This window comes from Inquilinus sp. KBS0705, from assembly GCA_005938025.2.
In the GTDB taxonomy this organism is placed as follows: Bacteria; Bacteroidota; Bacteroidia; order Sphingobacteriales; family Sphingobacteriaceae; genus Mucilaginibacter.
The window spans coordinates 401,578-459,248 of the sequence record VCCI02000002.1 but is presented as its reverse complement, the minus strand read 5'-3'; the positions used below and the strand labels follow the sequence as shown (position 1 = coordinate 459,248).

The 57,671-nt window shown below is 44.5% G+C and carries 47 protein-coding genes and 1 pseudogene (2 of these 48 only partly in view); 24 read left to right on the top strand and 24 right to left on the bottom strand.

Annotation, left to right across the window (positions count from 1 at the left end; translation table 11 throughout):
• The 9 genes from FFF34_013440 to pgl all read left to right on the top strand — a co-directional run.
• Positions 1–2,225, top strand: the 3' portion of a protein-coding gene (locus FFF34_013440) for a Bacterial alpha-L-rhamnosidase (GenBank protein ID TSD64897.1). The gene continues 157 nt to the left of window position 1, outside the view; only the last 2,225 of its 2,382 coding nucleotides appear in the window; its start codon lies off the left edge, out of view; the stop codon is at positions 2,223–2,225.
• 267 nt (positions 2,226–2,492) lie between these two features.
• Positions 2,493–3,248, top strand: coding sequence for an ROK family protein (locus FFF34_013435; GenBank protein ID TSD64896.1), 756 nt, complete (start codon positions 2,493–2,495; stop codon positions 3,246–3,248).
• Positions 3,249–3,269: 21 nt separating this feature from the next.
• Positions 3,270–5,276 (top strand): transketolase, encoded by a 2,007-nt coding sequence (gene tkt / locus FFF34_013430; protein ID TSD64895.1) that lies wholly within the window; start codon positions 3,270–3,272, stop codon positions 5,274–5,276.
• 74 nt (positions 5,277–5,350) lie between these two features.
• Positions 5,351–6,046 carry a ribose 5-phosphate isomerase A gene (gene rpiA / locus FFF34_013425; GenBank protein ID TSD64894.1) on the top strand — a complete coding sequence of 232 codons (696 nt, stop codon included), beginning with the start codon at positions 5,351–5,353 and terminating at the stop codon, positions 6,044–6,046.
• A 91-nt stretch (positions 6,047–6,137) separates the two neighbouring features.
• Positions 6,138–7,232: a transaldolase gene (tal, locus tag FFF34_013420; protein ID TSD64893.1), complete on the top strand. Its 1,095-nt coding sequence runs from the start codon at positions 6,138–6,140 to the stop codon at positions 7,230–7,232.
• A gap of 12 nt (positions 7,233–7,244) precedes the next feature.
• Entirely contained in the window at positions 7,245–7,868 is a 624-nt protein-coding gene (locus FFF34_013415) for an HAD-IA family hydrolase (GenBank protein TSD64892.1), read from the top strand.
• 1 nt (position 7,869) lies between these two features.
• Positions 7,870–9,300, top strand: a complete 1,431-nt coding sequence (gndA, locus tag FFF34_013410) for an NADP-dependent phosphogluconate dehydrogenase (protein TSD64891.1) — start codon at positions 7,870–7,872, stop codon at positions 9,298–9,300.
• An 83-nt stretch (positions 9,301–9,383) separates the two neighbouring features.
• The gene (gene zwf / locus FFF34_013405) at positions 9,384–10,898 is read left to right on the top strand and encodes a glucose-6-phosphate dehydrogenase (GenBank protein TSD64890.1); all 1,515 of its coding nucleotides are present in this window, start codon (positions 9,384–9,386) and stop codon (positions 10,896–10,898) included.
• 5 nt (positions 10,899–10,903) lie between these two features.
• A complete protein-coding gene (gene pgl, locus FFF34_013400) occupies positions 10,904–11,638 on the top strand; it encodes a 6-phosphogluconolactonase (protein ID TSD64889.1) in 735 nt (244 codons plus the stop codon).
• A gap of 18 nt (positions 11,639–11,656) precedes the next feature.
• Here pgl and FFF34_013395 read toward each other — a convergent pair whose 3' ends face one another.
• A complete protein-coding gene (locus FFF34_013395) occupies positions 11,657–12,844 on the bottom strand; it encodes a class I SAM-dependent rRNA methyltransferase (GenBank protein TSD64888.1) in 1,188 nt (395 codons plus the stop codon).
• A 112-nt stretch (positions 12,845–12,956) separates the two neighbouring features.
• Here FFF34_013395 and FFF34_013390 point away from each other — a divergent pair, with 112 nt between their 5' ends.
• The 3 genes from FFF34_013390 to FFF34_013380 are packed head-to-tail and all read left to right on the top strand — an operon-like array spanning position 12,957 to position 16,745.
• Positions 12,957–13,601 (top strand): (2Fe-2S)-binding protein, encoded by a 645-nt coding sequence (locus tag FFF34_013390; protein TSD64887.1) that lies wholly within the window; start codon positions 12,957–12,959, stop codon positions 13,599–13,601.
• A complete protein-coding gene (locus FFF34_013385; GenBank protein ID TSD64886.1) occupies positions 13,598–14,587 on the top strand; it encodes a xanthine dehydrogenase family protein subunit M in 990 nt (329 codons plus the stop codon). The genes FFF34_013390 and FFF34_013385 overlap by 4 nt, the downstream gene beginning before the upstream one ends.
• 4 nt (positions 14,588–14,591) lie before the next feature.
• Positions 14,592–16,745 carry a xanthine dehydrogenase family protein molybdopterin-binding subunit gene (locus FFF34_013380; GenBank protein TSD64885.1) on the top strand — a complete coding sequence of 718 codons (2,154 nt, stop codon included), beginning with the start codon at positions 14,592–14,594 and terminating at the stop codon, positions 16,743–16,745.
• 63 nt (positions 16,746–16,808) lie between these two features.
• Here the strand turns inward: FFF34_013380 and FFF34_013375 are convergent, their stop codons facing one another.
• The 4 genes from FFF34_013375 to FFF34_013360 all read right to left on the bottom strand — a co-directional run bounded on the left by FFF34_013375 (position 16,809) and on the right by FFF34_013360 (position 20,208).
• Positions 16,809–17,153, bottom strand: coding sequence for a four-helix bundle copper-binding protein (locus tag FFF34_013375; GenBank protein TSD64884.1), 345 nt, complete (start codon positions 17,151–17,153; stop codon positions 16,809–16,811).
• Between the two features lie 64 nt (positions 17,154–17,217).
• Complete coding sequence (locus FFF34_013370; protein TSD64883.1) at positions 17,218–18,279, bottom strand: acetyl xylan esterase; 1,062 nt, start codon at positions 18,277–18,279, stop codon at positions 17,218–17,220.
• 129 nt (positions 18,280–18,408) lie between these two features.
• A complete protein-coding gene (locus tag FFF34_013365; protein TSD64882.1) occupies positions 18,409–19,521 on the bottom strand; it encodes a hypothetical protein in 1,113 nt (370 codons plus the stop codon).
• Positions 19,522–19,638: 117 nt separating this feature from the next.
• Positions 19,639–20,208, bottom strand: a complete 570-nt coding sequence (locus tag FFF34_013360; protein ID TSD64881.1) for a thiamine pyrophosphokinase — start codon at positions 20,206–20,208, stop codon at positions 19,639–19,641.
• A gap of 176 nt (positions 20,209–20,384) precedes the next feature.
• On the opposite strand from FFF34_013360, the gene dinB reads away from it, so the two are divergent.
• From dinB to FFF34_013345, 3 genes are all read left to right on the top strand, one after another.
• A complete protein-coding gene (dinB, locus tag FFF34_013355; GenBank protein ID TSD64880.1) occupies positions 20,385–21,485 on the top strand; it encodes a DNA polymerase IV in 1,101 nt (366 codons plus the stop codon).
• Positions 21,486–21,731: 246 nt separating this feature from the next.
• Complete coding sequence (locus FFF34_013350; protein TSD64879.1) at positions 21,732–22,037, top strand: hypothetical protein; 306 nt, start codon at positions 21,732–21,734, stop codon at positions 22,035–22,037.
• A 189-nt stretch (positions 22,038–22,226) separates the two neighbouring features.
• Positions 22,227–23,531: an ammonium transporter gene (locus tag FFF34_013345; protein TSD64878.1), complete on the top strand. Its 1,305-nt coding sequence runs from the start codon at positions 22,227–22,229 to the stop codon at positions 23,529–23,531.
• Positions 23,532–23,693: 162 nt separating this feature from the next.
• On the opposite strand, the gene FFF34_013340 is transcribed toward FFF34_013345, so the two are convergent.
• On the bottom strand, positions 23,694–24,707 hold the full coding sequence (locus tag FFF34_013340; protein TSD64877.1) for a dipeptide epimerase: 1,014 nt from the start codon (positions 24,705–24,707) through the stop codon (positions 23,694–23,696).
• Positions 24,708–24,761: 54 nt separating this feature from the next.
• Here FFF34_013340 and FFF34_013335 point away from each other — a divergent pair, with 54 nt between their 5' ends.
• Positions 24,762–25,751: a hypothetical protein gene (locus FFF34_013335; GenBank protein ID TSD64876.1), complete on the top strand. Its 990-nt coding sequence runs from the start codon at positions 24,762–24,764 to the stop codon at positions 25,749–25,751.
• On the opposite strand, the gene FFF34_013330 is transcribed toward FFF34_013335, so the two are convergent.
• From FFF34_013330 to FFF34_013315, 4 genes are read right to left on the bottom strand one after another with little or no spacing between them, the layout of a single operon-like run.
• Positions 25,748–26,353, bottom strand: a complete 606-nt coding sequence (locus FFF34_013330) for a rhomboid family intramembrane serine protease (GenBank protein TSD64875.1) — start codon at positions 26,351–26,353, stop codon at positions 25,748–25,750. The genes FFF34_013335 and FFF34_013330 overlap by 4 nt on opposite strands.
• Positions 26,350–28,092, bottom strand: a complete 1,743-nt coding sequence (locus FFF34_013325; protein TSD64874.1) for a hypothetical protein — start codon at positions 28,090–28,092, stop codon at positions 26,350–26,352. The genes FFF34_013330 and FFF34_013325 overlap by 4 nt, the downstream gene beginning before the upstream one ends.
• Before the next feature lie 36 nt (positions 28,093–28,128).
• Entirely contained in the window at positions 28,129–28,488 is a 360-nt protein-coding gene (locus FFF34_013320) for an MmcQ/YjbR family DNA-binding protein (protein ID TSD64873.1), read from the bottom strand.
• Between the two features lies 1 nt (position 28,489).
• Complete coding sequence (locus FFF34_013315) at positions 28,490–29,209, bottom strand: hypothetical protein (GenBank protein ID TSD64872.1); 720 nt, start codon at positions 29,207–29,209, stop codon at positions 28,490–28,492.
• Positions 29,210–29,289: 80 nt separating this feature from the next.
• Between FFF34_013315 and pepT the strand changes: the two genes are divergently transcribed.
• Positions 29,290–30,543: a peptidase T gene (gene pepT, locus FFF34_013310; GenBank protein ID TSD64871.1), complete on the top strand. Its 1,254-nt coding sequence runs from the start codon at positions 29,290–29,292 to the stop codon at positions 30,541–30,543.
• Here the strand turns inward: pepT and hflX are convergent.
• The 5 genes from hflX to FFF34_013285 all read right to left on the bottom strand — a co-directional run bounded on the left by hflX (position 30,540) and on the right by FFF34_013285 (position 35,345).
• Positions 30,540–31,724 carry a GTPase HflX gene (hflX, locus tag FFF34_013305; protein TSD64870.1) on the bottom strand — a complete coding sequence of 395 codons (1,185 nt, stop codon included), beginning with the start codon at positions 31,722–31,724 and terminating at the stop codon, positions 30,540–30,542. The two genes, pepT and hflX, sit on opposite strands and share 4 nt — an antisense overlap.
• A gap of 66 nt (positions 31,725–31,790) precedes the next feature.
• Entirely contained in the window at positions 31,791–32,573 is a 783-nt protein-coding gene (trpC, locus tag FFF34_013300) for an indole-3-glycerol phosphate synthase TrpC (GenBank protein ID TSD64869.1), read from the bottom strand.
• A 44-nt stretch (positions 32,574–32,617) separates the two neighbouring features.
• The gene (locus FFF34_013295) at positions 32,618–33,187 is read right to left on the bottom strand and encodes an aminodeoxychorismate/anthranilate synthase component II (protein ID TSD64868.1); all 570 of its coding nucleotides are present in this window, start codon (positions 33,185–33,187) and stop codon (positions 32,618–32,620) included.
• An 84-nt stretch (positions 33,188–33,271) separates the two neighbouring features.
• On the bottom strand, positions 33,272–34,681 hold the full coding sequence (locus FFF34_013290) for an anthranilate synthase component I family protein (GenBank protein TSD64867.1): 1,410 nt from the start codon (positions 34,679–34,681) through the stop codon (positions 33,272–33,274).
• Positions 34,682–34,898: 217 nt separating this feature from the next.
• Positions 34,899–35,345, bottom strand: a complete 447-nt coding sequence (locus FFF34_013285; GenBank protein TSD64866.1) for a cytochrome B — start codon at positions 35,343–35,345, stop codon at positions 34,899–34,901.
• 125 nt (positions 35,346–35,470) lie between these two features.
• Between FFF34_013285 and FFF34_013280 the strand changes: the two genes are divergently transcribed.
• Positions 35,471–36,028 carry a deaminase gene (locus FFF34_013280; GenBank protein ID TSD64865.1) on the top strand — a complete coding sequence of 186 codons (558 nt, stop codon included), beginning with the start codon at positions 35,471–35,473 and terminating at the stop codon, positions 36,026–36,028.
• Between the two features lie 6 nt (positions 36,029–36,034).
• Here the strand turns inward: FFF34_013280 and FFF34_013275 are convergent, their stop codons facing one another.
• The gene (locus FFF34_013275) at positions 36,035–37,228 is read right to left on the bottom strand and encodes an anhydro-N-acetylmuramic acid kinase (GenBank protein TSD64864.1); all 1,194 of its coding nucleotides are present in this window, start codon (positions 37,226–37,228) and stop codon (positions 36,035–36,037) included.
• 112 nt (positions 37,229–37,340) lie between these two features.
• On the opposite strand from FFF34_013275, the gene nagB reads away from it, so the two are divergent.
• From nagB to FFF34_013255, 4 genes and pseudogenes are all read left to right on the top strand, one after another.
• Complete coding sequence (gene nagB, locus FFF34_013270; GenBank protein TSD64863.1) at positions 37,341–39,260, top strand: glucosamine-6-phosphate deaminase; 1,920 nt, start codon at positions 37,341–37,343, stop codon at positions 39,258–39,260.
• Between the two features lie 64 nt (positions 39,261–39,324).
• A pseudogene (locus FFF34_013265) lies at positions 39,325–39,678 on the top strand (four helix bundle protein).
• Positions 39,679–39,709: 31 nt separating this feature from the next.
• Positions 39,710–40,822, top strand: a complete 1,113-nt coding sequence (locus tag FFF34_013260; GenBank protein ID TSD64862.1) for a DUF5009 domain-containing protein — start codon at positions 39,710–39,712, stop codon at positions 40,820–40,822.
• 103 nt (positions 40,823–40,925) lie between these two features.
• Entirely contained in the window at positions 40,926–43,790 is a 2,865-nt protein-coding gene (locus FFF34_013255) for an insulinase family protein (GenBank protein TSD64861.1), read from the top strand.
• A 48-nt stretch (positions 43,791–43,838) separates the two neighbouring features.
• On the opposite strand, the gene FFF34_013250 is transcribed toward FFF34_013255, so the two are convergent.
• Entirely contained in the window at positions 43,839–44,501 is a 663-nt protein-coding gene (locus FFF34_013250; protein TSD64860.1) for a hypothetical protein, read from the bottom strand.
• A 64-nt stretch (positions 44,502–44,565) separates the two neighbouring features.
• On the opposite strand from FFF34_013250, the gene FFF34_013245 reads away from it, so the two are divergent.
• On the top strand, positions 44,566–47,142 hold the full coding sequence (locus FFF34_013245) for a ligase-associated DNA damage response DEXH box helicase (protein TSD64859.1): 2,577 nt from the start codon (positions 44,566–44,568) through the stop codon (positions 47,140–47,142).
• 85 nt (positions 47,143–47,227) lie between these two features.
• Here the strand turns inward: FFF34_013245 and infB are convergent, their stop codons facing one another.
• The 5 genes from infB to FFF34_013220 form a co-directional block, all read right to left on the bottom strand.
• The gene (gene infB / locus FFF34_013240; GenBank protein ID TSD64858.1) at positions 47,228–50,203 is read right to left on the bottom strand and encodes a translation initiation factor IF-2; all 2,976 of its coding nucleotides are present in this window, start codon (positions 50,201–50,203) and stop codon (positions 47,228–47,230) included.
• A gap of 59 nt (positions 50,204–50,262) precedes the next feature.
• A complete protein-coding gene (nusA, locus tag FFF34_013235) occupies positions 50,263–51,498 on the bottom strand; it encodes a transcription termination/antitermination protein NusA (protein TSD64857.1) in 1,236 nt (411 codons plus the stop codon).
• Positions 51,499–51,501: 3 nt separating this feature from the next.
• Positions 51,502–51,966, bottom strand: coding sequence for a ribosome assembly cofactor RimP (gene rimP, locus FFF34_013230; protein TSD64856.1), 465 nt, complete (start codon positions 51,964–51,966; stop codon positions 51,502–51,504).
• Positions 51,967–52,102: 136 nt separating this feature from the next.
• Positions 52,103–52,528, bottom strand: coding sequence for a hypothetical protein (locus FFF34_013225; protein TSD64855.1), 426 nt, complete (start codon positions 52,526–52,528; stop codon positions 52,103–52,105).
• Complete coding sequence (locus tag FFF34_013220) at positions 52,525–54,897, bottom strand: S9 family peptidase (protein TSD64854.1); 2,373 nt, start codon at positions 54,895–54,897, stop codon at positions 52,525–52,527. Before FFF34_013220 ends, FFF34_013225 begins: the two co-directional genes overlap by 4 nt.
• Before the next feature lie 67 nt (positions 54,898–54,964).
• On the opposite strand from FFF34_013220, the gene FFF34_013215 reads away from it, so the two are divergent.
• Positions 54,965–55,462: a hypothetical protein gene (locus FFF34_013215; GenBank protein TSD64853.1), complete on the top strand. Its 498-nt coding sequence runs from the start codon at positions 54,965–54,967 to the stop codon at positions 55,460–55,462.
• Here FFF34_013215 and FFF34_013210 read toward each other — a convergent pair.
• Both FFF34_013210 and FFF34_013205 read right to left on the bottom strand, forming a co-directional pair.
• Positions 55,459–56,082: a thiamine phosphate synthase gene (locus tag FFF34_013210; GenBank protein ID TSD64852.1), complete on the bottom strand. Its 624-nt coding sequence runs from the start codon at positions 56,080–56,082 to the stop codon at positions 55,459–55,461. The two genes, FFF34_013215 and FFF34_013210, sit on opposite strands and share 4 nt — an antisense overlap.
• A gap of 99 nt (positions 56,083–56,181) precedes the next feature.
• Positions 56,182–57,671 carry the 3' portion of an alkaline phosphatase family protein gene (locus FFF34_013205; GenBank protein TSD64851.1) on the bottom strand. Its footprint extends 172 nt past the window's final position, so only the last 1,490 of its 1,662 coding nucleotides appear in the window; the start codon falls outside the window, past its right edge — the gene reads right to left on this strand; it ends in the stop codon at positions 56,182–56,184.

The window sequence follows — 57,671 nt, the reverse complement described above, 5'->3', positions numbered from 1 at the left end:
ACTTCCGTAAAAGCATCGATCTGCCAACAAAACCGGCTAAATTTGTGATCCATGTATCGGCAGATAACCGGTATAAACTGTATGTAAATCAGCAACTTGTATCATTAGGCCCCGCCCGCGGCGATATGTACTACTGGAAGTTTGAAACAGTAGATATAGCCCCTTACCTTGTAGCAGGTAAAAACACAGTAGCCGCCCTGGTATGGAACGAGGGTGACACCCGCCCCGAGGCACAGATATCTGACCGTACAGCCTTTATTCTACAGGGCAATACCGCAACAGAAGAGGTGCTTAATACCAATAAAACCTGGAAATGTATACGCGATAAAGCATTTAAACCCCTAACCGGTGTAGGCTACGGCACCTACTACGTAGCAGGCCCCGGCGAAATGGTTGACATGCACGAGACTATAAAGGACTGGACCGCAAACAATTATAATGATAGCGCCTGGCTTGCAGCATCGCGGATAGATAATGGCAACCCCAAGGGCATAACCAACGGCTTTGGCTGGATGCTGGTGCCATCGGCTTTGCCGCAAATGGAGTTAACGCCACAACGCATAGCGGTTATGCGTAAAGCTACTGGTATTAGTGTCCCCACCGGCTTTCCGGCTGTGAAAACAGCTGTTACTGTCCCGGCCAATACAAAGGCATCCATTATATTAGATCAAACATTTTTGACCAACGCCTATCTCTCTTTAAGTTTAACCGGGGGCAATAACGCGGGTATTTCGTTTACCTATGCCGAAGCGCCGATGGTAAATACCCCGAATAACAGCATGCTTAAAACCAATCGCGATAAGATTGAAGGCCTGAAAATAATAGGCCGTAAAGATAGCATTACCGCGGATGGGTCAGCTAATCAAAGCTTTACCACAATGGCATTCCGCACCTTTAGGTACATTTTGGTAAACATTAGCACCAAAGATGAGCCCTTGGTAATTAACGATATTTACGGCACGTTTACCGGCTATCCGTTTAAACAAAATGCCCGGCTGCAAACAGCCGACCCTGAATTGCAAAAAATGCTGGATATAGGCTGGCGCACAGCACGCTCATGCGCGGTAGAAACCTATATGGACTGCCCTTACTACGAGCAATTACAGTACATAGGCGATGGCCGCATACAGGCCCTTGTATCGTACTTTAACAGCGGCGATGACCGCCTTGCACGCAATGCCCTTAACCAAATGGACCACTCGCGCCTGGCTGAAGGGATAACGCTAAGCAGGCACCCGTCTTATAGTCCGCAGATCATCAGCACCTTCTCATTATGGTACATTGCTATGCTGCACGATTATTGGATGTACCGCCCCGATGTAGGTTTTATAAAGGATAAGTTAAACGGAGTTAGGCAGGTATTGGCCTTTTTTGGTAAATACCAGCAAGCAAACGGCCTGCTAAAAAATTTACCTTATTGGACCTTTGTTGATTGGATAGATACCAAAAGCTGGGATTTTGGGCAACAACCAAAAGATAAGGACGGTAACTCGGCTATATTAGATATGCAACTGATGTGGACCTACCAGCAAGCTGCCGAAATGGAGACACAGTTAGGCATGCCGGCTTATGCGCAGCTATACAGGGCAAAAGCGGCACAGTTAAAAACAGCCATACAGCAAAGCTATTGGGACAGCAAGAAAGGCGTATATGCCGATACAAAGGATAAAGACACCTATTCGCAGCATACCAATTCGCTGGCAATATTAAGCGGTATGGTAAACGGTCCTGCAGTAACAGCGCTTGCCAAAAAAATTGAAAAAGACAGCAGCCTTACAGCTACCACTATCTACTTTAAATATTACGTACACCAGGCCTTAACCAAAGGCGGCCTGGGCAATGATTACATTAGCTGGCTGGATATATGGCGCAAAAACATAGGTATGGGCATGACCACCTGGGCCGAAATATCCGACCTGGAGCATAACCGGTCCGATTGCCACGCCTGGGGAGCCAGCCCGAACATCGAGTTTTATCGCACCTTTTTGGGGATAGATAGCGATGCCCCCGGCTTTACCAAAATTAAGATAGAGCCGCATCTGGGCAGTATGCAAAGCGCATCGGGCCAAATACCGCACCCCAATGGTACCATTGCTGTAAACTATGTTAAAAATGGAAGTAAGTGGGATATAAAGGTTAACCTGCCGATAAAAACCGACGGGGTGTTAGTATGGAAAGGCAAACGTTACTATTTAAAAGGCGGCATTAACAGTTTAAGTATTTAATTTTATCCTAACACAAATACCCTTTATTTTAGTTGTTATGCCAGTGTCATAATAATCTTCAAAATAAACTCAAAAGAAACCTTTTTAACGCAAGGTATGTTAGTTACTAATATTACAAATAAAATAACACAAGGGTTATATTAATCTTACCGTTATAGTGTTTATTTGGTGTTTAATAAATGGGTAATTAATATCTATTTATTATTAAAAATGTGATATTTACAGGCTGAAACCTGAATTATACACTCAATAATATATCGCCGGTTCATGAAAACTACACCTGCCCAATTAAAAGTCCTTTCTGTTGATATCGGTGGTTCGCATATTAAAGCCACAATTTTAAATGCCAAAGGCGAGCTGTTAATAGATTACAAAAAAATTGTAACGCCAAACCCGGCCAATCCGGACAATGTGGTAAAAGCTATTAAAACGTTAGTTAAAGATTTCCCCACTTACGAAAAAATATCGGTGGGTTTCCCGGGCTATGTAAAAAATGGTGTAGTTAAAACAGCCCCCAACCTTGGTAACGATTTTTGGAAAGATATTGACCTGCGTAAAAATATCGAAAAGGAATTGGGTAAAGATACCCAGGTAGTAAACGATGCCGATATGCAGGGCCTTGGTGTGGTAAGCGGAAAAGGGCTCGAGATGGTGATAACCCTGGGTACCGGTTTTGGAACCGCATTACTAATGGATGGCATACTTTTGCCACATTTTGAGATTGCCCACTTGCCCTTATCAAAAAACAAAGATTATGACGATTATATAGGCGACAGGGCCCTGGACAAAGAGGGCATTAAAAAATGGAATAAACGTATTCAGCGCGTTTTTGAGATATTGAAAACAGTATTCAATTACGACACTTTATATATAGGCGGCGGCAATTCTGATGTGCTTAATTTTAAGCTTGATAAAAACATGAAAATTGTAACCAATGCCGACGGGATAAAAGGCGGGGCAAGGTTATGGCAGCAAGCAGTAAAACCCGTAACAAAAACAGTTATAGCAACCCCAACTAAGTAATAACCTTCTTTTTATAATAACATGGATAAGAAAAACGATGAACTTGAACAATTAGCGATAGATACCGTAAGGATACTTTCGGCAGATGCAGTACAAAAGGCAAATTCGGGCCACCCCGGCACCGCAATGGCTTTGGCGCCAATGGGCCATGTACTTTGGACAAAGTTTTTAAATTATAACCCTAAGAACCCCGATTTTGCAAACCGCGACAGGTTTATCCTTTCTGCGGGCCATGCATGTATTTTGCAATACAACTTTTTGTATTTAACCGGGTACGATCTTTCTTTAGATGATATCAAGGCGTTTCGCCAGTTAAACAGCAAAACCGCCGGCCACCCCGAGTATGGCTTGGCACCGGGTGTTGATGTAACCACCGGCCCGTTGGGCCAGGGTTTTGCCAACGGTGTTGGTTTTGCCATAGCACAAAAACATTTAGCTGCCCGTTATAACAAACCTGGTTTCGATCTTTTTAACTATAGCATCTACTCGATAGTAAGCGATGGCGACATGATGGAAGGCGTAACCTCTGAGGCGGCCTCTTTAGCCGGGCACCTGCAGTTAGGTAACCTTATCTATTTATACGATGATAACCACATATCTATTGAGGGGAGTACCGATATCGCCTTTAATGAAGATGTATCGGCGCGTTTCCGTGCCTATGGCTGGCATGTGCAGGAAGTAACGGATGTTAACGATACCCATGCTTTAGAGCTGGCATTGATCAACGCGAAATCTGAATCACAAAAACCATCGCTAATACGCGTTCGTTCGCTTATCGCGTATGGTAGCCCTAACAAATCGGGTACTGCAGGTTCACACGGTTCGCCGCTTGGTGCTGACGAGATCAAATTAGTTAAGGAATTCTTTGGCTTCGACCCTGAGAAATCATTTAACGTACCTGCCGAGGTACTGAAATATTACAATGAGAAAGGTGCACGCGGCATCAAAACGGAAGAAAAATGGAACGAGCTTTTTGCTAAATACAAAGAGAAATTCCCTGAATTAGCTGCCGAGTACGAAGCCGCCTTTAAAGGCGAACTGCCAACAGGCTGGGCAGATAAATTACCGGTATTTAAAGCATCCGACCCTAAAATGGCTACCCGCCAGGCATCGGGCAAGGTATTAAACGCTGTTGCGGCAAGTTTGCCAAACCTAATTGGTGGTGCTGCGGATCTGGCCCCATCTACAGAAACCAACCTTAAAGAATTTGATTCATTTACCTCCGAGAACAGGGGTGGCCGTAATTTCCACTTTGGCATACGCGAGCATGCCATGGGTTCGGCTTTAAATGGCATGGCCCTAACAAAAGGGGTGTTGCCGTTTGGTGCAACCTTTTTGCAGTTTGCCGATTATATGCGCCCGCCAATCCGTTTGGCGGCTATTATGAAGATAAGCCCGATATTTGTTTACACCCACGATAGTATAGGCTTAGGGGAAGATGGAACCACCCACCAACCTATTGAGCATTTAGCATCGTTACGCGCAATACCAAATGTTACGGTTATACGCCCAGCCGATGCCAACGAAACCGCATACGCCTGGAAGGTAGCCATCGCTAAAAAAGGTGGCCCAACAGTATTGGTGTTTACCCGCCAGGGCTTGCCAATATTAGACCAGGACAAGTATGGTAAAGCTGATGGTTTAGAGAAAGGTGCGTACATATTATCAGAAGCCAGCAAAGAAATCGACTTGATATTATTGGCTACAGGTAGCGAAGTTGCCCTTATAATGGAGGCACAAGCCAAGCTGGAAGCCGAAGGGATATCAACTCGCGTGGTAAGTATGCCATCGTGGGAGTTGTTTGAGGCGCAGGACGCTGCTTATAAAGAGCAGGTGTTGCCTAAGGCGAGCCGCAAACGCTTAGCTGTTGAAATGGCATCACCAATGGGATGGCATAAATACACTACCGACGAAGGCGATATGCTGGGCATGACCACCTTTGGCGAATCGGCCCCGGCAGATGAGTTGTACAAGCACTTTGGCTTTACAGTGGATAACGTAGTTAAAAAAGCGAAAGCATTGTTATAATAGATACAAGAGGTTAAGAACCAAGAAACAGGATAATCCTGGCTCTTGGTTCCCGGCTTCCTGATTCTTTAACCATGAGTTTAATAAACAACCTGCAATGGTCTTCCGAGATCATTAACCAAAGCGGCAAGCAAAAGGTAGCCGCTGAAATTGCCGCGAAGGTAAAGGATGGCGATGTGCTTGGTGTGGGTTCGGGTTCTACGGTTTATTTGGCATTGCTGGCCATTGCCGAACGCATAAAGGCTGAAAAGCTAAATTTGCTGGCGATCCCTACATCGTTAGAAATATCGATGTTTTGCAGCAAACTAGGCATACCCTTAACTACCTTATTTGAGCACAAGCCCGATTGGTTATTTGACGGTGCCGACGAGGTTGACCCTAATAACAGCCTGATAAAGGGCCGCGGTGGGGCAATGTTTAAAGAGAAACTATTGATAAGCAGCAGCCCTGTAAATTATATAATTGTTGATGATAGCAAGATAGTTGACAAAATAGGCACTAACTTTCCTATCCCCATCGAGGTGTTTCCGCAGGCATTGCTGCATGTTGAGGAAGAGTTGGAAAAATTAGGCGCTAACAGCATTAAGCTACGCCCGGCTGTAGGTAAGGATGGCCCAATTATATCAGAGAACAACAACCTGATATTGGACTGCCACTTTAATAGTGTACCCGATACTTTAGAACGGGATATTAAAGCTATAACAGGCGTAATAGAAAGCGGATTATTTATAGGGTACGATCTGCAAATAATGGTAGCATCAAACAGGTAAGGAGTTTACACGGCTATAGCACAATTAGGAGATTGCCGTTACAATATTAAATATATTAATTTAGACCTTTATATAAAGAGAACATCGAATTATGGAAAATAAAGTAAAAAAAATACATGATTTCGGCCAAAGCATCTGGCTTGATTTTATTGACCGCGAGATAATCAGCAGCGGTAACCTGCAAAAATTAATTGACGAGGATGGCATCCGTGGGGTAACATCCAACCCTGCTATTTTTGAGAAAGCAATCTCAAGCTCGTCAGACTATGACGCTGACATTGCAGAATATGGTAAAGACAGCGGAACAACCGAAGAGTTATTTTTTAAACTGGCTATAAAAGATATACAGGCAGCTGCCGACCTTTTTAACCCTTTATACAACGAAGGTGTTGTAGGTGCCGATGGTTACGTAAGTTTAGAGGTGTCGCCATTTTTAGCACTGGATGCCGAAGGTACTGCCAAACAAGCCGAACTGCTTTGGAAGCAGGTAGACCGCAAAAACGTAATGATAAAGATACCGGGTACCAAACCGGGTTTAAAAGCCATACGCGAAACCATTGCTAAGGGCATTAATGTAAACGTTACCCTGCTTTTTGGTTTAGAGCGCTACGAAGAAGTTACCGAAGCCTATATTTCGGGTTTAGAAGACCACCTGGCCGCAGGCCATAATATCGAGCACATATCATCGGTAGCCAGTTTCTTTTTAAGCCGTATAGATGTTGTGGTTGACCCATTATTAGAAGAAAAAGGCTTAAAAGACCTTGTAGGCGAAGTAGCCGTTGCATCAGCGAAAAAAGCATACGAAATTTATAAAAGAGTGTTCAGTACTGAGCGCTGGAAAAAACTGGAAGCTAAAGGCGCCAAACCACAGCGTTTGCTTTGGGCCAGTACCGGTAGTAAAAACCCTGCGTTTAAAGATACTAAGTATGTAGAGGCGCTTATTGGCCCCGATACTGTTGATACTGTTCCGTTAGAAACCATCGAAGCTTTCCGCGACCATGGTATTGCAGCCGATACTTTAATGCTGGGCTTAGACCAGGCAACCGAAACTTTAGCCAGGATCAAAGCCGCAGGTATTAACCTTGACGAGATCACTCAGAAGTTGGAAGATGAAGGCATCGATAAATTCAACAAACCTTTCGAAAAATTACTTAAGGCTATAGAAGATCAAAAAAGCAAGGTTTAATCGCGTTAAGTAATGAATAACTCCGATCTTAAAATACTCTTCTTTGACGTTGGGGGCATATTGCTGAGCAATGGCTGGGGGCACGAATCAAGGCACGAAGCGGCTAAAAAGTTTGGGTTAGATTACGAAGAAGTGAACGCGCTGCACAATTTCATTTTCAACGTATACGAAATTGGCAGCATCACTTTGGATGAATACCTTGATAGGGTGATTTTTAACCACCCGCGCGATTTTGTGCGAGAGGATTTTAAAGAGTTCATCTATGCGCAATCTGTTGAACTACCCGATATGCTCAAATGGTTAAAGCAGTGGAAAAAGGATTGCGGTTTCCGTATCATATCCATTAACAACGAGGGTAAAGAACTGAACGATTACCGCGTGCAAAAATTTAAACTGCACGAGTGTTTTGATGCCTTTATATCATCGTGCGAGGTAAAAATGCGCAAACCCGACCCGGGTATATGGCAGCTGGCAATGGGCATTGCCCAGGCAACGCCAAGCCAGTGTGTGTATTTTGACGACCGGATAATGTTTGTACAAGCGGCAGAGCGGCTGGGCATACGTGCTTTCCATCATACCAACTTTGAGCAAACAAAAAATATATTAAACGATCTTAAGAACGAAAAATTCAATTAACATGAGCTCAACAACAGATAAATATGCCTTTGGCATGATAGGCTTAGGCGTTATGGGCCGCAGCTTGCTGCTAAACATGGCCGACCATGGTTTTGCAGTAGCAGGGCATGATAAAGATACAGGTAAGGTAGCATCGTTAAACGAAGAAGCCGGCGACCGTAAGGCAAAAGGCTTTGGCGATGTAAAGGAATTTATACAAAGCTTAACCTCGCCGCGCGCCATTATGATGCTGGTGCCTGCCGGTAAAATTGTTGATGCCGTAATTGAAGAACTTACCCCCTTGCTTGATAAGGGCGATATTTTAATTGATGGCGGTAACTCGCACTTTACCGATACAAACCGCCGTGTAGACGAGCTGGAGGCAAAAGGCCTGCACTTTTTTGGCATGGGTGTATCTGGTGGCGAAGAAGGTGCGCGCAAAGGCCCAAGCATGATGCCGGGCGGCGATAAAGACGCCTATAACGTGATGAAGCCCATATTTGAAGCTATTGCCGCTAAGGTTGATGGCGTTCCGTGTGTAACCTACATTGGGCCGGGCGCATCTGGTCACTTTGTAAAAATGGTGCATAATGGTATCGAGTACGGTATAATGCAATTACTGGCCGAAACCTACGAAATAATGAAGAAAGGCCTTAAGATGGATAACGATGCCATTGGCAAAGTATTCGCTGAGTGGAACGAAGGCCGTTTGCAATCATTTCTGTTGGATATTACCAAAGACATATTTAAATATAAAGCACCCGGGACAGACCATCTGTTGTTAGACGATATTAAGGATGAGGCCCGCGCAAAGGGTACCGGTAAATGGACATCGCAAAGCGCTATGGACCTGCAGGCACCCATCCCTACGGTTGATACCGCTGTAGCAATGCGCGATCTTTCTAAATACAAATCGCTGCGTACAAAGGCGGCGGGCATTTACAGCACTACAGACCACGAGGCTATTGAGGGCAATGCTGCCGAGTTGTTAACCGCTATGGAGCAGGCCTTTTATTTCACCATGATAATTAGCTACGCGCAAGGCATGCACATGTTATCATTAGCATCGGCGGAGTATAAATATGAGCTGAAACTGGATGAGATAGCCAAAATATGGCGCGGCGGATGTATCATCCGTTCAAAATTCTTAGAAAACATTTACGGTGCTTACGGCAAGGATAAAACACTTGAACATTTACTGTTAGACAGCGATGTAGCAGCTTTGGTTGAAGGCACACTGCCCGGCATACGCAAAGTGGTTGCCGCGGCCGTTACCGCAGGTATTGCAGCACCGGCTTATGCCTCATCATTAAGTTATTTTGATGCTTTCCGCAGCGAGCGTATGCCGTCAAACTTAACACAGGCACAACGCGATTACTTTGGCGCGCATACCTACGAATTGATAGGCAAGGAAGGTACTTTCCACACACAATGGGCACCTACTAAAGATTAAAAATAGAGCCAGGAGATAAGAATCAAGTCAGAAATCGATCAAATTAAATTGCGGTCTTGATTCTCTCTCAAAAAAATATTATCATGAGCACAACCACTAAGTCAGAACCTACCATATTCATCATTTTTGGTGGAACGGGCGATTTAAATTCACGCAAAATTGCACCGGCCCTTTATAATTTATTTTTAGATGGATGGCTGCCAAAGCAATTTTCCATAATAGGTACTGGTCGTACCAAGCTTACCGATGAGCAATTCAGGGAAAACCTGCATAACGATATTAACCAATTTTCGCGTAGCGGTAAAAGCGACCCGAAAAAGTGGGCCGAGTTTGAAAAAAGCATTTACTACCAGGTATCGGATGCTACCGACTTTGAAACTTATAAAGAATTTGGTGTACGTATTGATAAACATAACGCCGAGTGGAAAACAAAGGCAAACGTGTTATTTTACCTGGCAGTAGCGCCAAACTTCTTCCCAATTATTGCTTCCAACATATCAAAGGCAAAACTGGCCGAGGATAAAAATAAAGTAAGGATAATTATCGAGAAACCTTTTGGCCACGACCTGGAAACAGCCAAAGAGCTTAACACCCTGCTTTCGGGTATATTTGATGAATGCCAGATATACCGTATAGACCATTACCTGGGTAAAGAAACCGTGCAAAATATTATGGCTTTCCGCTTTGCCAACTCTATTATGGAGCCTTTGTGGAACCGTAATTATATAGAGCATGTGCAGATATCGGTAACCGAACAACTAGGCGTTGAAGAGCGCGGCGATTATTACGATGGATCTGGCGCTATGCGCGATATGATACAAAACCACTTGCTGCAATTGCTTTGCCACATAGCAATGGAGCCCCCTGTTAGCTTTATAGCCGACGAGGTGCGCGACCGCAAGGTGGATGTATTAAAGGCTATGCGCAGGTTTACGCCCGAAGATGTACGCAACTCGGCCGTTAGGGGCCAGTACGGCAGCGGCTGGATGAAAGGTAAAGAAGTGCCCGGCTACCGCGAAGAACCAAAGGTTGATCCGGATTCGAACACCGAAACCTTTGCCGCGTTTAAGTTTTTTGTTGACAACTGGCGCTGGCAGGGCGTACCGTTTTACGTTCGCACAGGTAAAAGAATGCACCAGTCATCATCGGTTATTACCATTCAGTTTAAGGATGTGCCGCATTTGATATTCCCTACCGAAGCAGCCGAAAGCTGGCAGCAAAACAGGTTGATCATTAGCATACAGCCCGAAATGAGCATTCGTTTACAGGTGCAGGCCAAACGCCCCGGTATTGATATGGTGTTAAACGTAGTAGATATGGTATTTGATTATAAGGGCACTTATGCCAACCAGGCACCCGAAGCCTACGAAACGCTAATATTAGACACTATGCTTGGCGACCAAACCCTGTTTATGCGCGGCGACCAGGTAGAAGCAGCCTGGGATCTGGTGATGCCGATACTAAACACCTGGCAAAATAAAAAGAGTTTGAACTTCCCTAATTATTCTGCCGACTCGTGGGGCCCCGAATCTGCCGAAGCATTAATAGCGCGCGACGGGTTTAACTGGTTCACCCTGCCGGTTAACGGTAAAAAGTAATAGCTATGGAACTTAAAATATTTAAAACGGATACCGAGGTACTGCAAAACTTAGCAGAATATATTGCAGCTGTAGCTGCAAAAAGTATTGATGCGAATGGTCGTTTTTCTATCGCATTATCAGGCGGCAGCTCGCCAAAAAAATTGTACGAGCTGCTTGCCTCTAACTATGCCAATAAAATAGATTGGGATAAGGTGTTTTTCTTTTTTGGAGACGAACGAGATGTGCCATTAACCCACAAGGATAGCAATTACCTGATGGCTAAAACAGCATTGTTCGACCCATTGAATATTAACCCCGCCAATGTATTTGCGGTGCAAACTAACCTCGGAGCCGAAGAGGCTGCCAAAAACTATACGCTAAATCTCATCAACTTTTTTGATGGGCATAATGCCTGTTTTGATATGGTGCTGCTTGGCCTGGGCGATAACTCCCACACCGCGTCATTATTCCCGCATACATCAGTACTGGCCGACGAAACGGCATCAGTGCAGGCGCTATATATTGATGAGGTAAAAATGAACCGCATAACCTTTACCGCGCCGTTAATAAATAACGCCCACTATATAGTGTTTTTAGTTTATGGTGCAGGCAAAGCCGAGGCCGTTAAACACATTTTAGAAGATAAAACCAATATAAAGGAATACCCCGCCCAGCTTATTAAACCAAGCGGCAATGGCGACCTGCTTTGGTTTTTAGATGAAGCCGCGGCTGCTGCCTTAACAAACAAGCAGGGCTAAGTTATTGTGATAAACTAATTACCAAACCCTGCATAATAGGCCTTTTAAATATTCTCCTTCGGGGAATGATGCCCTAACGGGATGGTCTTCCGGTTGATGAAACTGGTAGATGAATTGCACCTGTTTGCCCGCATCCAGTGCGGCCCAGGCCAATACCTGTTTAAAGGTTTCCATATCCATAGCACCCGAGCAGGAGTAGGTAGCCAGCAGCCCGCCGCTGTTTAGCAGCTGCATGCCCAGGCGGTTAAGATCCTTATAGGCACGTGAGGCACGGTCAAGTGCCGAACGCGATGGCGCGTATTTTGGCGGATCGAGCACCACAATATCAAAAAGAGCTCCCTCATCCCTAAACTTACGCAGCTGTACGTTCACGTCCGATTTAATGGCCGTATGTGCTGCGCCTTCAAATTCATTAAGTCTTATATTTTCGGTAAGTGTTTCCAGCGCGAGTGCCGAGCTATCTACACTGGTTACCGCCGTCGCACCGCTTTTTAACGCATTAAGGGTAAAGCCGCCGGTATAGCAAAAGCAATCCAGCATGCTTTTACCATTGGCATAGCCGGCCAGTAGTTGGCGGTTATAGCGCTGATCGCAGTAAAAGCCCGATTTTTGCCCTTCGGCGATGTTAATGCCATAGCTAATACCATTCTCTTTAACCATCACCAGTGGCGGCGGCTGGCTACCGGCTAATAAAGTATTGTTTGTTTCCAAACCTTCGTGCAGGCGCGATGCCGCGTCGCTTTTATCAAAAATACTGGCAGGTTTTAACAGCGCATTCAGTTCATCAATAATAACCGGCATGGCATTTTGCATCCCCGATGTTAATACCTGCACGGCCAGATGGTCAGCATATTTATCAACTATCAGGCCCGGCAGGTAGTCCGATTCACTGAAAATCAAACGGCAGGTATCGGTACTTCCATCGGCCAAGATATGGTCACGACCGGCAACAGCCATGCGCACTTTTGCCCTAAACCAGTTATCGTCAATGGCAACATTTTCATCCCATTCCAGCAGGCGCACCGCCACCCGCGATTTGTCGTTGTAAAAGCCGTAGGCCAAAAAATCCTTTTTAGCATCCAGCAGGCGTATTACATCGCCATTGGCTGGTTTGCCTTTAACATTTTCTATAGCGCCCGAAAATACCCAGGGGTGCCTGTGCAGCACCGCTTTCTCTTTTCCCTTCTTTAATACAACATCAATCATGCAGCAAAGGTAATAATTAGCGCGATGTGCTTTTTAGTATCATTATAAATAACACATTCGCTTGATTATTCTGTTATTAATCAGGTAAATTCACCCTTATAAGCCTTCTTGTATGGAAAACGAAATAAGATGTCCGCGTACCCTAAAGGACCAGGACCCCAACGACCCATCGCGCCGTAATTTTATAAAGCAGTCTACATTAATAACTGCTGTGGCACTAACACCTGCAACCGCCCTTAAGGCCGCGGAAGAACATGTAGATGATGCCATTGCTGCCGTTTTTGAAAAACTGCCCGTAAAACTGGAAGTGAATGGCACGGTTCACAGCCTATCGGTTGAGCCCCGGGCCACCCTGCTGGATATTTTACGTGAGCAGCTTGACCTTACCGGCACCAAAAAAGGTTGCGATCATGGCCAATGCGGAGCCTGTACCGTACATGTAGACGGGCAACGGGTAAACAGTTGCCTAACACTTGGCGTAATGGCCAACGGTAAAAAAGTAACCACCATAGAGGGCCTTGCCAAAGGCGACGAATTGCACCCTATGCAGGAAGCATTTATTAAGCATGATGGCTTCCAATGCGGATATTGCACCCCGGGGCAAATCATGTCGGCAGTGGCTTGTATAAAAGAGGGGCATGCCAATTCTGAAGCAGAGATACGCGAATATATGAGCGGTAACATATGCCGCTGTGGGGCTTACCCAAATATTGTTAACGCTATACTGGAAGTAAAGAATGGAGGGCAATCTGCATGAAACAGTTTCAATACGTAAGGGCCAATACCCGCGAAGGCGCTATAGCCGCCATTAGCAAACCCGGCACCAAAATTATAGCGGGCGGCACCAACCTGGTAGACCTGATGAAACGTGGTGTAACCGCGCCCGATAAACTGGTGGATATAACCCACCTGCCTTTAAAAGATATAAGCGAATCACAAGGAAATGTGATGACGATGACTGTAGGGGCTTTGGCGTTAAATAGCGTTGTTGCCGAAAACGCACGCGTTAAAGATCTCTTCCCTTTGTTATCAATGGCATTAAAGGCCGGGGCATCGCCACAATTACGCAATATGGCAACTGTTGGCGGTAATATGATGCAGCGCACCCGCTGTAGTTACTTTTACGATACCGCCCTGCCCTGCAACAAACGCGAACCGGGCACAGGCTGTGGCGCAATGGAAGGTTACAACCGCATGCATGCCATTTTTGGTGCAAGCGATAAATGCATAGCCGTACACCCAAGCGATATGTGCGTGGCTTTAGCCGCTTTAGATGCTACTGCTGTAGTAGCGGGTACAAAAGGCGAAAGGCGCATACCATTTACTGATTTTCACCGCTTGCCCGGACAACATCCTGAGCTGGATAACACCCTTTTACCGGGCGAGATGATCATAGCAGTAGAGATTCCTGCCAATAACTTCGCCAAAAATAGTTACTACCTAAAAGTGCGCGACAGGCAATCATACGCCTTTGCGCTGGTATCGGTAGCGGCTGCTTTAGATATACAGGGCGGAGTAATAAAAGGCGCACGCCTTGCAATGGGTGGCGTGGCGCACAAGCCATGGCGCTTGTTTGATGCCGAAAAGGCGCTAATAGGCAAAACGCCAACCGAAGAAAACTTTAAGCAGTCCGCACAAATAGCCTTACAGGGGGCGGTTGCTCATGAGTATAATGCATTTAAATTAAAACTTGCCCCGGCTACCATCACCGAGGCGTTAAAACACGCGTCAGGCTTAGTTTAATACCATGGAAAAACAACTTACAAAAGCAGTACCATCCTCTTCGGATGGTATGGGCCGTATAGACGGACGAGCAAAAGTAACCGGCGCGGCAAAATATTCCGCCGAATATAAACTGCCCGGTATGGCCTATGCTGTACTGGTGGGCAGCACTATTACTAAAGGCACTATTACCGGCATAGATACCAAAGCCGCCGAAAAAGCGCCGGGTGTACTGGCCGTTATCACGCACTTAAACACACCAAAAGTGCCGGGGCACCAAAAGGCTAAAAACCCGGGCAAACCCGAAATAAAGGCCGGGCCGTTATTGGTTTTTAACGATAATAAAATATTATATAACGGGCACCCTGTAGCCATGGTAGTGGCCGATACCTACGAACGCGCCTTATACGGGGCATCGTTGGTTAAGGCGCAATACAATAAGGAGGAGCACAATACCAGGCCGCCAGTTGATATCAGCAAAGGCAGCACGCCCTGGGGCGGTAAAGATTTTACGCGCGGCACTACAGATGCATGGCAATCGGCACCGGTAAAGCTGGAACAGGAATATGTATTACCCAACGAGATACATAACCCTATGGAACTGCATGCCATTATAGCCAAATGGGATGCACCAGATAAACTAACCGTTTGGGATAAAACACAAGGCGTAAAAGCCACGCAGGAAGATATTGCCAAAGCCTTTAAACTACCTGTAAACAATGTGCAGGTAAACTCGCAATATGTGGGTGGAGCTTTTGGCAGCGCGCTGCAAGTATGGCCGCACGAAATTGCTGCCATATTAGGCGCGCAGGTTGTAAAACGCCCCGTTAAACTGGTGTTAAGTCGCCCCGATATGTTTACATCGGTAGGTTACCGGCCTTACACCTGGCAAAAAATTGGTATCGGCGCTAATGCCGATGGCTCGCTGGTTGGTATCACCCACGAGGCCGCGGGGCAAACCTCGTCCTTCGAAGATTTTGCGGAAGGACCAATAAACACCAGCAAGGGATTGTATGCTTGCCCCAATGTAACCACACGTTATAAAATAGTTTCGCTGGATGTAAATACTCCAACGTGGATGCGCGGGCCGGGAGAGGCTACCGGTGCCTTTGCGCTGGAATCGGCTTTGGACGAGTTATCGTACGCCCTAAAAATGGACCCGATTGCCTTACGCCTAAAAAACTACGCCAAAAAAGATCCGGATAACGGTAAAGAATACTCCAGCAAGTATTTGGATGAAGCCTACGAAATGGGTGCAAAACAAATAGGCTGGGAAGACCGTAAAGCCGAACCCGGAACCCTTAAGCAAAATGGCTGGCTGGTAGGCTATGGCATGGGTGGCGGCATGTTTGGCGCCTACCGCGATACGGCCACTGTAAGGGCTATCATGAAAGCCGACGGCACACTTACCCTGCAAACAGCCGTAAGCGATATAGGCCCGGGCACTGGTACCGCCATGGTACTGATAGCAGCCGAACAGACCGGCCTAAGCCCCGATAAAATAAAATTTGAGATGGGCGATTCGTCGCTGCCTAATGCGCCTATGCAGGGTGGTTCGGCGGTAACGTCAACAGTAGGTTCGGCGGTGTACGATGCCTGTAACGTGTTAAAAGAAAAGTTTCAGCAATTAACAGGCAATGGAGGTACCGACAAGCTTGACTACGTTAAAATATTAAAAGATAAAAACCTGCCATCGGTAGAGGTATTAACCAAATCGCAGGGCGGGCCAAATAACGAAAAGTATTCGATGCAATCATGGTCGGTGCATTTTACCAAAGTATTGGTGCACCCGGCAACAGGTGTGGTTAAAATAGACAAGGTAGTATGCGTTGCCGATTCGGGCCGTATCATGAGCCCTAAAACTGCGCGCAGCCAGGTGGTTGGCGGGGCAATAGGCGGTATAGGCATGGCACTAATGGAAGAAGGGGTCATAGACCACCGTTATGGCCGCTACATCAACAATAACCTTGCCGACTACCATGTACCGGTTAATGCTGATATCCCACAGATAGATGCTCTTTTTGTAAACAAACCCGACCCTTATATTAACCCGATGGGTGCAAAAGGCATGGGCGAAATAGCATTGATAGGTATGGCGGCGGCTGTTGCCAACGCGGTATATAACGCTACTGGCAAACGCGTTCGCGATCTGCCTATAACACCCGATAAATTGATATAATTAATAAGCCGTATTAATGCAGAATGCCTGTGTTGATACGGCTTATTATAAAGCAGGTATTTATTAATCCTGCAATATCGGCTGGTGGTGCTTGTGGCATGCTTCGGCGCATTCGCGGCAGGCCTGGGCACATATCTGGCAATGCTGATGCTCGTGCATGCTGCATTCTTTTGCGCACATTATACATATCTCTTCGCAAAGCACTAAAAACTGGTGCGCAATCTCCGATTCGCGCTGTAGCAGGGTGGTTGTCAAGGCGCAAATATCTGCGCAATCCCTGTCAAGGCTTATGCACCTTACCATTGGCTTTACATTTTCTTCGTGTAAACAGGCGGTGGCGCAATTTTGGCAGGCCGCCACACAGGCCAACAATTTTTCGATGAGGGCGGTATGATCATGATTTTCCATAGCTGTATGCATTAATGTTATATTTATAATGCGCTATAGTTAAAAAAGTTTCGATAAATTTAAATTACCAACCTTTCAGCGTTTTAATATAAGCTATTAGCTGGTTAGCAATCATCTCGTGCTCATTAATATCAGGGTGCCCGTCGCAGCCGCTGTTAAAGCTCCGCGAAAAGAAGAATTTGCTCACCTTTTTATCGCCCCGCATATTTACCATGCGCACAATACGGGTAAGGTACTTTTTTAATACTTCTGTTAAGTGCGCATCGGCCATAGGACTGGTAAGGCAAACAATACTGGCGTTGGGATATTTGCTGCGTACTGCAGTTATTAGTTTAATATAGGCACTGCCAAATTTTTCGTAATCCTGCGTTCCATCGTTTTGGCCAAGGCAAATGGTTACTACATCGGCCGGGTAACGCTTAAAATCCCATTGCAGCGAATCGTTGCGCAGGTAAACTTTATCGTACACCTGCGGAAACACTACATCCATATTACAGCAGCTATGCACCATACCAATACCGGCTACAGCCGTTAGCTGCCATTGGGCGTTTAACGCACGCGATGTGCGGGCGCCATAACTCATGTAGGCGTTATGCTGATCGTGCCACTGGCCCTTGCCACAAGGCACTGCCGATTCATCAGCACCCGTACCGGTGGTTATAGAGTCGCCATAATACTCTATACGGCGTGTGGGTTGCACGGGTGGGTTAAGCAGCTCGCTGCATTTAAGCCCCAAAAAGTCCAAATACCCCAGGCCCGATTCGGTGTCTTTACATATTACCACAGTGTGTGCCGTATCAGGCAGGTCTTTAGCTATTACAATTTCGTTTGTTTTGCCTGTAGTTTGCAGGCGCGCAGGGACGCCATCTATCACCACCTCTATATAATTATGTACTGTGCCATACATTACCTCATCGTTCACCAAAAGTGTGCAGGTAGTGCCTTTAAACCTGGCGGTGATGTATACCCCCGCCGCCCAAAACCTGGGCCGCTCTGGCTGTGTAAAGTCGATCCTGCCAACGTATTGAAAACGGCTATCGTTTGCCTTGAAAAAGGTTAACGGTTGCTGGGCGTAGGTTTTAGCCGCGCTTATAAGCAATAAAAGTATGGTGGCGTATCTTTTCATAATTAGTACACATAGCAAAACCTAAAAATAAAGGCAAATGGGCGTTTATGCTAATACTTTATTGCAAATACTTTAAATAAAAAAGGTGGGTGCCATTAAGCATCCACCTTTGTATGGGTTTAATCAATATTACTTGTTGCTGTTATCGTCGTCAGGTTCATCTGCGGCAACACCTACAACTTTATAGATTTTGTTGTTATCGTCGTCGCGTTGCTCCTGGAAATAAGTTCCATCTGGTGCAACATACAGCTTTTCGCCGTTAACAGTAATTTTTCTGCTATCCTGTGGTAATTGCTTAACCACATCGCCCACCTGAAATTGTGGGTAATCGGCACCGGCACCACCATCGGGGGTGTTCAGTTCGCCATCTTTACCGGCAACTTCGTATACGGTTGTACCGTCATCCTTAGTTACCTCGCGGTAGTAAACACCATTGTTTTCGTAATACTGTTCGCCGTTTATAGTTATCGGCTCAGCTTTTGATGGCAATTGGTTTACCTGCGCACCTATAGGTGGCTCAACAATGGTATACTGATCATTATTTTGCTGATAGTAAAAACCATCGCTGTAGTAGTACTGGTAATCGCCATAGTAAAACGGATAATAACCGTAAGGCAATACGCCTATGCTAAAGCCAATACGTGGGTAGTAGTAAGAGTTGTAATAGCCGCGATAGTTATAAAAACCATAGTTAAAATAACGCGGGCCATAATAACGGTAACCACCACGATAACCGTAGCCATAACGGCCATAGTTACCGCCACGATAGCCATAACCATAACGGCCATAGTTACCACGGCTGCCTATATATGGGCGGGCCGATCCATTTACGCCATAACGGCTACGCGGACCAACTACACCAGTATTGCCATTAGCATAACCCCTGTTTTGGAAAGTACCACCGGGACGACTTTGTGCGCCACCATTAAAACCTATTGAAGGGCGCGCACCACCATCCTGGCGAGGAGGGGCTATAGCTGTTGAAGGGCGGTTAAAACCACCTGATGGGCGACTGACGCTACCGCCATTGAACCCGCCCGACGGACGGCTGATGCTACCACCGCCAAAGCCACCTGATGGACGGCCACCACCGCCGCCGCTAAAACCACCACCTGACGGGCGACCGCCACCACCATTACCACCGCCTGCACCCCTGTGCTGTGCACTGGCTGGCAATGCTAAAAACAGACACAACAATCCACCGAATGCTATGCTGAGTACATTTTTATATTTGATATTCATGATGAAAGATTAATAACCGACCGGTTTTTTTGCCGGAGTGTATGTATGACTAAAAAATAACCTAACGGTTTAATTGCTATTTAATTATTTTTAACAAAAAGCAGGCCGCCATTATTGCTAAACTTCCTCTGCTATAAACAGGTACGGCTGCTTAAAGCTAAACGTTACAAAGCCATCGCCGGTGGTTGTAAAATTGCCGTTACCCAGCCCCTGCAAGCCGCTTACCTGCACATCTAAAGATGGTGATAAAATCCGGATATTTTCGCCGGCCGGTTTCCATTTGGTAAAGCCGCTGCTAACGGGGTATATTTTTTGATTATTGTAGAATATTACCAGGTTTATTTTGTCAGCAAAAGGGGCCACATCATCCAGCAGCAATTCGTCCGTTACTATATTAACAGATGGATAGCCCTTATCGGTTAAAAAGGCAAGTCCGGCTTTTAGGGGGTTATCGCCTAATGGGGATATTAGCTTTACATCCGATTGCAGCGCGGCATCAGGCTCATGGGCAATAACCATATCTACCTTTATCCCAAAGGCATCAATCTGCTCGGCAGTTAGCGGCGTAGTGATAACGGTTGGGCTCCACTCCAGCAACTGGCCCAGCATTTCTTCAGAAAAATGATCGAGGCCCAGCACCAAAAGAGCGGGTTCCTGTTTTTCGCGAACGATGTGGTGGGATGACATTTATAATTACTGATTATCTTTATCAAAGATATCAGTTAAGATGGCTTAAGCTAATATTGATGTAAATTTAGCCTCATCCCAACTCTTCTCCCTTGGAGAAGGGCCAAAATATAAATTTTATAAAATTGCAATTCAAAGCCCTTCCTTTTGGAGAGGATTTAGGTGAGGCAAACGAAATGAACCAAATACAACCACAAACCCTGCGTAAAATAATCCATATTGATATGGACGCCTTTTACGCGTCGGTTGAGCAGCGCGATAACCCCGAATACCGGGGTAAGCCCCTGGTGGTTGGCGGCCTGCCCGAGGGCCGCGGCGGTGTAGTGGCAACCGCCAGTTATGAGGCTCGCAAGTTTGGTATCCGCTCGGCCATGCCATCAAAGCAGGCGTTAAAGCTTTGCCCCCATGCCCTGTTTGTAAGGCCTCGCTTTGCTGCTTACAAAGAGGTATCGCAGCATATACGCGAGATATTCAGCCGTTATACCGACCTGATAGAACCACTATCGTTAGACGAGGCTTATTTAGATGTAACCAACGATAAATTAGGCATTGGTTCGGCTATGGAGATAGCGCAGCAAATAAAGCAAGCCATTAAGGATGAACTGAACCTAACGGCATCGGCAGGAGTATCGGTAAATAAATTCGTAGCCAAAATAGCATCAGATATGAATAAGCCCGATGGCTTAACATTTGTTGGCCCATCGTCTATTGAAACCTTTATAGAAAAGCTGCCGGTTGAGAAGTTTTACGGTGTTGGCAGGGTAACTGCCGAAAAAATGAAAAAGCAAGGCCTGTTTACCGGTGCCGACCTAAAACAACTGACCGAGGAGGACATGACCGGCCGCTTTGGCAAGGCGGGCGCTTTTTATTACCGCATTGTGCGGGGTATTGATGACCGAGAGGTGCAGCCGCACCGCGAAACAAAATCGATGGGGGCCGAAGATACTTTTGCTTACGACTTGACCACACTTGATGAAATGAACGCCGAACTGGATAAAATTGCCAGGTTGGTTCACGACCGCCTGTTACGTTACCAGTTAAAGGGCCGCACCATTACCCTTAAAATAAAATACAGCGATTTTAGACAGATAACCCGAAGCCAATCGTTACCAGACATGGTAGATGACGAAGCGACAATAAGCACTGTTGCTAAAAACCTTTTGCTGGCAACTGATATTGAAAACAGCCGGATAAGGCTTTTGGGCATAACGGTTTCAAATTTTTTGCCCCCACCCTCCAAATCGCCACAAATCAGCGATCAATTAAGCCTTTTTTGACGTAGTTAAGCAAGTGTTTGCCGCTTTTTTGGCAACTATCAACATATTTTCATCAGTTTTTAATATGTAGTACCATTTTAACAATATATTATATAATCTTAGTAGATTTATTATTAAAAGACGCGTAGTTGGCTATTTTTAATAATAAATTTATAAATAAATATCATTTTTCTTGACAAAATGATTTTAAAATTATAATTTAGTCTTATGTCACTGAGAAAATTTAAGCGAATTATAACCGCCTTCATGTTATTTGAAGCGTTATTGCTTTTATTTTTACCCTTTGCCGAGCAAAAAGAAACATCTTCTCCGGTTTCTTCGGTAAATTATAGGCATAACCAGGAAAAACGTAATATTAGCGCTGCTTTTTACATTAAAAACCGCAGCGGGAGTTTCCAAAGTCATAAATCGCGCTTCCAATCTGTAGTAAAGGAAACGTGCACCGTTTTAAATTCAGGCTTCTCTTTCCTGAAGAGTGATTACCATCAGCGCAACCTCTCTGTAGAGTGGTTAACCAAGCTGATGCTGTTTCCGTACCACTCCTTTTGGTAGGAAAACAGGGGAACAAACAAAGCATTTATTTCTGTCTGTTAATGATTATTCATTAAGTTTCCCGCACGGGTAACTTTTTGATAATACCTGCCGGAAAAGTAACCTTTTGTTGTTTCCACTTTTTTGTATAGCGCCCACCAACCATGGGCTTTCCCTACCATTAATTTACTCACTTATCACAACAACAAAATGAAAAAATTTGTACCATTTGGCATACTTGTAATTGTAGTTATCCTGGCCTTTATGTACCAGGGAAACGTAGCCGCCGCCAAGCCGGCCGAGTTTAACGGCGCCGATGTAGCCTGGTTGCTTATATCCACAGCGCTTGTTTTATTAATGACACCCGGCCTTGCTTTTTTTTATGGCGGTATGGTGCGCAAAAAGAACGTTATATCCACCATGCTGCAAAGCTTTGTTTGTATGGGCTTGATCACTATTATTTGGGTAGTGTTTGGATTTAGCATGGCATTTGGCGAGGACGTTGGGGGCTATGGCATAATTGGTAACCCTAAATCGTTTTTTATGATGCAAAACACCTTAGGTGTTGCATGGTTAGGGGGCACTTTACCGGTTATACTTTTTGCCATGTTCCAGTTAAAATTCGCGGTGATAACACCCGCGCTGATAACCGGTGCATTTGCCGAGCGTATACGTTTCAACTCTTACCTGATCTTTATCACCCTGTTTATCGTAATCATTTACATACCGCTTGCACATGCAACGTGGCATCCACAAGGTTACTTCTTTAAATTAGGCGTGTTAGATTTTGCCGGTGGTACTGTTGTACACATGAGTGCTGGTTGGGCTGCATTAGCCTCGGCCTTATATCTTAAAAAACGTAACGAAGTGCCTGAGTCGCACACACCGGCACGCATCAGCTACGTTATATTAGGCACAGGCTTACTTTGGTTTGGTTGGTTTGGGTTTAACGCGGGCTCGGCATTAGGCGCCGGCGAACTTGCCGCTACCGCATTAGCAACCACAACTACAGCATCTGCCGCAGCTGCCATGTCGTGGATTTTCTTTGATATCCTGAGAGGCAAAAAGCCATCTGCAATGGGCGCTTGTATTGGTGCTGTTGTAGGTTTGGTTGCTGTAACGCCTGCTGCAGGTTACATCACCGTATCAAGCTCATTAATAGTAGGTATAGTTGCTGCCGTTGTTAGTAACCTGGTGGTTATATGGCGCAGCAAAACTAACATCGATGATACTTTAGATGTATTCCCTTGCCACGGTGTAGGTGGTATGGTAGGTATGTTACTGACTGGTATATTCGCAACAAAAAGTGTAAACTCTGCCGGTAACGATGGATTGCTGAATGGCAACGCAGGCCTTTTTGTTACCCATCTTATCGCGCTGGTTACTGTTTCCGCATTTGCTTTCTTCGGATCTCTTCTATTATTGAAGATAACAGATATGATAAGCAAGTTGCGTGTATCTGAAGCTGACGAAATTGCTGGTCTTGATATGAGCCAGCATGACGAAGAGCTATAACTATACATCGAACATGTTTATAAAAAGGGGGCGCACATGCGCTCCTTTTTTGTTTATATGGAATGTTTTTACTATATTGGTAACAGGCACCCCAACAAAAAAATGGAAAAATTTAGCTGTACCCCACAAAAAAACTGCAATAATTTATAGCGGGGTGTATAATTAAAACTGATGCAAACCTAAGCCGGGCTCATTATTCAGCACCCACTTACCGTCAGTAAAAGCGGGCGTTTGATATGGGTTGTTGGCTGTAAGAAAAGGCCCGTCAAGGTCAGCCCAATCGCATTGAGGGGCAAGGGCGGCGGCGCCAAGGGTGGCGCAACTTGTTTCGCTCATACAGCCAATTAACGTACTCATGCCTAGTTCTTTAGCCTTATTTATCATTAACTGTGCTTCGTGCATTCCGGCACACTTCATCAACTTAACGTTAATGCCATGATAAACGCCTTTAGCAAGGGCTACATCAGGCAAACGTTGTACTGCTTCATCGCCAATAATGGGTATGGGGCTATTTTCGGTTAACCAGGCATTGCTATCTATATCTGTTTTTAAAAATGGCTGCTCTATCAGCTTAACACCTTGTTCTTTAAGCCAATACGCCATATCCAAACTTTGCTTGCGGTCGGTCCAGCCCTGGTTGGCATCTACATATAATGGCACGTTAGTAGCTGTGCGTATCGTTTGTATCAGCTCCTTATCACTATCGCGGCCAAGCTTTACTTTGATGATTCTCAATCCCTTAGCCTCGTTAACCTTTTGTATGATCACCTCCGGCGTATCAATGCCTACAGTATAGCTGGTAACAGGCATTTTTGACGGGTCGCTGCCCAGTAGTTGCCAGCAGGGTTGGCCTTTAATTTTGCCATCCAAGTCGTGCAGAGCGATGTCTATAGCTGCCTTTATAGCCGGGTTACCAGGGGCAATACCGTCTAAATAGTTGATAATGCTTTCAAAATCAAAGGTATATTTAAAGGCTGTTACATCAACCTTGTTTAAAAACGCTATTGCTGTTTCGTGACTTTCGCCCATATAGGGCACCATAGATGCTTCTCCATACCCTGTAAATCCCTCATGGTTAAGCTGCAACAACATAACAGGGGTTGATGTGCGCGAAAATTTAGCGATGGTAAAAGGGTGCTTTAGCTGTAATTGGAAGGGTTGATAAGTAAGCTGCATGTCAAATATCAAAGCTAAAGTTTTACAATTAAAATCCTGATTATCTTTGCGGCTATGCCGGCACAAATTTATGCTCCTTTCGAAAGCTTTAACTTTAGTAACAATAAATGCTTTTTAACCGGGCAAGCACTCAACAGCGAAGAAGAAAAAATACAGGTTTTCCCTCAATGGCTTATGAGCCTTTACAATCTTGAAGAACAGCCCTTTAAACTGCTGGACGAAACAATTGCGACCTATAAAGATATTAAGATCCCCTGCTCGGCCTATATTAACGATGAATACCTGGGGCCTTTAGAGCAAACTATAGCCCACGCCTTTGCTGGCGGATATGAAGGCGTTAAAGCGCTTGATGAATTAAAATTGTTTCAATGGGCGGGTAAACTGATGTACGGTATCATATTTAACGAAATACAGGCCGGTATAAAAATGATGCATGCGCAGGGTGAAGAATTTAATATTTCTCAATCCATAATACACAAATTCAGCCATTTACATTTAATGCTGCAAAGCATAAACCTGCCGCTGCACTTTGATGAATTTGTACCTTATAGTCTGTTTATTTTTAGGGTTGATAACAAAGTAGATGAGTTTGCTTATCGGGATGAGATAAATACCCAAACTTTTGCCTTACGTATACAGGACTTTGGCCTGGTGATGTGCCTGCAGGATAACGGGGCCAATGCATCTTATCACAAAGAAGTGTATGAAAAGATAAAGAACGACATCCTGCACCCCATACAGTTCGAGGAATTTTCGGGGAGGGTATTTTATTCTAACTACCTGTTTAATAGACTGCCAGAGTATAATATTTTACCGGTGGAGGATGAGATTTATATAGATGCCATGCCCCTGCGTGGCATAAGCAGCAAGCCCTTATTTGACGACTGGATGAATAAAACCTATGGCCAGGTGTTAGAAAACTTTTGGAAAAACTGGGGTTTTCTGTTGTTAGAGATCATTAAAGACCCTGAGAAACCGATGAGTTTTTTGTTTGATACCGATGGCAACAAAATCAGCACTGAATCAATTAAGCTGCCCAATTAAAACTTCTCGATAAAATTGTGCACTACATGCGGGTTTAAGGCTATGGTGATAATAACGCCGCTTAACGCGCCAAACAAGTGGGCATCGTGGTTAACATTATCGCGCGCGTGCTTTGATGCAAAGTGGCAATACACCAGGTACAGTATACCAAATATCCATGCCGATATAGGTATAGGGATAAACAATATGCCCATTTTAGCCAAAGGATCATACATAATATAACTGAATATAACCGCGCTGATAGCACCCGAAGCGCCCAGGCTGTTGTACCAGATATCTTCTTTGTGCTTTTGAATAGATGGCAGATCACTTAATATTAAGCTGAGTATATATAACACAGCAAACTGCCAATGCCCAATTAAGCCCTCCAACTGAAAAGCAAAAAAGTAATAAGACAGCATATTAAAAAACAGGTGGTTCCAGTCTTTATGGATCAATCCGCTGGTGATAACAGTGTAAACACGTTTTCCCCGCGATACGTTCCATGGGTTCATAATAAACTTGCCATACAGGTCTTCACTCGAGAAAGCCATTAACGAAGTGATAAGGGTTATAGCGAATATAATTGATGCTACAGGGGCATATTGCAAGTATTCTATCATTTAAGATCGAGTTTGGTATCGGTTAGTAAGCGGCCTATAGGGTAACGCATGGCAGTTTTTTCAAAATAAGGCGAGTTTCGGTAAACCCAGTTAAGCTGGCCTACGGCACTGTTGGCTATTTGTGGATTTTTGGCTTTTTCTTCGTCAAGTTTTTTGCGTAATTCGGGGTCGGCCTTTAATAATTCGGCTGCTTTATCCTCAAAAACGTAATCAGAAAAGTATTCCTTTTGCCCTAACATCGAATCAAAAAAGTTCCAGGCAAAAAAAGAATCTACGCCTTGGGGTTCTAACGTTTCAACAATGTAACGGTTTATTGGCTGGTTCACATATACCACATAGTCGCCTTCGTAAAACTTTATTTTGCTATCAACCGGGTTCAATTTTACGCCGGTGTGTACGTAGTGCCCCTCGTAGGGCCTTGTACCGGTCTTGTAATCGCTTATATAATACATCTGCAGGCTAAGTGTAGTATCGTGGCTTAAACGGCGCATAGCTACTCTATTTAGCTTAAACAGGTCGATCACTTTGCCCCATGCCTGCGGGATAACATAAGCCACAGGTTTATCGGCGCTGGCCGATGCTTTATAGGTATTATAAAACTTAACTGTTTTTGTATATGGCTTGCTTCTGTCGTAATACAGGCGTTTAAGGCCGCTCACATCACTTTCTTTATATGCCGCAGCATAACCCTTAAATGTAATCGTATCTATCTTTGAATCGTCTAATTGCCAGCTCAGGTCAAACGTCTTTTGGGCGCTTACTTCGGCGTCCACCCGCTTTTTCATATCACCCAATACTTTGGCATCGCGCTGGCAAATATCAATAAGGTGCTGCATAAAGTAGTATGTAGCGTATACTCGCTTATCATACGGTTTTAGCATATGTGTCTCGGTCATGTAGCTAATTATATTATGCTGCGCCGCATAACCTGTAGAAAAGCGGGGTGTTTCCATAAAGCTTACAATCCCCGAATCAGGCAACCCGCTTTCACCTGCGCCATAGGGAATCATTTCAAAACCGCTTTGTTTCATTCCTTTGTACAGATCAGGGGTAAGCGTTTTGTCGGTATAAGCCGCCAGTACAGGGTTTTGCTTATCCTTTTGGGTTTCTATCAACGTCATTACATACTGATAGTCGGCCCCATCGCTTACATGATTATCCAGCAATACCTCGGGTTGCCAGGTATTAAGTATCTGAGCAAACGCAAGCGCGTTTTTACTGTCCGACTTTATAAAATCGCGGTTAAGGTCTAAATTGCGATAATTGCCCCTAAAACCATAGGCACGCGGCCCGTTTTGGTTGGCACGCGATGTGCCGCGGTTCATGCTGCCATCAATATTGTATAGGGCAATAAAGCATAGGACTACATCTTTAGGCAACAGGTTCTTTTTAAGCAGATCGCGCACTAGCATCATACTGCCATCAACCCCATCGGGCTCGCCGGGATGAATCCCATTATTAATGAGTATCACCCTTTTGTTTTGTTTTTTTATTAAAGCCGGGTCAAAAACCTTGTCTCGCGATAATACAACCAGTGTTAACGGCTTGCCTACATCTGTTGATCCATACTCAAACAAATGCATTTGCGGCTGCTGTTTAGCTAAATTTTTATAGTAGGCAATGGCTTCGGCATGGGTAGCCGTATAGTTTTTATCCTTACTTAATTCAAACGGGGTTAATTGCGCATTTACCCGGGCGGTAAAAGCAATGGCAATAAGCAGTAAAATGGTTTTTTTCATATCAACAACTACAACAAATATAGCTGATGATATCCATCAATTGTTAGCCGCTGTAATTTCGGCCTGTAACTTTTTAGATAAACTTTTAAAAACCAAGCTGTAAGAGTGATCGATCATCCCTTTAAGCTGTTTGTTTGTAAGCGATCCGCTCATATAAACAGTGTTCCAGTGGGTTTTATTCATGTGGTAACCCGGCTTAACTTCGGTGTGCTGCTCGCGTAATTCTACAGCCAGTTCGGGGTCGCATTTGGCATTAAAATGGCGCCCGTCCTCTAATCCTGCAAGCAGGAATATCTTTTCGCCAACCTTAAATACAAGCGTATCTTCTCCGAAAGGGAAACTTTCGGTAACTGCTGGTTTTTGCAGGCAATAATCGCGTAGTTCTTCTATGTTCAAATTAAAATCCGCTTATCGATTTATCGTATGACGATTCACCTCCAAAGTTAAATTTAATTCCAATAGTTATTTGACGATATTGATCAAGCGCATTGTTTTTAAAACTAACCGCTCCGTCGTTATACCCATCTAATCCCTCGCCAAACGTCATATTATGCTGATAGCCAATATCCAGGCGAATATTTGGCTCATCGTAGCTGTTATATATTTTAAATTCGTAGCCAAAACGTATAGGGATAACCATGTTAAAGCTGTTATCCTTACCCGGAAAGCGGTAAGTGGGGTCAATAACGCTGTATCTGTTAGCATCCACTTTATTTATCATAAACCCAAAACCCGAACCCAGATAAAAGTTTTTTACCACGTTCATAAAAAAGTCGCCTTCGTAATCTATTAACTCGCCCAGTTGTATGTTGGCATGTAATAAAACTGCTTTAAAATTATTATTAAAACGGCGGGTAGCAATGTCTTCGGCAATAGTATTGCCACCACCACGCAAGTGACCGGCCTGAATCTCGAGAGTGATTGGCAAGTATGGCGAGTAATAGTAATTTAAGTTTACATTGTAAATGCGGTCATCATAATTCCGCTTCAAGTCGGCAAATGGGCGGGCGTAGCTGGCGCCAAAACCAATACCATATGCTGCATAATTATAACTATCCTGGGCTTTTAACTTTACCGAGCTAATTATTATTAGAATTAATAAAAAATACTTTCTCAAAATAATTAATGTTATAGATATTTACTATCTGTGTACCCATACAAACAAAAATCGGGCTAACAGGCAAAAAACACCTCTATATGCATTTTAACGAGTATTTACGATATACAGTTACAGAAAGATTTCTACGATATGTAAAAATAGATACCCAATCTGACCCATCTTCGCCCACTTGCCCATCTACTGATAAGCAAAAAGACCTGGGACGGTTACTTGTAGCTGAGCTTTTAGAAATGGGCGTAGTTGATGCGGATTTAGACGAGTATGGCTATGTATATGCTACCATTCCTGCAAATACGGATAAGCCGGACGTACCTGTAATCTGCTTTTGTTCGCATATGGATACCGCGCCTGACTGCAGCGGAAAAAATGTGAAGCCATTAATACACGAAAATTACAACGGCAACGATATTATTTTACCCGATGATACTACACAGGTGCTGCGCCTGAAAGATCATCCCGACCTTATAAACCAAATGGGTAATGATATCATCACTGCATCCGGCACAACGTTACTGGGAGCCGATAACAAAGCCGGCGTTGCCGAAATAATGGATGCCTGCTATCAATTAATGAGCAACCCGGCCATTAAACACGGTAAAATAAGGATATTATTTACTCCGGATGAAGAAATAGGCCGGGGAGTTGATAAGGTAGATATTGCCAAACTAGGGGCATTTGCAGGATATACGATTGACGGCGAAAGTGCGGGAAACATGGAAAACGAAACATTTTCGGCAGATGGGGCGCGACTAACCATACAAGGCGTAAGCGCACACCCGGGTTTTGCGAAAGGCAAAATGGAAAGTGCCATAAAAATAGCCGGATTAATTATTGCAGCGTTACCGCATAACCTATCGCCCGAGGGAACAGATGAGATGCAGGGCTTTGTACACCCAGTAAATATAGAAGGCCATGTAGAAACGGCTACTATAGATTTCATAGTACGGGATTTTGATGAGGAAAATTTAGCCGCTCATGCAGCCGTTATCGATAAAATTGCAGCCGACGTTTTACAAGGTTTTCCAAACTCCAGCGCCACTTTGCATACAACACCGCAATACCGGAATATGAAAAATATGCTGGCCCAACACCCGCAAATTGTTGAATATGGCATGGAAGCTATAAGGCGCGCCGGGCTAAATGCCAAACTATGCAGCATACGTGGCGGTACAGATGGGTCACGTTTAAGTTTTATGGGCTTGCCCTGCCCTAATATCTTTGCCGGCGAGCATGCTTTTCATGGCAAGCAGGAATGGGTATCGGTACAAGACATGCAAAAAGCAGTACAAACTATACTGCATTTATGCATGATTTGGGAAGAACGGGATTAGTATAGCAAGTTATCGTAAGGATAACGCTCTGTATGTATTTTCTTTACTTCTTCATACAGCAACTCTCTAAATTCTTCTACATTCTCTTTTTGAGTGGCCGATATGAATATAGCCGGGCTGTTGTTTTTAGCCATCCAGCTATGCTTAAAGTCGTCGAGTGTTAAAGGGCCTTCTGTTATATCAACATTGTGCTGTTCGGGTTCAAAGGCGTCTATTTTATTAAAAACGGTTATTATACGTTTATCAATAGCACCCAGGTCTTTCAGCGTTTCGTTCACAGTACGTATCTGGTCTTCAAACGTAGGGTGCGATATATCTACCACGTGTATTAATATATCGGCTTCACGCACTTCATCCAATGTAGATTTAAAGCACTCTACCAAATGGTGAGGTAGCTTGCGTATAAACCCTACCGTATCTGACAGTAAAAAGGGCACGTTTTCAATAACCACTTTACGCACGGTAGTATCCAGCGTGGCAAACAGCTTGTTTTCGGCAAACACTTCAGATTTTGCCAGCATATTCATAATGGTTGATTTACCCACGTTGGTATAACCAACCAAAGCTACACGTATCAATTGCTGGCGGTTTTTCCGCTGTGTTTCATTTTGTCTATCTATCAGTTTAAGGCGCTCTTTTAGTAACGATATTTTGTTCAGAATCAATCGCCTGTCCGTCTCAATCTGCGACTCGCCCGGTCCGCGCATACCAATACCACCTTTTTGGCGCTCAAGGTGAGTCCATAAGCGGGTTAGGCGGGGTAATAGGTATTGCAACTGAGCCAATTCTACCTGGGTTTTAGCCTGCGCGGTTTGGGCGCGGCCGGCAAAAATGTCCAGTATCAGATTGCTGCGGTCCAATATCTTCACCTGTAGCTCGCGCTCAATATTACGCAGTTGCGACGGCGAAAGCTCGTCATCAAACACCACAATATCTATTTCTTCGGATGTAACATATTCTTTTATCTCTTCCAGTTTGCCTGTACCTACAAAGGTCGATCGCTCGGGCCGTTGCAACTTTTGGGTAAAGCTTTTTACTGTATCGCCACCAGCGGTAGCAACCAAAAATTCCAACTCCTCTAAATATTCTTTTTCCTGCGCCTCGGTTTCGTTAGGTGTAATTACCCCTACCAGCACAACACGCTCCTGCTTCACAGCAGTATCATAAAATTTTTGTTTCATAGATCCTCTCCTGCAGTAATAACAAAGTTAATAAAACTTGTTTGCCTGCGTTTCAAATTATACGGCCTATAGGCCTTTTACAAACTCCCGCATGGCAGCGCCTGGGTCTTGTTGTTTCATAAAGTTTTCGCCAATTAAAAAGCCGTTAAAGCCAACCTTTTTCAACTGCTTAATGGTTTCAGTATCGCTAATGGCACTTTCAGATATCTTTAAAAACTCCGCGGGTATTTTATCAACCAGTTGATAAGAGTTTTCTACCGATACTGTAAAATCGGCCAGGTTACGGTTGTTTACGCCAATGGCATCTAAGTTGGAATCTATGCTGCGCTCCAGTTCTTCCAGGTTATGCACCTCGAGCAAAACATTTAGCTCCAGGCTTTTGGCAAGAGCAGCAAAACTCTTTATCTCTGCCGGGGTAAGTATAGCGGCTATCAGTAAAATAATATCGGCACCTAATGATTTTGCCTCTACTATCTGGTACTCATCTATCATAAAGTCTTTACGCAGTACGGGGACGGTATTGGCCCTGCGAGCCCTTACCAGATCAAGCTTGCGGCCACCAAAAAACTGCTTATCGGTTAAAACCGACAGCGCTGAAGCACCAGCATCCGCATATTGCTTAGTTACTTCTTTTACAAGCGCATCATTATTGATGATGCCTTTTGATGGCGACTGCCGTTTAAATTCGGCTATGATGCCGGTACGCTCAGGTGCCAGTAAAAACTCTTTAAACGAGTAGGTATCGCGGCGAAAAGACTCCGACTCCTCTAACTCGGTATAAGTTGTTTCTCGCTTATCCCGGTCAACTTCCTTTTTTTTATGAGCTACTATTTTATCTAAAATATTCATTTATCCCCTTGTTAGGCCAAATAGCGATTTTGATTTTTGTAAACTTAAGCATTTAACCAGTTCTGCATCATTTCTTTACCATACTCGGTTAGTACCGATTCGGGATGGAACTGTACGCCGCGCACATTATATGTTTTATGTCGCAGGGCCATTACCGACCCGTCTTCTTCATCTATAGCAGTGGTTACCAATACTGCGGGCAGATCCTTTTCAACCACCCACGAGTGATAACGGCCAACCTTGATGGTATCGGGTAACCCATCAAAAAGTTTTTCGCTGCTATCAGTTACTTTTATGGGGGTGGCAATACCGTGCATAGGCTGCGGCAGATTGTATAACTGTCCGCCAAACACCTCGGCTATGGCCTGCTGCCCCAAACATACGCCAAACATGCTTTTTGTTGGGGCATACTTCTCAATCACTTGTAAAAGTAAACCAGCCTCAGATGGAATGCCCGGCCCCGGCGAAAGGATAATGTGGCTGTATTTATCAACATCGTTTATATCAAACTGGTCGTTTCTCCACACATCACATTGCAAACCTAACTCGTTTACCAAATGCACCAGGTTGTAGGTGAAAGAATCGTAATTATCAATTATTAATATGTTTTTCATTTTTTCTAACTTTTATTTACAGGATTTAGCTCCTCATTCCTGTTATGCTTGCCTAATCCCTATTCTCTAACTACCAATCAGCCGCTATAATTCCTCTGCAAGCTCAATTGCTTTGCGCAGCGCGGCTATTTTATTGTCAACCTCTTTTAATTCACTTTCGGCTACCGACCCGGCTACAATACCAGCCCCTGCCTGGTAGTGCAAAGTATTGTTCTTACTTAAAAACGAGCGTATCATAATGGCGTGGTTAAAATCGCCGTTAAAGCCAAAAAAGCCAATAGCGCCGCTATAAAAGCTACGTTTGCTTTTTTCGTTTTCGTCTATTATCTCCATAGCACGGTATTTTGGCGCCCCGCTTAATGTGCCTGCCGGGAAAGTATCGGCCACAATTTTAAATGATGATGTGCCCTCTTTTATTTTACCACTAACATGCGATACCAAATGTATAAGGTGCGAGTAGTATTGCACCCCTTTAAAGGCTTTTACACTAACCTGCTCGCAATGGCGGCTAAGATCGTTACGGGCAAGGTCTACCAGCATAACATGCTCTGCAGATTCCTTTGGGTCGTTTTCTAAATTACGGGCTATCTCTGCATCTTTTTCGTCATCCCCGCTGCGCTTAAACGTGCCGGCAATAGGGAAAATGCTGGCTACACGGTTTTTAATAGTAATCTGCGCCTCGGGCGATGAACCGAATATCCTGAAGTCACCATAATCAAAATAAAACAAATACGGCGATGGGTTTATTGAGCGCAGCGCCCTGTACACATTAAATTCATCACCTAAAAACCCACGCGAAAATGCCCTTGACGGTACTATCTGGAAAACATCGCCGCGGTAAATATGCTGCTTCATTTTCTCCACTATCGCTATAAACTCGTCGTTCGTTAAGTTTGATTGTTCGGCTTCATCGCTTTTAAAGGTATACTCGGGGAAGTTTTTATTTTTAATAAGGTCTTCAATTTTCTCCAGCCCATTTGTTTCCTTTTGGCCCTCAACATGGTTATGGAAAATATACAGTTCGTTTTTAAAGTGGTCTATAGCTATAATATAACTGTAAATATGGTACTGCATTACCGGTATTTTACGGGTAGTGTCGGTACTTTCTTTTAAGCGGATGGTTTCGAAATGTTCAACCGCCTCGTGGGTAAAATAACCAAACAACCCGTTTGATAATATTTTAGATGTGTTAGCTTCTACCTCAAACCTGGCCGAAAAGCTGTTGATCTCTTCGGTGATATCAAATGTACCCGGTGCGATTATCTCTTCTGCTCCATCCGGGAATTTCTTTTTTAGCTTACCCTCGTCTAAAACCAAACCGCTAAAAGGGGCACAGCATACAAAACTAAGGCTGTTTTCCCTGCTATGATAGTCAGAACTTTCCAGTAGTAACGAGTTTGGAAAAACATCCCTAAGGCGCAGGTAAATACTTACAGGCGTTGTAGTATCGGCCAGCAGCTTCTTTTGGATTGTAGTAATTTTATATTTTTTCATGTTATTCTCAAAAGGACATTAAACAAAAAAACCCGGCGAATTGAGCGTTCGCCGGGTTTCAAATTAGGTTTACATTTGATTAGTAATGCACATTAAAAACTATCCGGCCGCCAAAATTTATTTGAGTGCCACCAATTTGTTGTATGGTTGATTTTTTTCATTGTGCGGAACAAATTTATAAAGAAAAATGAATTTGCAAATTTTTTGTGCAATTATTTTAATGGGTAATGCCCAAAAAGGGCCTTTTACTGGCCACTATAGCTATAACTACTATAACAAATGCTATAGTATAAAAAATAGCAATAGCCTTGTTTTTTGCCACGGGCGTTAATGCTCTTTTTGATTTTGAATGCCCGATGGTAATTAAAACAATGGCGATCAGCATCATAGTAATATGTTCAACCGTCCAGTAACGGGTGTCAAAATTTTTCATGGTTGTGCTGTTGAACTGTACATAAGGGCTTAAAAAGTACAAGATAATGCCCAACAAAAACTGCGTATGTGCCGATATCATGGCAAACAGGTTAAGCTTGCGGTTGCCCTCGGTGTAAGGTTTTTTGCCTGCCCAGTCGGCAAAGGCGCGTACAATAGCTATTACTACCAATAGCACTACTATATAACGGAAACCCGAGTGGAAGTACTTAAAAAAGCTATATAAATTCATAATGTGAAATTTGGTTCGAATATAAGAAATACTTGGCTTAAATCACCCCGCAATTTGTCGCAGATGGCCTTCAGCCTATCCGCTGTTTCTGCTATTTTTACTTAATAAAACTAAAACCAACCCAAATGAGAACAGTAACCTACGGCATGAATATTAGTATAGATGGCAACTACGACCATACTAAATTTAACGGCGACCGGGAAATTCATGAATATTTTACAGCACTGATGGAAGATGTTGACCAGATAGTTTATGGCCGTAAAATGTACGAGCTAATGTTCCCTTATTGGGCTGATGTGGCCCGTGAAGGAACAGAATCGGCGGATACGCTTGCATTTGCCAAAAGGATCACCGAGATAGATAAGATAGTTTTTTCGAAAACATTAACCAGCGTCGAAGGGAATGCGGTAATTATGCGAGATAACCCCGGCGAGGTGATACGTAAGCTAAAGGAGCAGCCCGGCAAAAGGATATCTATAGGGGGAGTAAATTTGCGTGAGCAGTTGACAGTGCTTGGCCTGGTTGATGAATTTTATTTTGTTATACACCCGGCTATTGTAGGCAAAGGGCGAAAGCTGTTTGATAACTTCGACATCCCCGAGAAGATCAACTTAACACTGGCCAACTCCAAAGTTTTAAAAAATGGGTGCATCGCGCTACATTACGTTAAAGAGGAAGTTTAAGTATACCTACTGCGGAAAGCTAAACTTACCCATCAGCACAGCGGGGTTATTGCCAATTTTTATTGGGTTTCCACACAGGGCCTCGTTACCTAACAGCGCAAACAATATAGCTTCTTTGGCATCGGGGTTTAAACCCAGATCGGCAGTGTTGCCTATGCTTGCGTTGGGTAATGTCTGCTTTAAATAGTTAACCACAAAAGGGTTGCGTGCGCCGCCGCCGCTGGTAAACACATGAAGATCGTCTGCCTTAAAATTGGCCTGTATAAATTGGGCGATAGACCGCCCTGTAAAGGCGCTAAGTGTAGCCACTAAATCTGCCTTGCCAATGTTGAGCGTGCGCGATGCCTGTTGTGCGTTACCTACGAAAGATAAGTTAAACAGCTCGGGCCCGGTGGTTTTAGGTAAGTTTTCATTAAAAAACGGGTGGTGCAGCAATGCTTCCAACAATTCCTCATTCACCTCGCCCGAATAGGCAATAGCCGAATCTTCGTCATACGCTTTGTCAAAATATTCGCGGCAGGCAGCATCTATCAGCGTATTGCCGGGGCCAATATCTGTGCATAATACGTTGTCTGTATTGCCATCAGCGGGTAGGTAGGTAAGGTTAGCAATACCACCGATATTCAGCAGTATGCGGTTTTCGCCCGGCTGGCTTCCTAATAAGACATCGCCGTATAAAGCTAAGGGGGCGCCCTCGCCGCCTACTGCAATGTGTTTCTGCCTAAAATCGCTAACGGTTAATATCCCGGTTTTAACGGCCAGGTGGTCGGCATCACCAATTTGCAATGTAGCATTGCTATAACCCGGTTGCTTGTGCTGGCTTTTAGGCGCATGATAAATGGTTTGCCCGTGACTGGCAATAAAATCCACTTCGGCGGGTGCTATTTTCCATTCGGAGAGTGCCTGTAACACCAATTTGCCATGGAAGCTGCCTATAAATTCATTTAGTAAACATACTTTCTCTAAACTCACCTGTTTTTGCGCGAAAACTTGCTGCACCTCTTGTTTAAACTGTTGTTGGTAGGGTATGGTGATAAATTGCTTTAGCTTAAATTCGGTATTAACTCCGTTCCCTTTAAAGCTGCATAGGGCTATATCCAACCCGTCTAATGATGTACCCGACATTAGCCCAACACCCAACTTTTCGTCTTTTTTGGCGATAGAAAATAGCTTTTGCAGGTTAACATTTAGTTTTGGCATGCCCTAAATTACATTTTTACCCTGCTTCACAAAAGATAAATTAAAATGCCCTGTATGTAAATATCTGATATATTTGTTTTTACCCTTTATATCCTATTACAACCCTATTTATATGGCCAGATTAAACCTACTTGAAGAAACACGCTACGAAAAGCTACCGGTAACCGTTTATGCCGATCAGCGCACAGCATCGTTAGCGGTAGCGGCACGCATAGCCAAACTGATACACGAAAAGCAAGCCGCCGGCCAACCGGCAGTACTTGGCCTGGCAACCGGCGTAACCCCCATACAGGTTTATGCAGAGCTGGTTAGGATGCATCAACAGGAGGGATTATCATTTAAAGGTGTAATTACCTTTAACCTCGACGAGTATTTCCCGATGCAGCCCGATGCGGTGCAAAGCTACGTTACCTTCATGAACGAGAATTTATTTGACCATGTGGATATTGACAAAAATAATGTACATATCCCTGATGGTACATTATCTGCCGAAGCGGTAGCTGCCTTTTGTTTGAACTATGAGAAGCAGATAGAAGAATTAGGCGGCTTGGATCTACAGCTATTAGGTATTGGCCGTACCGGCCACATCGGCTTTAACGAACCCGGTTCTGCACCTAACTCCGGCACCAGGCTGGTTACTTTGGATGATTTGACCCGCCGTGATGCTTCGCGCGATTTTGGTGGTAAAGAGAATGTACCCACCAAAGCCATCACCATGGGCGTGGGTACTATATTTAAGGCCCGCGAAATATTGCTGATGGCATGGAGCACTAAAAAAGCACCCATCATTCGCAAAGCTGTAGAGGGTGAACTATCGGGTGAAGTGCCGGCCACTTACCTGCAATTGTCAGATCATGTTGAATTTATACTGGACGAGGGTGCCGCATCAGCGCTCACCCGTTTTGATACACCATGGCTGGTAAAAGACTGCGTATGGGATAATATGCTAAAAAAGAAAGCCGTGATATGGCTATCGGGTACTGTAGGCAAACCCATTTTAAAACTAACCGAAGAAGATTATAACGCACATGGTATGGCCCAACTGGCTGTTGAACAAGGCCCGGTATACGAGATTAACATTGATATATTTAACCAGGTGCAGCATACCATCACCGGCTGGCCGGGTGGTAAGCCGGGTGCCGATGACAGCCAAAGACCTGAAAGGGCCGAGCCCGCTAAAAAGCGCTCCATCGTATTTTCTCCGCATCCTGATGATGATGTAATATCGATGGGTGGCACGTTCATCCGTTTGGTAGACCAGGGGCACGATGTGCATGTAGCCTACCAAACATCGGGTAACACGGCTGTTTGGGACGATGACGTGCTCCGCTATGTTGAGTTTGCTATCGACTTTAAAGAAAGCGTGGGCGAGGATGCAAGCAAATTAAAAGGCATTTATGCCGATATGCGCGAGTTTGTAAGCCATAAACGCCCCAACCAGATAGATACGCAGGAGATACGTAACGTAAAAGGCTTCATCCGCAAAACCGAGGCCATATCGGGCGCGCGCTATGCGGGGCTGCCTGATAGTAATATCCATTTCCAGGCCCTGCCGTTTTACGAGACCGGGAAAACACAAAAAAATTCGGTTGGCGAAGAAGATGTAAAACTAACTATGGAATTGCTGCAAAAAGTAAAGCCCCGACAGGTTTTCACCGCCGGCGACTTTGCCGACCCGCATGGTACGCACGTAGTTTGTTTTAATATTATTATTGCCGCCCTAAGAAAATTGCGCGAAACAGAAGATTGGGTAAAAGATTGCTGGGTATGGATGTACCGCGGTGCATGGCACGAGTTTGCCACCCACGAGATAGAGATGGCGGTACCCTTATCGCCAAATGAAGTGCTGCGTAAACGCTATGCCATTTTTAAGCACCAGTCGCAAAAAGATACGCCGGTTTTCCCTGGCGATGACATGCGCGAGTTTTGGGTACGCGCTGAGGACCGCAACCGCGAGACCGCCCAAAACTACGACAAGCTGGGTATGGCCGAGTATGCAGCCATGGAAGCCTTTGTACGGTATAAGTTTTAAAGGGTTGTACGTGATACGTTTTTCGTAATACGTTTTGATTAAGCAAAAAAGAATAATTAAAATAATGCAAAACTTTAAAGATTTACTTTTATGGCAGGAAGCGCATAAACTGTCATTAAAAGTGTATGAGTTTTCTAAGGGTTTCCCTAAGGAAGAAACCTTTGGGGTAACATCTCAACTCAGAAGAGCATGCGTATCAATTGCTTGCAATATTTCTGAAGGATGTGGACGCTATACGGCGCAAGATTTTGCTAATTTTCTACAAATCGCATTAGGATCGGCTAATGAAACTGATTACCTAATAATTTTGGCTTAAGACCTTAACTATTTATCCATGGAACAGTTTGTAATACTGCAAGAACACGTAAATAAGGTAAGAGCAATGAATATTAATCTAGTCGAAAAAGTAAGGAAATAACGTAAAACATACTACGTCAAACGTAAAACAAATGAATAAAAACATTACCAAACCCGGACGACTGCTCTCTCTTGATGTTTTTCGCGGGTTAACCATTGCCTGCATGATATTGGTTAATGACCCCGGCGATTGGGGGCATATTTACGCACCGCTGGAGCACTCCGAGTGGAACGGCTGTACACCCACCGACCTGGTGTTTCCTTTTTTCCTGTTTATGGTGGGGGTATCTATAGTGTATGCTATGGAAAGCAAAAAGGCAAGCGGTGCCAGTCAGTCTAAAATGATCTTGGCCGCTTTGCGCCGTACTATAATTTTACTGCTCATCACCTGGTGTTCGCAGCTTATTCTTCGTTGGAACTTTGATGTGTCTAAACTTAGGTTACCGGGTGTATTACCACGTATTGCACTGGTATACTTTATTTGCACTATACTATACTTAAAAACATCACAAAAAACCCGCGATTGGCTGCTCGTAGCCGTATTGATAGGCTATTATATCATCATGACGTTTATACCGGTACCGGGTGTGGGTTATGCTAACCTTAACCCCGAAACCAATATGGGTGCCTGGATAGACCGCCTGGTATTTACTACCGACCACCTTTGGCGATCATCAAAAACCTGGGATCCTGAAGGCTTGCTGGGCACATTGCCTGCTATAGGCACGGGCCTTTTTGGTATACGCGTGGGCAGCTGGCTAAAACGTAAAGACCGTGACGACAGCACAAAGGTGAGCTGGATGTTTACCTACGGCACTATAGCTGTTGTAATAGCCTTGTTTTGGGATCTGTTCTTCCCTATTAATAAAGCTTTATGGACAAGCTCGTTTGTATTGTACACTGGCGGGCTGGCTACTATAGGTTTGGCCATATCTTTTTGGCTGATAGATGTACAGGGGCATAAGCGCTTTACTTATCCGTTTGTTGTCTTTGGCGCTAACGCTATAACAGCTTATGTATTATCGGGCTTTATACCGCATTATTTAAACTTAGTGCATATTGGTAAAAAGTCTATTTATGAGTTTTTCTTTGCACCATATTTTTCTCCTGTAAATGCCTCTTTGGCTGGTGCAATATTTATAGTAGCGGTATTGTGGCTGGTAATGTGGGTGTTTTATAAAAATAAAATATTTATAAAAATTTAAATTTGTTGTCTCTGCTTCATCAAAAGCTATTTTACAGCTATTAAAACAATTTGCAACTAAAAAATTCGTTTTGCATCTTAGTGCTTTAATCCCTAATTAATTTATGAATTTGAACAGAAAAATTTCTGTAACCGCGTTAGCTTTTGTTATAGCAACGGGTTGTGCATTTGGCCAGGTTAAAAAGAAACCAAACCCATCACCCAAACGCAAACCGGTAGCGGCTGCCGAGCAGCTAAAACCAACAGCTTTACCTATTGATGCCGCTGTTATAATTGGTAAATTACCTAACGGCTTAACGTATTACATTCGCCATAACGAGCAACCACAAAAACGTGCCGACCTTTACCTGGTTAACAAAGCCGGATCGATATTAGAGACAGACACACAACTGGGCCTTGCACACTTTACCGAGCATATGGCTTTTAACGGTACGCGCGATTATCCGAAAAACCAACTGGTAGATTATCTTCAAAAATCTGGGGTGAAGTTTGGTGCCGATTTAAATGCCTATACCTCTTTTGACGAAACTGTATATCAATTACCCTTACCTACCGATAGTGCGCAGGTTTTTGAGAAGGGCTTTAACATATTGGCCAACTGGGCGGGCTATATCACCTTTGACCAAACCGAACTGGACAAAGAGCGTGGTGTAGTGTTAGAAGAAGAGCGCCTTCGTGGTAAAAACGCGCAAGAGCGTTTAAGTCTGCAAACACTGCCGGTATTATTAAATAATTCGAGATATGCAGCACGCTTGCCTATTGGTAAAGAAGAAATACTAAAAAACTTTGATGCCGCTACTATAAAAAGTTTTTACGCCGATTGGTACCGGCCAGATATGCAAGCCGTAATTGCTGTTGGCGATTTTGATGTAAAACAGGTAGAGCAGCTTATAAAAGCAAATTTCTCGGGTTTAAAAAACCCGATTGCCGAAAAACCAAGGCCCGATTATACCGTTGCACCAACGCCGGGTACTGTAGTAAAAATAGCTACCGATAAAGAATTTCCTTACACACTTGCACAAATTGTGGTGAAGCACCCGCAAAAAATAATTAAAACCGCCGCCGGCTATATGGATGGTGTGCGCGTATCATTATTTAATTATATGCTAAACCAGCGCCTTGGCGAGCTTTTACAAAAACCCGAGCCACCATTTTTATTTGCAAGGGCTACCTATGCACCATTAATAGGCAAGCAGGATGCTTTTACATCTATAACAGTATCGAAACCCGGTGGCCTGGAAACAGCGGTTAAAGCCCTTGTTGCCGAAACTGAACGTGCCCGCAAATTTGGATTTACACTTACCGAATTGGAGCGCGCCAAGCAAGCGTCGTTAGTTGGCATGCAAAATTCTTATAACGAGCGTGATAAAACAAATTCATCAAGCTATGTGCGCGAGTACCAGCAGCACTTTCTAAAAGGTGAGGCAATACCGGGTATCGAGTTTGAATATAGTTTTTATGTTAATAACATTAATAAAGTAACCCTTGAAGATGTAAACGCTTTAGCCGGCAAATTTATCAGCGACCAAAACCGTGTAGTAATTGTTGAAGGACCCGAAAAAGAAAAGGACAACCTGCCGGATGAAAAAACAGTATTAAACTGGATAGGCACTGCCGGTAATAACATTAGTGCTTATGTAGATAATGTTACCAGCAAGCCGTTAATGAGCAAATTACCCGAAGGCGGTACCACTGTGGTAAACGAAACAACCGACGAGTCTATCGGGACTACCACTTATACTTTGGGTAACGGCGTAAAGGTAATTTTAAAGCCAACCGATTTTAAAAACGACCAGATACTAATAAGCAGCTTTGGCTTTGGCGGTACATCATTAGCAAGCGATGCCGATTATACATCGGCCAACTTATCAAGTGCCATTATTGGTAATAGCGGGATATCCGAATTTAACCAGGGCCAGCTTGATAAAATGCTGAGTGATAAAAATGTAAGTGTTTCGCCATATATAGGCGAAATTACACAGGGTGTGAGAGGCAGTTCTTCCCCTGCTGATTTTGAAACGGCCTTACAATTGATCTATTTATACTTTACCCAACCTCGTAAGGATGCCGATATATGGCAGGGTAACATAAGCCAAACAAAATCAATTTTAGCTACCCGTGGTGTTGACCCTGGCAGTGTTTACCAGGATACCATATCGGCCGTTTTAAGCAATTATAATTTCCGCGGAATGGTAACTACCATCGATCGCCTAAATTCCGCATCGTTAGATAAAGCTTACAGCTTTTATAAAGACAGATTTGCTGATGCCAGCGGTTTTACCTTTGTATTTGTTGGGGCATTTAAACCTGTGTTTGTAAAACCGCTTATAGAGGCTTACTTAGGTGCATTGCCATCAACCAATAAAAAGGAAACATTTAAAAATTTAAACGTTCATCCGCCAGCGGGCCAAATCACTAAAACCGTTTATAAAGGCTTAGATGACAAGGCAAGCGTGCAAATGGTATACAGTGGCGACTATGTTTTTAACGACGCTAACAACCTGCAAATGGATGCCCTTGAAGAGGTATTGAATATTAAGCTGATACAGCGCCTGCGCGAACAGGAAAGCGGCGTTTATGCGCCCGGCGTTAGGGCAAGCTATCAAAAAAATCCGGCGGGGCGTTATTCTATCACTATATCGTTCACCTGCTCGGCTGCTAATGTAGACAAGTTGATAAATGCAACTACAGAGGAAATAGCGAAAATTAAACAAGCGGGAGCACAGCCAGAAGACATACAAAAATTTGTATCAGAAGAAGCACGTTCTACACAGGTGCAAATGAAACAAAATATCTCGTGGTCGGGCTTTTTGGCCGCTGCCGCGCAAAACGATCAAAACCCGGATGAAATACTTAGCCACGTAAAAAACCTCGAACAAATAACTGTGCAAAGCACTAAAGATGCTGCAAATAAATACTTAAGCGGTACCAACCTGATAAAGCTTATCCTGATGCCCGAAAAGAAATAAGGATTGTTTTTATGATCAAAAGACGCCTTAAAATACAAGGCGTCTTTTTTATTTTACAGGTTTAAAATCAGGATAAAAGGGCAAGTAGGTGGCTCCTGCTGCCTTGCCGGGTTCATAAACCACTATTCCTGTACAGATATCGTGGTTATTAGCCTCAAAGGCTATGCCCGACGTTGTATCGTCGTAAATGGTATAGGTATTACCTTTCTCAGTAAACGTTCCGGATGGTGTTAGTTTAAAAGCTTGTGCCGCATTTTTTAACGGCGCACCGGCGTGTATGGCATCGCTCACCTTAAACCACGGCGATGTAACACGTATTTGTTTAACACGGCTGGTTTCATCGTTACCCATGTTTCTCGAAAAATATATCTGCGTTTTGTAGCCGACAGTATCATGGTTAGCATACCAAATGCTCATGCTTTTACCCATGGCCGCATCGCCATCGTCGGCATTGCCCAGTTTTTTATGTACACTTTCGGCGGCTTCGTTTATAGTTGTTTGCCCAACGCTTTTGCCGGGCACTATTAGTTGTGCCGCTGTTGGCGATTTCGAAGTAGTGGTATCGGCTTTTATAACAGTATCCTTTTCTACTTTCTCGTCTACTGTATTAGTGCTGTCACTATTTGCCCGGGTAGGTGATGGCCGCCCGCACGATACCGCTGTTACAGCGGCAAATAGTATCAGCGCATATGTATATCCTTTAATGGTCATAACATTTTAATTGTTTAATGGTTGATACATAACCCGCAAAAAGCTATTTTGTTGGTTATTAATAATGGCGTCAAAAGGTCAGCAGGTAATACAGCAATGGTATAAGGATAAGCACTGGAAACAGTTTCCGTTTCAAAAAGAAATGGAAGGGGCTTATCTTTCGGGCTATTCGGGCCTGTTAAATGCCCCAACAGGCAGCGGTAAAACATTTGCGCTGTTTTTGCCCTTCCTTGCGGATTTCATTAATAAAAACCCCGATAGTTACACCTCCAAAAAAAATAACGGCTTACTTATGCTTTGGATAACGCCATTGCGCGCCCTAACCAACGATATACGCAAAGCCATGCAGGAAGTGTGCGACGATATAGGCCTGCCTTGGCGCATCATGACGCGTACCGGCGATACATCGGCAGCCGAGAAAGCCGCGCTTAAAAAGAAACTACCCGAAGTATTACTTACCACACCCGAAAGCCTGCACTTAATGCTGGCGCAAAAGGAGTATCCAAAGGTCTTCCAGGGATTACAGGTAGTAGTGATAGATGAATGGCACGAGTTATTAGGTACCAAGCGTGGGGTACAGGTGGAGTTGGGGCTTTCCAAGTTGAAAGCCTTAAGTCTGAAGTCTGAAGCCCCCGCGACTTCCAGACTTCAGACTTCAGACTACAGACTTAAAATGTGGGGTATAAGCGCAACCATTGGCAACCTGGAGCAGGCCGCCGAAGTATTGTTGGGTAATGATTTTCCGGCGGATCAAATTAAAATGGTTAGGGCCAATATTGATAAACGCCTGGTTATACAATCCGTTATCCCCGATAATATCGAAAACTACTCGTGGGCAGGGCATATAGGGGTAAAGTTGCTGCCGCAGGTGATGGAAATTGTGGCCCGCAGCAAAACCACGCTGATATTTACCAATACAAGGTCGCAGTCGGAAATATGGTACCACGCCATTTTAGACAACTACCCCGAATATGCCGGGGTAATGGCCATGCATCACGGATCGTTAGATAACGAACTGCGCAACTGGGTTGAGCAGGCCCTGCATGCCGAGATGCTCAAGGTGGTAGTATGCACATCAAGCCTTGACCTGGGGGTTGATTTTAGGCCCGTAGACACCGTTGTGCAAGTTGGCAGCCCAAAGGGAGTGGCCCGCTTTATGCAACGCGCAGGGCGCAGCGGGCACCATCCGGGGGCCATTTCAAAAGCTTATTTTGTGCCCACCCATTCTTTAGAGCTTTTAGAGGGGGCCGCGTTAAAACAGGCCATTAAAAATGGCGTATTTGAAAGCCGTGACCCTATGCTCCTTACTATGGATGTATTGATACAATACATGGTTACGCTTGCAGTATCAGATGGATTCAGAGCCGATGAATTATATAAAGAAGTAAAAAGCAGCTTTGCCTTTGCCGATTTAAGACGCGATGAATTTAATCAGCTTTTAGATTTTATAACAAACGGGGGTAAAACTCTTGCCCAGTATGATGAATTTTTGAAAGTTGAAGTAGAAAATGGCTTGTATAAAGTAAATAACCGCCGCGTGGCTATGCGGCACAGGCTAAGTATTGGCACCATTACCAGCGAGCTGAGCATCAGGGTAAAATGGTTAAGCGGCGGCAGCTTGGGTACTTTAGAGGAGGGCTTTATAGCCAAATTAAAACCGGGTAATACCTTTTGGTTTGCCGGTCGCAGCCTGGAGTTTATTAAGGTGAAGGAAATGACGGCCTATGTAAAAAAGTCTACCAAAACCAAAGGGCTTATACCAAGTTGGGCAGGTGGGCGTATGCCGCTATCGTCGCAGTTATCAGCCGTGTTCCGCGATAAGTTGGACGAGGTGGCGCATGGGATTGAAACCGATGAAGAAGTTGTTGCCCTGAAACCATTATTTGACCTTCAGGCTAAATTGTCGCATTTGCCGCAAAGCCACGAGTTTTTGATAGAGTCGTTTAAATCGCGGGAAGGGCACCACTTATTATTTTACCCATTTGAGGGCAGGCTGGTGCATGAGGGGATGGCATCGTTACTGGCCTACCGCATATCAAAAATAAAACCCGCCAGCTTTTCAATCGCCATGAATGATTATGGCTTTGAACTGCTTACCGACGAGGATATACCTATAGAGCAAGTTTTGGAAGATGCGGATTTCTTTTCTATAAACAACCTTATAGCCGATATACAAAACAGTTTAAACGCCAACGAGATGGCCCGTCGCCGTTTTAGGGATATTGCCCATATTGGCGGCTTGGTTTTCACCGGCTACCCGGGGCAGCAGGTAAAAAACAAGCACCTGCAAGCTTCTACTTCGTTGTTGTTTGAGGTGTTTAACGAGTACGAGCCCGACAACCTGCTGGTGCGCCAGGCCTACAACGAAGCACTGGCCTTTCAGTTAGAGGAATTTAGGTTGCGCGCCGCCTTGCAGCGTATAGCCACCCAAAGTATTGTATTAAAAGTTATTGAACGCCCTACTCCGTTTGCCTTCCCTATATTGGTTGATAGCCTTGGCCGCGAACGCCTTAGTACGGAGACAATGGAAGAGCGGATTGCTAAAATGGCCCGCAGATACAGCGTAGATGAAGAAGACGCTGAAAAAATATCGCCTAAGCCGCCACGCCGCATTGGTGTAACCCGTAAAAGGGGATTTTAAATAGCGATAAACAAAAAAAGGACGGCTAATAGCCATCCTTTAAAAATATTTAGTAGAGGCGCGATACTTCGCGTCTTTTTAGCACTTAGGTAAGCTTACGTTTTACTTCTACGTTTTCGTATGCTTCAACTATATCGCCAACTTCAATGTTGTTGTAGTTTGCAATATTTAACCCGCATTCGTAACCGGTAGCTACCTCTTTAACATCGTCTTTAAAGCGTTTAAGTGATGCAAGCTCGCCGGTATGTACAACTACGCCATCACGGATGATACGTATTTTGCTGTTACGGTTTATCTTACCATCTAATACCATACAACCTGCAATGGTACCCACTTTGCTAATTTTAAAGGTTTCGCGTATTTCAACGTTAGCTACAATCTTCTCTTCAAATGTTGGGGCAAGCATACCTTCCATCGCCGCTTTTATCTCGTTGATAGCGTCGTAGATGATGGAGTAAAGCCTGATATCAATTTGCTCAGCCTCGGCAAGTTTACGGGCACCGCCTGATGGGCGTACCTGGAAACCAATGATGATCGCATCTGATGCTGATGCCAGCAATACGTCCGACTCTGATATCTGACCAACTGCTTTTGATATGATATTAACCTGTATTTGCTCGGTAGATAATTTTAATAACGAATCTGATAAAGCCTCGATAGATCCATCCACGTCACCCTTAACAATAATGTTAAGTTCCTTAAAGTTACCAACTGCCAAACGGCGGCCTATCTCGTCAAGTGTAATGTGTTTCTGAGTACGTAAGCCTTGCTCGCGTTGTAATTGTAAACGTTTGTTTGCAATTTCGCGTGCTTCAACTTCGCTGTCTAAAGCGTTAAACTTATCGCCCGCTGTAGGTGCGCCCTGCATACCCAACACCTGTACCGGCGTTGATGGCCCTGCCGATTCAACCCTTTGGCCACGTTCGTTGGTTAAGGCTTTAACACGCCCGCTATAGCAACCGGCTAATATTGGGTCGCCCACTTTTAGGCGGCCTGCCTGTACCAATATAGTAGTTACTATACCACGGCCTTTATCTAAGGCTGCCTCAATTACGGTACCTACGGCACGCTTATTAGGGTTAGCCTTTAATTCAAGCAACTCGGCTTCAAGTAATACTTTTTCTAACAGCAATTCAACATTTAAACCGGTTTTGGCAGATATTTCCTGGGTTTGGTATTTACCACCCCATTCTTCTACCAATATGTTCATGGCCGATAACTGCTCGCGTATCTTATCGGCGTTGGCACCCGGCCTGTCAATTTTGTTAAAGGCAAATATAATAGGTGCACCTGCAGCCTGCGCGTGGTTTATGGCCTCGCGGGTTTGCGGCATCACGCTATCATCAGCAGCAATAACTATAATAACAATATCTGTTACCTGTGCACCCCTTGCACGCATGGCGGTAAACGCCTCGTGACCCGGTGTATCCAGGAAAGTTATTTTTCCTTTTTCTTCAGGTAAAGTAACTTCATAAGCGCCAATGTGCTGGGTTATACCCCCTGCTTCGCCGCCTATTACGTTTGTTTTGCGTATAAAATCGAGTAACGATGTTTTACCGTGGTCAACGTGGCCCATTATGGTCACAATTGGCGCGCGCGGTACTAAATCAGCCGGATCATCTTCAATGTCCAAATTGGCTTCTTCGTCCTGTGGTTTTACAAACTCAACTTGGTAGCCAAACTCATCAGCAACAATGCTTAATGTTTCGGCATCCAAACGCTGGTTAATAGACACAAACATCCCCAAGCTCATACAGGTAGATATGATCTGTGTTACAGATACATCCATCATTATGGCCAGCTCATTTGCTGTAACAAACTCGGTTACCCTTAATACTTTCGATTGGGCATCCTGCTCCATTGCCAGTTCTTCGGCAGTTGCAGCCACATCATCACGTTTTTGACGACGGAATTTAGCACGCTGGGCAAACTTACCGCTTTTACCTGCGCCGCTTAAGCGTGCAAGTGTAGCTTTTATCTGGTCTTGTATATCCTTTTCAGATGGTTCTTCTTTAGGGCCGCCTGTAGGTGGCGCGTTTCTGCCTCCTCTAAAATCGGGACGGTTACCACCTCCCGGAGGGGCAGTTGGCCTGTTCCTGAAATCGGGACGGTTTGGATTGATATTGCCTGTTGGCGGGGCCTGCTGGCCACCATTGCCACCCTGGCTATCTTTACGCTTACGCTTACGTTTCTGATCGGCAGCGTTACCTGCTGTGTTAGACGACGAGGCTACCGGGTTATTACGCTTAGGCGCATTAACAGGTAACTGTATCTTACCAATAATTTTAGGGCCTGTAAGCCTTTCTGCATTGGCGCGTATTACTTCATCTTCAGGCGCGTCATCGCCGCTTGTGGCTGCATCAGCAACCGGGGTTTCTGCAACAGGTGCAGCAACTTCTTTAACCGGTTCGGGTGCTTTTGGCGCTTCCGGGGCTTTTTCTGCTACCGGCTCGGCTGCTTTTGGTGTTTCTGCAATAGGTGCGGCAACCTCTTTGACAAGTTCCGGCGCTTTTGGCGCAGGTGCTTCTACAACAGGTGCGACAGTTTCCTTAACTGGCTCCGCAGCTTTGGCCGGCTCGGGCTGTGCTTTTTCTGCAACAGGTGGTTTAGCACCAAGGTTATTAAGGTCTATTTTACCAATTACCTTAACACCGGGCAATGATGCATCGGCACGCTCTTCGGTTTTAGCCGGAGCAGCCGGCTCTGCCGGTTTTGGCTTATCGGCCGGGGCCGGAGTAAAGTGGCCGGTGTTTTTAATCAGTATCTCTTCGTTCTCGAAATCTCGCGAACGACGGCCCTCAACGGGCTTAGTAGTTTCGGGCACTGCACCAGGTTCTTCTTTCCTGATTTTGCCTATACTGATCTGCTTGGCCTCCTCCTTAATAATTTTATCAACAGCAAACTCCTTTAACAGGGTTGTGTACATATCGTTATCCAGCTTGGCCATTGGCTGCTTTTCTACTTTGTAGCCTTTGGTCGCTAAAAAATCGACAATGGTACCCATACCAATGTTTAATTCTTTTACCGCTTTTATTAATTTTATGGATTTGTCTTCTGACATTTATTAAATTTTCTCTGCTAATTATCGCAAAAATACGATTTTAATTTTTGTTATTCTGTTTATTCAAATTCTGCCTGCAAAATTGATAACACATCTTTAACCGTTTCTTCTTCCAGATCGGTACGTTTAACCAACTCACCAACGCTTAATGCCAATACCGATTTTGCAGTATCAAGCCCAATGCGTTTAAATTCGTCAATTATCCAGCTATCAATTTCGTCTGAGAATTCTTCGATGTCCACATCCTCATCATGCTCATCAGCCTCGCGGTAAACATCTATTTCGTAACCTGTCAATTTACCTGCCAATTTTATGTTATGGCCACCACGACCGATAGCTAAAGATACCTGATCGGGTTTTAAGTATACTGCGGCTGTTTTTTTCTCATCATCCAGCTTAATAGATGTTATTTTGGCCGGCGATAGTGCACGCTGTATGTATAGTTGTATGTTGTTTGTGTAGTTAATAACGTCAATATTTTCGTTTTTTAACTCGCGCACTATACCATGTATACGCGACCCTTTCATACCTACGCAGGCACCAACCGGATCAATACGGTCATCATACGATTCTACCGCTACCTTAGCTCTTTCGCCCGGTTCGCGAACGATCTTTTTGATCGTGATCAAACCATCAAAAATTTCGGGTACTTCCAGCTCAAACAAACGCTGTAAAAACTCGGGTGCCGTACGCGATATAATGATCTTAGGGTTGCTGTTAAGCATATCCACTTTGCTCACTACTGCCCTTACGCTATCCCCTTTTTTAAAGTAATCGGCAGGTATTTGTTCGGTTTTAGGTAATAAAAGCTCGTTGCCTTCATCATCCAGCACCAGGGTTTCTTTTTTCCAAACCTGGTAAACTTCGCCGGTAACAATTTCGCCAACGCGGTCTTTATATTTTTTAAATATCTCGTCTTTCTCCAGTTCTAAAATTTTAGATACCAGCGTTTGGCGGGCAGCTAAAATGGCACGGCGGCCAAAGCTTTCTAAAGTTATCTGCTCAATAAAGTCGTCGCCAACTTCCAGGTCAGGGTCTGTTAATCTTGCTTCTGCAAGTTCAATCTCCAGGTCATCATCCTCGCTAAAACCATCTTCCATTACGGTACGTGTACGCCAAATTTCCAAATCGCCGTTATCTGTGTTTACTATAACGTCGCAGTTTTCGTCGTTGCCGTATTTTTTCCTGATCATGCTTCTGAAAACGTCTTCCAGTACGCTCATCATGGTTGGGCGGTCAATGTTCTTGAAATCTTTAAATTCCTGAAAAGAATCAATTAAATTAATATTGCTCATCTTCTACTTGAATGATATTAAAACTTTTGTTTCTGTTATTTTATCTGTAGGGATAGTGCTTTCAACAGTTTCAGCCTTTTTCCCTTTTTCTTTTATTTTTTCTTCAATTATTATAAAACCGTCGCCGGCCTCTAATAGTTCGCCTTCGCGCTTGGTGCCATCGTCCATTTTAATGCCCAGTTGCCTGCCCACGTTTTTGGCGTATTGCCTTTGCGAGGTAAGCGGGGTATCTATCCCCGGCGATGATACCTCCAGGTTATAGGCGGTCTCTATCACATTCTCTTCTTCGAGGTGAAAACCAACATGCCTGCTTATGGCTACACAATCGGCAATACCTATACCGTTATCCCCATCAACCAAAACGATGAGCTTGCCGTTTGAGTGCATTTTAACATCCACTAAGAACAAGCTGGGGTTATCGGCAATTTTCTCTTCTACCAGTTCGGTTACCCTTTTTTCAATATTCATTATCGTATGTTTTTCCTGATATCCCGGTTGCTTTTGGGACGGATGATAATTTGATTGATAAAATAAAAGAGGGGACAATCGCCCCCTCTTTTTTAATTCAGATGCAAATGTAAGAAATATTTTCTATTTCAAATGCTTATTGCTTAAAAATCAAATCGGTAAATCGGGTACGGCCCGGTTGTATGCGCCCTTTTACAAAATCAACCGCGCTTACACTTTCGCCCAGCTTATAATTTCGCACAAAATAAACCTGTCCTTTGGCAAAAGGGGTATCGGGCGTAAAAACCACCGCGCTATCCTGTAACTGATACCTGCCCGGCTGTACCGGCTGATAGCTTTTCATATCGGTATCGGCCGGCATTTTATAAACCGGGATAAGGCTTTGCCATGCCTGAACGGACGAATCGCGGTTTATTTCGCTGATAACGGCATAATCCAGGCCTTTAAATTGTACCGACTGCTTGTTATTTACCAGGCTGATACTCACCAAAGCACTATCAGGCTTTTTTGAGGATGAGCAGGCTGCAAGGAATAATAAACATATTATGTATAACTTCTTCATTTTCCCTTCAAAGTTGTTTCAAATAACTTATATATCCTGCTGTACTCGTCTGTCCAACTGCTGGGCTGTATAAAGCCATGGTCTTCTACCGGATAGGGTGCCAGCTGCCAGTTTTGCTTATGCAGTTCTATCAACCGTTGCGTTAGGCGCACAATATCCTGAAAGTTCACGTTTTGGTCTACCATGCCGTGCAGCATCAGCAAATTACCTTTTAAACCATCGGCAAAATAAATTGGCGAGCTTTGGCGGTATGCCTTTTCATCGTTATATGGTTCGTTTAAAATATTGGAGGTATAACCGTGGTTATAATGCGCCCAATCGGTAACCGACCGCAAAGCCGCGCCCGAGGCAAATACATCCTGCTGGGTAAACAGGGCCATTAGTGTAATAAAGCCCCCGTACGAGCCGCCATACAGGCCTACATGTTTAGGGTTAACGCCATACTTATCTACCAACAATTTTACACCATCTACCTGATCGGTAAGATCTGCGCCGCCCATGTGGCGGTATATGCCGGTGCGTATATCACGGCCATAGCCCGAACTGGCTGTGTAATCAATATCTAATACTGTGTAGCCATTATCGGTAAGCATGTTGTTAAACATATACTCGCGGAAATAGCTGCTCCACCAAAAATGAACGTTTTGCAGGTAACCGGCACCGTGCACAAACACCACCGCGGGCTTTGCCGGATCTGGGTTTTTAGGCAGGTACAAACGAGCGTAAATATCTTTACCGTAACGGTTCTTAAAGCTGATCACCTCCGGCTCGCGCCATGGGTACGATTTAAATTCGGGAGTGGTAGAGTTGGTTACCTGTACTGCCTTTGCGCCTGGTTTATTGGGCTGCACATAAAGTTCCCATGGTTTGTTTGAATAAGAGTACCGTATAGCCAGCCATTTCTCATCCGGCGATAGGTCTATCTCGTTACCGCCCTTCATCGATGTGATTTTTACCGGTGCGCCACCTGTTACCGGTATACGGTAAAAGTGTGTAACGCCCGGATGTTCGATATTGGCGGTAAAGTAAAACGTTGTTTTATCGTTTGATAAATGCAGTGTTTGCACCTCCCATTTGCCCGATGTTAGTTGTTTTTTATCGCCGGTTGCCAAATCGGCAAGGTAAAGGTGCGAGTAGCCGCTGGCTTCGCTTTGGTAGTAAAAGTGGGTGTTATCGGTATAGCCTAAGCTGCCGTTGGCAAACCATGCGCCGGTACCGGGGCCTCCTATCCAGGCATCATCGTGCTGGCGGTCAAGCAGGCTTAGCTTGCCGGTTGCGGCATCCAGTTTCATCAGCCAGCGGTCTTTATTATCCTGCGCATCTACGTTTACAATGGCATATTTGCCGTCGTCGCTCCAATAGGGGCCGGTAACATCAACCTTGCGGTCGGCATTTAGCTTTTTAAGTTCTTCTAAACGTTTGGGGTAATCTTTTACATATTCAGGTATATCTTTTATACCGGGCAGGTCAGTCGTGACGATCTTGTAAACACTATCTCGTTTGGTATCAAAAATAAAACTCTCCGAACTGCCTTGTGGCCCGCCCACTTTACTGCGGTTTGGCAAGCCTTCAACATAGCCGCTTTCGGTTACAAAATCGGCTACTATATCTTCTTTCTCGCCTTCGGCGCGCTGGTTAACGCGGTAGGTAATGTACCTTCCATCCGGACTAACCTGCACACCGCTTAGCCTTTTATCGCCAATAACAATTTCTTTTAGCTTTGCTGCTTTAAGCATGCTGCGCTCGGCAGAATCCAGCTTGCGGTCTTTCTCGTTCTTCTTAATAATGTCGAATAACTCCAGTTGCTGCTTTTTTAGATATGCGGCCTGTTCATTATCTTTTTCGGTTTTTTTTGCGTCGCTTTTGGCTTTTACAAAATTGGTTAGCTGGGTTAATTCGCCTTTGTTAAGTTTAAACGCAAACAGGTTATTACCACTGGTAAATATAATGCTGCTTTCATCACCGCTGAATGTTGGGTTGCTTTCACGATCGGTAGTGTTGATAAGCCGGGTTGATTGCCCGTTAATAATATTCAGTAAATAGATATCCCCATTCTTTTCATAGGTTTTCAGTGTTAGCTTTTTGTTCCACTTGCCGCCTTCAGGTATCATATCGCGGTGCTCGGCTACGGATATTTTTTGCGGTTTAATGTTGGCCGGGGTTATAGAAAATAGCTCGTCGCGTTCGGCGTTATCCGGGTTCCAGTTAAAGTATATTTTTTTGCTATCGTCGCTCCAGCGGATGTTTGATGGCGATGTACCCATCCATTTTGGGTCGCGCATTATTTTTTCGACCGTTAGCACATCCATCGTTTGTGCCGAAGCGCCTGCAAACACAAAAAGCAATAAGGGGGTCAGTATTTTCTTCATGAGTGATCAGCTTAGTAGCCGCAATTTAACAGTTTAGGTAATTACTTTTTGTTTGATATATTTATACATGAAAAATTTAGCCGCAACCCTTTTTGTATTAGCCGTTTTTACTATTGCTTTTACCTCCTGTAAGTACTCGGGCGGCGAAACAGGCGCAAAACTAACCTTAGCCGATTCGCTCATTAAACAGGACTCGACCATTAAAGCAAATAAAAAGCTGGTTGCCGATTTTTACCAGGCGTTTTTTGGCGATAAAAACATTGCCGCGCTGGATAAATATCTGGCTTTAGATTACATACAGCATAACCCTATTTTACCTGATGGCCGCGAGCCCTTAAAGCAAGGTGCCATGATATGGTTTAAGGGCGCCCCCAAAACTAAAATAGATATACAGCACCTAAGTGCCGACGGCGATTTGGTTTACATACACCTTAAAAATAAAATGGGCGACAAAACCAGCTCGGTGATCGACATATTCAGGATAGCGGGCGGTAAAATTGTAGAGCATTGGGATGTGATACAGGAAGTGCCGGCCAAATCGGCTAACCCCCACCCTATGTTTTAATAGATCTTACGATAAAACTCTTTTACCATCCCATTCGGGTCAAGCGACAGGTTAACGGCGGCCGATACGGCGATGCCATAAATACCTGTTTTTAAAAGCAGGTCTACATCTTTTAATTGTACACCCCCAACAGCAATCACAGGTATATCTATCGGCTGGCGTTCCAGTTCGCGGTAGCCTTCGTAACCCAAAAGCGGCTTATTGTTGGGCTTGGTATCGGTATGCGCAAAGGGGCCATAACCACAATAATCAACCATGCCGGAGTTTTGCACCCTTAATAACGCCTCGATATTCGTAGCTGAAGCACCTAAAGTTTTCTCGTCGGTTATTACGTTGCGTATGGCGGCAAAGTCGGCATCAAAATCTTCTATGTGCACGCCCTGCGCGTCTACCTTGTCCAGCAGGTGGTAATGGTTGGTTAGTATCAGCGTAGCGCCCCAATCATCGCAAATGGCAGCTATCTGGTTTATCTCAGCTATTAATTCCCCGTCGTTTTTGGTCATGCAGCGGTACTGCACCCAATTGGCCCCGGCTTCGCAGGCAATTTGGGCCTGTTCTACATGGCTGCGGTTGGGCAGGTCCTGCGTTAGATAATGGAATTTGGAGATATACTTTTTCATAGTCTATTTAAATTATCCGGCATGTCGAACCAGTACCCGCCCGCGTCCTTCGACAAGCTCGGGATGACCCATCGCTCAATCGGACCTTTGACTTTAAACTTATTTCAACACTTCCCCTATCGGTTTGCCAATGTTACCGTTTGGCGCCTGTATATGTAACAAGGCGGCAATAGTTGGCGCAATATCCGTCATATGGGTTTCGCGTACCAGGCTGCCGTGCTTAACGCCCCAGCCCATAAATACCAGCGGGATATGCGCATCGTATGGGTTCCACGAACCATGGGTAGTACCCGTAGCACCATGGTTGCCCGAAAACCATCCCGGTTTTAAAATTATCTGGATTGTACCGCTGCGTTCGGCATTGTAGCCGTTTTGTATCCTTACCTTAAGGTCTTGCGGAATGCTGGCTTCCTGCACATGCGCCATATCAACAGCGTACGCTATCTCGGGCAGTGTTTTAAGGTATTGTACGCAGTCATATTTAACCGCGTCTTCGCTGATATTGTCTTTTTTAAGCGCGGCATAATTAAGGTTTACCTGGTAGTTCTCAAAATTAAGCACCGGGCGTTTTATTTTGTATTTATCTTCAAGCAGTTTATTTAAGCCCGCTAAAGCAGGCGCTTCGCTCCAGTTGCCGGCCGGTATATTGTGGTCGGTTAAAAAGGTGGGATTATGAGCGGCACCATGGTCGGCACTTAAAAATACGGTGTAATTGCCTTTGCCTACTTTTTCATCTAAATAGGTAAAAAATGATGCCAGGTCTTTATCCAAACGCAGGTAAGTATCCTCAATCTCCACAGAATTCGGACCAAACTGGTGACCTATATAATCGGTAGATGAGCAGCTTACTGCTAAAAAATCGGTTACAGTATGGTTGCCTAATTGCTCATTTTCTACCGCGGCTTTTGCCATCTCTAAAGTAATGGTATTGCCGTACGGTGTCGATCGTACCATACCGATTCGGCCTTTATACAACTCCGATGTTTTAACCGGGAAGGTTGGCGCATCAGCGCCACTATATTTGCCTTCGTATTTCGGGCTGTTATCCGGCGCACTTTGCGCATAGGTACTAATAGGGTAAAGGGTGTTCCAATCTTGCTTCAGATACTTTTCCGCCGATTTTTGGGCATTAACATTTTTAACCCATGCAGGCAGGTCGGCCATGTAATAAGTGCTGCTTATCCAGCTGCCGTTGCTATCATCAAACCAGTACGCTGCGTTGGCAGCATGCCCTGCCGGTAATATTCCGCCGCGGTCCTTTAACGCGATGCCAATAACTTTCGACCGGAAGTTGGTTGCTAATCTTAATTCGTCGGTAACTGTTGTAACCAACAAATTGCGCGGCGACATTTTGCCGGCCGCCGACGTACTCCCTACTGCAACAACGGTACTATCGTCTGTACAGTACATGGCTTTGCCGGTGGCTTGTACTATAAAATCGTTACCGGCAATACCATGTATAGATGGTACTGATCCCGTATAAATACAGCTATGCCCGGCGGCAGTAACCGTGGGTATATAATCTATTTGGGTGTTTTCGCAAGTAAATCCTTCGTTAAGCATGCGCTTGAAGCCGCCGTTTTGATAAC

Bases quoted from the DNA above. Each gene is read 5' to 3' on its own strand.
- FFF34_013335 (TSD64876.1), top strand. From the start codon at position 24,762: ATGCCGGCACAAATTTATGCTCCTTTCGAAAGCTTTAACTTTAGTAAC.
- FFF34_013385 (TSD64886.1), top strand. From the start codon at position 13,598: ATGAAACAGTTTCAATACGTAAGGGCCAATACCCGCGAAGGCGCTATA.
- pepT (TSD64871.1), top strand. From the start codon at position 29,290: ATGCATTTTAACGAGTATTTACGATATACAGTTACAGAAAGATTTCTA.
- FFF34_013365 (TSD64882.1), bottom strand. From the start codon at position 19,521: ATGAATATCAAATATAAAAATGTACTCAGCATAGCATTCGGTGGATTG.
- rpiA (TSD64894.1), top strand. From the start codon at position 5,351: ATGAGTTTAATAAACAACCTGCAATGGTCTTCCGAGATCATTAACCAA.
- gndA (TSD64891.1), top strand. From the start codon at position 7,870: ATGAGCTCAACAACAGATAAATATGCCTTTGGCATGATAGGCTTAGGC.
- FFF34_013220 (TSD64854.1), bottom strand. From the start codon at position 54,897: ATGAAGAAAATACTGACCCCCTTATTGCTTTTTGTGTTTGCAGGCGCT.
- pgl (TSD64889.1), top strand. From the start codon at position 10,904: ATGGAACTTAAAATATTTAAAACGGATACCGAGGTACTGCAAAACTTA.
- FFF34_013395 (TSD64888.1), bottom strand. From the start codon at position 12,844: ATGATTGATGTTGTATTAAAGAAGGGAAAAGAGAAAGCGGTGCTGCAC.
- FFF34_013260 (TSD64862.1), top strand. From the start codon at position 39,710: ATGAATAAAAACATTACCAAACCCGGACGACTGCTCTCTCTTGATGTT.
- dinB (TSD64880.1), top strand. From the start codon at position 20,385: ATGAACCAAATACAACCACAAACCCTGCGTAAAATAATCCATATTGAT.
- nagB (TSD64863.1), top strand. From the start codon at position 37,341: ATGGCCAGATTAAACCTACTTGAAGAAACACGCTACGAAAAGCTACCG.
- tal (TSD64893.1), top strand. From the start codon at position 6,138: ATGGAAAATAAAGTAAAAAAAATACATGATTTCGGCCAAAGCATCTGG.
- FFF34_013275 (TSD64864.1), bottom strand. From the start codon at position 37,228: ATGCCAAAACTAAATGTTAACCTGCAAAAGCTATTTTCTATCGCCAAA.
- infB (TSD64858.1), bottom strand. From the start codon at position 50,203: ATGTCAGAAGACAAATCCATAAAATTAATAAAAGCGGTAAAAGAATTA.
- FFF34_013435 (TSD64896.1), top strand. From the start codon at position 2,493: ATGAAAACTACACCTGCCCAATTAAAAGTCCTTTCTGTTGATATCGGT.
- rimP (TSD64856.1), bottom strand. From the start codon at position 51,966: ATGAATATTGAAAAAAGGGTAACCGAACTGGTAGAAGAGAAAATTGCC.
- zwf (TSD64890.1), top strand. From the start codon at position 9,384: ATGAGCACAACCACTAAGTCAGAACCTACCATATTCATCATTTTTGGT.
- FFF34_013225 (TSD64855.1), bottom strand. From the start codon at position 52,528: ATGAAGAAGTTATACATAATATGTTTATTATTCCTTGCAGCCTGCTCA.
- FFF34_013280 (TSD64865.1), top strand. From the start codon at position 35,471: ATGAGAACAGTAACCTACGGCATGAATATTAGTATAGATGGCAACTAC.
- hflX (TSD64870.1), bottom strand. From the start codon at position 31,724: ATGAAACAAAAATTTTATGATACTGCTGTGAAGCAGGAGCGTGTTGTG.
- FFF34_013350 (TSD64879.1), top strand. From the start codon at position 21,732: ATGTTATTTGAAGCGTTATTGCTTTTATTTTTACCCTTTGCCGAGCAA.
- FFF34_013285 (TSD64866.1), bottom strand. From the start codon at position 35,345: ATGAATTTATATAGCTTTTTTAAGTACTTCCACTCGGGTTTCCGTTAT.
- FFF34_013295 (TSD64868.1), bottom strand. From the start codon at position 33,187: ATGAAAAACATATTAATAATTGATAATTACGATTCTTTCACCTACAAC.
- FFF34_013345 (TSD64878.1), top strand. From the start codon at position 22,227: ATGAAAAAATTTGTACCATTTGGCATACTTGTAATTGTAGTTATCCTG.
- FFF34_013325 (TSD64874.1), bottom strand. From the start codon at position 28,092: ATGAAAAAAACCATTTTACTGCTTATTGCCATTGCTTTTACCGCCCGG.
- FFF34_013215 (TSD64853.1), top strand. From the start codon at position 54,965: ATGAAAAATTTAGCCGCAACCCTTTTTGTATTAGCCGTTTTTACTATT.
- FFF34_013375 (TSD64884.1), bottom strand. From the start codon at position 17,153: ATGGAAAATCATGATCATACCGCCCTCATCGAAAAATTGTTGGCCTGT.
- FFF34_013390 (TSD64887.1), top strand. From the start codon at position 12,957: ATGGAAAACGAAATAAGATGTCCGCGTACCCTAAAGGACCAGGACCCC.
- tkt (TSD64895.1), top strand. From the start codon at position 3,270: ATGGATAAGAAAAACGATGAACTTGAACAATTAGCGATAGATACCGTA.
- FFF34_013415 (TSD64892.1), top strand. From the start codon at position 7,245: ATGAATAACTCCGATCTTAAAATACTCTTCTTTGACGTTGGGGGCATA.
- FFF34_013340 (TSD64877.1), bottom strand. From the start codon at position 24,707: ATGCAGCTTACTTATCAACCCTTCCAATTACAGCTAAAGCACCCTTTT.
- FFF34_013250 (TSD64860.1), bottom strand. From the start codon at position 44,501: ATGACCATTAAAGGATATACATATGCGCTGATACTATTTGCCGCTGTA.
- FFF34_013360 (TSD64881.1), bottom strand. From the start codon at position 20,208: ATGTCATCCCACCACATCGTTCGCGAAAAACAGGAACCCGCTCTTTTG.
- trpC (TSD64869.1), bottom strand. From the start codon at position 32,573: ATGAATATTTTAGATAAAATAGTAGCTCATAAAAAAAAGGAAGTTGAC.
- FFF34_013380 (TSD64885.1), top strand. From the start codon at position 14,592: ATGGAAAAACAACTTACAAAAGCAGTACCATCCTCTTCGGATGGTATG.
- FFF34_013255 (TSD64861.1), top strand. From the start codon at position 40,926: ATGAATTTGAACAGAAAAATTTCTGTAACCGCGTTAGCTTTTGTTATA.
- FFF34_013330 (TSD64875.1), bottom strand. From the start codon at position 26,353: ATGATAGAATACTTGCAATATGCCCCTGTAGCATCAATTATATTCGCT.
- nusA (TSD64857.1), bottom strand. From the start codon at position 51,498: ATGAGCAATATTAATTTAATTGATTCTTTTCAGGAATTTAAAGATTTC.
- FFF34_013210 (TSD64852.1), bottom strand. From the start codon at position 56,082: ATGAAAAAGTATATCTCCAAATTCCATTATCTAACGCAGGACCTGCCC.
- FFF34_013370 (TSD64883.1), bottom strand. From the start codon at position 18,279: ATGAAAAGATACGCCACCATACTTTTATTGCTTATAAGCGCGGCTAAA.
- FFF34_013245 (TSD64859.1), top strand. From the start codon at position 44,566: ATGGCGTCAAAAGGTCAGCAGGTAATACAGCAATGGTATAAGGATAAG.
- FFF34_013290 (TSD64867.1), bottom strand. From the start codon at position 34,681: ATGAAAAAATATAAAATTACTACAATCCAAAAGAAGCTGCTGGCCGAT.